General features: G+C 53.7%; 56 protein-coding genes and 2 tRNA genes (2 of these 58 cut by a window edge). 27 read left to right on the forward strand and 31 right to left on the reverse strand.

The genetic code is table 11. From position 1 onward, the window contains the following. Window positions 1-221, forward strand: partial view of a response regulator transcription factor gene (locus TLL_RS06380; protein WP_011057103.1) — the 3' end only. 460 nt of this gene lie to the left of the window's left edge; 221 of the gene's 681 nt are visible here — the last part of the coding sequence; its start codon lies beyond the left edge, outside the window; it ends in the stop codon at window positions 219-221. A 6-nt stretch (window positions 222-227) separates the two neighbouring features. Here TLL_RS06380 and TLL_RS06385 read toward each other — a convergent pair whose 3' ends face one another. After that, window positions 228-1,130: a ChaN family lipoprotein gene (locus TLL_RS06385; RefSeq protein ID WP_231833736.1), complete on the reverse strand. Its 903-nt coding sequence runs from the start codon at window positions 1,128-1,130 to the stop codon at window positions 228-230. A gap of 113 nt (window positions 1,131-1,243) precedes the next feature. On the opposite strand from TLL_RS06385, the gene TLL_RS06390 reads away from it, so the two are divergent. From TLL_RS06390 to TLL_RS06400, 3 genes are all read left to right on the forward strand, one after another. Continuing rightward, a complete protein-coding gene (locus TLL_RS06390) occupies window positions 1,244-2,503 on the forward strand; it encodes a DHH family phosphoesterase (protein ID WP_011057105.1) in 1,260 nt (419 codons plus the stop codon). 34 nt (window positions 2,504-2,537) lie between these two features. Beyond that, window positions 2,538-3,056, forward strand: a complete 519-nt coding sequence (gene sixA / locus TLL_RS06395) for a phosphohistidine phosphatase SixA (protein WP_011057106.1) — start codon at window positions 2,538-2,540, stop codon at window positions 3,054-3,056. 76 nt (window positions 3,057-3,132) lie between these two features. Beyond that, window positions 3,133-3,507, forward strand: a complete 375-nt coding sequence (locus TLL_RS06400; protein WP_011057107.1) for a hypothetical protein — start codon at window positions 3,133-3,135, stop codon at window positions 3,505-3,507. On the opposite strand, the gene TLL_RS06405 is transcribed toward TLL_RS06400, so the two are convergent. Next, window positions 3,476-3,892: a nuclear transport factor 2 family protein gene (locus TLL_RS06405; RefSeq protein ID WP_011057108.1), complete on the reverse strand. Its 417-nt coding sequence runs from the start codon at window positions 3,890-3,892 to the stop codon at window positions 3,476-3,478. The two genes, TLL_RS06400 and TLL_RS06405, sit on opposite strands and share 32 nt — an antisense overlap. 77 nt (window positions 3,893-3,969) lie before the next feature. After that, window positions 3,970-4,467 (reverse strand): orange carotenoid protein N-terminal domain-containing protein, encoded by a 498-nt coding sequence (locus TLL_RS06410; RefSeq protein WP_011057109.1) that lies wholly within the window; start codon window positions 4,465-4,467, stop codon window positions 3,970-3,972. Between the two features lie 271 nt (window positions 4,468-4,738). Here TLL_RS06410 and TLL_RS06415 point away from each other — a divergent pair, with 271 nt between their 5' ends. From TLL_RS06415 to TLL_RS06425, 3 genes are read left to right on the forward strand one after another with little or no spacing between them, the layout of a single operon-like run. After that, window positions 4,739-5,833, forward strand: a complete 1,095-nt coding sequence (locus TLL_RS06415; protein ID WP_011057110.1) for a hypothetical protein — start codon at window positions 4,739-4,741, stop codon at window positions 5,831-5,833. A 2-nt stretch (window positions 5,834-5,835) separates the two neighbouring features. Further along, a complete protein-coding gene (locus tag TLL_RS06420) occupies window positions 5,836-7,710 on the forward strand; it encodes a tetratricopeptide repeat protein (RefSeq protein WP_011057111.1) in 1,875 nt (624 codons plus the stop codon). Beyond that, window positions 7,694-8,620 (forward strand): 5'-nucleotidase, encoded by a 927-nt coding sequence (locus tag TLL_RS06425; RefSeq protein WP_164920843.1) that lies wholly within the window; start codon window positions 7,694-7,696, stop codon window positions 8,618-8,620. Before TLL_RS06420 ends, TLL_RS06425 begins: the two co-directional genes overlap by 17 nt. 263 nt (window positions 8,621-8,883) lie before the next feature. Here the strand turns inward: TLL_RS06425 and rpiA are convergent, their stop codons facing one another. Beyond that, window positions 8,884-9,594 carry a ribose-5-phosphate isomerase RpiA gene (gene rpiA / locus TLL_RS06430; RefSeq protein ID WP_011057113.1) on the reverse strand — a complete coding sequence of 237 codons (711 nt, stop codon included), beginning with the start codon at window positions 9,592-9,594 and terminating at the stop codon, window positions 8,884-8,886. Between the two features lie 159 nt (window positions 9,595-9,753). Between rpiA and TLL_RS06435 the strand changes: the two genes are divergently transcribed. Then, entirely contained in the window at window positions 9,754-11,412 is a 1,659-nt protein-coding gene (locus TLL_RS06435; protein ID WP_011057114.1) for an alpha/beta hydrolase, read from the forward strand. Here the strand turns inward: TLL_RS06435 and pgsA are convergent. The 4 genes from pgsA to TLL_RS06455 form a co-directional block, all read right to left on the reverse strand. Then, window positions 11,397-11,903: a CDP-diacylglycerol--glycerol-3-phosphate 3-phosphatidyltransferase gene (gene pgsA / locus TLL_RS06440; protein ID WP_011057115.1), complete on the reverse strand. Its 507-nt coding sequence runs from the start codon at window positions 11,901-11,903 to the stop codon at window positions 11,397-11,399. The two genes, TLL_RS06435 and pgsA, sit on opposite strands and share 16 nt — an antisense overlap. Before the next feature lie 78 nt (window positions 11,904-11,981). After that, the gene (glpX, locus tag TLL_RS06445) at window positions 11,982-13,025 is read right to left on the reverse strand and encodes a class II fructose-bisphosphatase (protein WP_011057116.1); all 1,044 of its coding nucleotides are present in this window, start codon (window positions 13,023-13,025) and stop codon (window positions 11,982-11,984) included. Window positions 13,026-13,197: 172 nt separating this feature from the next. Then, window positions 13,198-15,432: a glycoside hydrolase gene (locus tag TLL_RS06450; RefSeq protein WP_164920844.1), complete on the reverse strand. Its 2,235-nt coding sequence runs from the start codon at window positions 15,430-15,432 to the stop codon at window positions 13,198-13,200. Window positions 15,433-15,709: 277 nt separating this feature from the next. Then, window positions 15,710-16,519 carry a fumarylacetoacetate hydrolase family protein gene (locus TLL_RS06455; RefSeq protein ID WP_011057118.1) on the reverse strand — a complete coding sequence of 270 codons (810 nt, stop codon included), beginning with the start codon at window positions 16,517-16,519 and terminating at the stop codon, window positions 15,710-15,712. 115 nt (window positions 16,520-16,634) lie between these two features. Between TLL_RS06455 and rpsF the strand changes: the two genes are divergently transcribed. Genes rpsF through TLL_RS06470 form a run of 3 tightly spaced genes read left to right on the forward strand, consistent with a single transcriptional unit; the run spans window position 16,635 to window position 19,556 of the window. After that, complete coding sequence (rpsF, locus tag TLL_RS06460; protein ID WP_011057119.1) at window positions 16,635-16,979, forward strand: 30S ribosomal protein S6; 345 nt, start codon at window positions 16,635-16,637, stop codon at window positions 16,977-16,979. A 39-nt stretch (window positions 16,980-17,018) separates the two neighbouring features. Further along, on the forward strand, window positions 17,019-18,635 hold the full coding sequence (locus TLL_RS06465; RefSeq protein ID WP_011057120.1) for an ABC transporter substrate-binding protein: 1,617 nt from the start codon (window positions 17,019-17,021) through the stop codon (window positions 18,633-18,635). Between the two features lie 51 nt (window positions 18,636-18,686). Next, a complete protein-coding gene (locus TLL_RS06470; protein WP_011057121.1) occupies window positions 18,687-19,556 on the forward strand; it encodes an S-methyl-5'-thioadenosine phosphorylase in 870 nt (289 codons plus the stop codon). Here the strand turns inward: TLL_RS06470 and TLL_RS12745 are convergent. The 5 genes from TLL_RS12745 to TLL_RS06515 form a co-directional block, all read right to left on the reverse strand. Then, entirely contained in the window at window positions 19,553-23,614 is a 4,062-nt protein-coding gene (locus TLL_RS12745) for a GAF domain-containing protein (protein ID WP_011057122.1), read from the reverse strand. The genes TLL_RS06470 and TLL_RS12745 overlap by 4 nt on opposite strands. A 193-nt stretch (window positions 23,615-23,807) precedes the next feature. Beyond that, on the reverse strand, window positions 23,808-24,146 hold the full coding sequence (gene petJ / locus TLL_RS06500; RefSeq protein WP_011057123.1) for a cytochrome c6 PetJ: 339 nt from the start codon (window positions 24,144-24,146) through the stop codon (window positions 23,808-23,810). A 99-nt stretch (window positions 24,147-24,245) separates the two neighbouring features. After that, a complete protein-coding gene (gene psbV2 / locus TLL_RS06505; RefSeq protein WP_011057124.1) occupies window positions 24,246-24,773 on the reverse strand; it encodes a photosystem II cytochrome PsbV2 in 528 nt (175 codons plus the stop codon). A 30-nt stretch (window positions 24,774-24,803) separates the two neighbouring features. Next, window positions 24,804-25,295 (reverse strand): photosystem II cytochrome c-550, encoded by a 492-nt coding sequence (gene psbV / locus TLL_RS06510; RefSeq protein ID WP_011057125.1) that lies wholly within the window; start codon window positions 25,293-25,295, stop codon window positions 24,804-24,806. Between the two features lie 21 nt (window positions 25,296-25,316). Next, window positions 25,317-25,520 carry a hypothetical protein gene (locus TLL_RS06515; RefSeq protein ID WP_011057126.1) on the reverse strand — a complete coding sequence of 68 codons (204 nt, stop codon included), beginning with the start codon at window positions 25,518-25,520 and terminating at the stop codon, window positions 25,317-25,319. Between the two features lie 143 nt (window positions 25,521-25,663). Here TLL_RS06515 and TLL_RS06520 point away from each other — a divergent pair, with 143 nt between their 5' ends. The 5 genes from TLL_RS06520 (at window position 25,664) to TLL_RS06540 (ending at window position 30,409) form a co-directional block, all read left to right on the forward strand. Next, on the forward strand, window positions 25,664-26,953 hold the full coding sequence (locus TLL_RS06520) for a glucose-1-phosphate adenylyltransferase (RefSeq protein WP_164920845.1): 1,290 nt from the start codon (window positions 25,664-25,666) through the stop codon (window positions 26,951-26,953). 88 nt (window positions 26,954-27,041) lie between these two features. Beyond that, a complete protein-coding gene (locus TLL_RS06525) occupies window positions 27,042-28,226 on the forward strand; it encodes an NAD(P)H-quinone oxidoreductase subunit H (RefSeq protein ID WP_011057128.1) in 1,185 nt (394 codons plus the stop codon). A gap of 29 nt (window positions 28,227-28,255) precedes the next feature. Further along, window positions 28,256-28,846, forward strand: coding sequence for a peroxiredoxin-like family protein (locus TLL_RS06530; RefSeq protein WP_011057129.1), 591 nt, complete (start codon window positions 28,256-28,258; stop codon window positions 28,844-28,846). 38 nt (window positions 28,847-28,884) lie between these two features. Continuing rightward, a tRNA-Arg gene (locus TLL_RS06535) sits at window positions 28,885-28,958 on the forward strand. Between the two features lie 62 nt (window positions 28,959-29,020). Beyond that, the gene (locus tag TLL_RS06540) at window positions 29,021-30,409 is read left to right on the forward strand and encodes a DUF697 domain-containing protein (protein ID WP_011057130.1); all 1,389 of its coding nucleotides are present in this window, start codon (window positions 29,021-29,023) and stop codon (window positions 30,407-30,409) included. Here TLL_RS06540 and TLL_RS06545 read toward each other — a convergent pair. The 4 genes from TLL_RS06545 to TLL_RS13060 are packed head-to-tail and all read right to left on the reverse strand — an operon-like array spanning window position 30,363 to window position 32,582. Then, window positions 30,363-31,646 (reverse strand): FGGY-family carbohydrate kinase, encoded by a 1,284-nt coding sequence (locus TLL_RS06545; protein WP_164920846.1) that lies wholly within the window; start codon window positions 31,644-31,646, stop codon window positions 30,363-30,365. The genes TLL_RS06540 and TLL_RS06545 overlap by 47 nt on opposite strands. A gap of 3 nt (window positions 31,647-31,649) precedes the next feature. Next, a complete protein-coding gene (locus TLL_RS06550; RefSeq protein WP_011057132.1) occupies window positions 31,650-32,129 on the reverse strand; it encodes a CRR6 family NdhI maturation factor in 480 nt (159 codons plus the stop codon). Window positions 32,130-32,157: 28 nt separating this feature from the next. Beyond that, window positions 32,158-32,400, reverse strand: a complete 243-nt coding sequence (locus TLL_RS06555; protein WP_164920847.1) for a NifU family protein — start codon at window positions 32,398-32,400, stop codon at window positions 32,158-32,160. A 47-nt stretch (window positions 32,401-32,447) separates the two neighbouring features. Next, a complete protein-coding gene (locus tag TLL_RS13060; RefSeq protein WP_269441361.1) occupies window positions 32,448-32,582 on the reverse strand; it encodes a hypothetical protein in 135 nt (44 codons plus the stop codon). Between TLL_RS13060 and efp the strand changes: the two genes are divergently transcribed. From efp to ilvB, 3 genes are all read left to right on the forward strand, one after another. Beyond that, window positions 32,581-33,138, forward strand: coding sequence for an elongation factor P (efp, locus tag TLL_RS06560; protein WP_011057134.1), 558 nt, complete (start codon window positions 32,581-32,583; stop codon window positions 33,136-33,138). The genes TLL_RS13060 and efp overlap by 2 nt on opposite strands. A gap of 5 nt (window positions 33,139-33,143) precedes the next feature. Further along, window positions 33,144-33,629: an acetyl-CoA carboxylase biotin carboxyl carrier protein gene (accB, locus tag TLL_RS06565; RefSeq protein ID WP_011057135.1), complete on the forward strand. Its 486-nt coding sequence runs from the start codon at window positions 33,144-33,146 to the stop codon at window positions 33,627-33,629. 176 nt (window positions 33,630-33,805) lie between these two features. Further along, window positions 33,806-35,614, forward strand: a complete 1,809-nt coding sequence (ilvB, locus tag TLL_RS06570; RefSeq protein WP_011057136.1) for a biosynthetic-type acetolactate synthase large subunit — start codon at window positions 33,806-33,808, stop codon at window positions 35,612-35,614. On the opposite strand, the gene TLL_RS06575 is transcribed toward ilvB, so the two are convergent. The 5 genes from TLL_RS06575 to TLL_RS06595 form a co-directional block, all read right to left on the reverse strand. Next, entirely contained in the window at window positions 35,611-36,780 is a 1,170-nt protein-coding gene (locus TLL_RS06575; RefSeq protein WP_011057137.1) for a glycoside hydrolase family 10 protein, read from the reverse strand. The genes ilvB and TLL_RS06575 overlap by 4 nt on opposite strands. Before the next feature lie 3 nt (window positions 36,781-36,783). Then, window positions 36,784-37,431 (reverse strand): energy-coupling factor ABC transporter ATP-binding protein, encoded by a 648-nt coding sequence (locus TLL_RS06580; protein ID WP_011057138.1) that lies wholly within the window; start codon window positions 37,429-37,431, stop codon window positions 36,784-36,786. Window positions 37,432-37,434: 3 nt separating this feature from the next. Continuing rightward, window positions 37,435-38,715, reverse strand: a complete 1,281-nt coding sequence (locus TLL_RS06585; RefSeq protein ID WP_011057139.1) for a dihydrolipoamide acetyltransferase family protein — start codon at window positions 38,713-38,715, stop codon at window positions 37,435-37,437. Window positions 38,716-38,787: 72 nt separating this feature from the next. Continuing rightward, complete coding sequence (locus TLL_RS06590; protein ID WP_011057140.1) at window positions 38,788-39,234, reverse strand: YlqD family protein; 447 nt, start codon at window positions 39,232-39,234, stop codon at window positions 38,788-38,790. 5 nt (window positions 39,235-39,239) lie between these two features. Next, a complete protein-coding gene (locus TLL_RS06595; RefSeq protein ID WP_011057141.1) occupies window positions 39,240-41,216 on the reverse strand; it encodes an AMP-binding protein in 1,977 nt (658 codons plus the stop codon). 114 nt (window positions 41,217-41,330) lie between these two features. On the opposite strand from TLL_RS06595, the gene TLL_RS06600 reads away from it, so the two are divergent. From TLL_RS06600 to TLL_RS06610, 3 genes are all read left to right on the forward strand, one after another. After that, complete coding sequence (locus TLL_RS06600) at window positions 41,331-41,927, forward strand: nucleoside triphosphate pyrophosphatase (protein ID WP_011057142.1); 597 nt, start codon at window positions 41,331-41,333, stop codon at window positions 41,925-41,927. A gap of 61 nt (window positions 41,928-41,988) precedes the next feature. Further along, window positions 41,989-42,351, forward strand: coding sequence for a 50S ribosomal protein L19 (gene rplS, locus TLL_RS06605; protein WP_011057143.1), 363 nt, complete (start codon window positions 41,989-41,991; stop codon window positions 42,349-42,351). 8 nt (window positions 42,352-42,359) lie between these two features. After that, window positions 42,360-42,432: transfer RNA gene (locus TLL_RS06610), tRNA-Trp, on the forward strand. 90 nt (window positions 42,433-42,522) lie between these two features. Here the strand turns inward: TLL_RS06610 and TLL_RS06615 are convergent. Next, window positions 42,523-43,746: a site-2 protease family protein gene (locus tag TLL_RS06615; RefSeq protein ID WP_164920848.1), complete on the reverse strand. Its 1,224-nt coding sequence runs from the start codon at window positions 43,744-43,746 to the stop codon at window positions 42,523-42,525. A 140-nt stretch (window positions 43,747-43,886) separates the two neighbouring features. On the opposite strand from TLL_RS06615, the gene TLL_RS06620 reads away from it, so the two are divergent. Together TLL_RS06620 and TLL_RS06625 are read left to right on the forward strand one after the other, a co-directional pair. Continuing rightward, window positions 43,887-44,099: a hypothetical protein gene (locus tag TLL_RS06620; protein ID WP_164920849.1), complete on the forward strand. Its 213-nt coding sequence runs from the start codon at window positions 43,887-43,889 to the stop codon at window positions 44,097-44,099. Window positions 44,100-44,158: 59 nt separating this feature from the next. Next, the gene (locus TLL_RS06625) at window positions 44,159-44,518 is read left to right on the forward strand and encodes a phage holin family protein (RefSeq protein WP_011057146.1); all 360 of its coding nucleotides are present in this window, start codon (window positions 44,159-44,161) and stop codon (window positions 44,516-44,518) included. Here TLL_RS06625 and cobJ read toward each other — a convergent pair. The 7 genes from cobJ to TLL_RS06660 all read right to left on the reverse strand — a co-directional run bounded on the left by cobJ (window position 44,515) and on the right by TLL_RS06660 (window position 51,128). Then, entirely contained in the window at window positions 44,515-46,344 is a 1,830-nt protein-coding gene (gene cobJ, locus TLL_RS06630) for a precorrin-3B C(17)-methyltransferase (protein WP_011057147.1), read from the reverse strand. The genes TLL_RS06625 and cobJ overlap by 4 nt on opposite strands. Before the next feature lie 3 nt (window positions 46,345-46,347). Then, window positions 46,348-46,830: a TM2 domain-containing protein gene (locus tag TLL_RS06635; protein WP_231833738.1), complete on the reverse strand. Its 483-nt coding sequence runs from the start codon at window positions 46,828-46,830 to the stop codon at window positions 46,348-46,350. A 105-nt stretch (window positions 46,831-46,935) separates the two neighbouring features. Next, complete coding sequence (gene folE, locus TLL_RS06640) at window positions 46,936-47,610, reverse strand: GTP cyclohydrolase I FolE (RefSeq protein ID WP_231833739.1); 675 nt, start codon at window positions 47,608-47,610, stop codon at window positions 46,936-46,938. Between the two features lie 47 nt (window positions 47,611-47,657). Continuing rightward, window positions 47,658-48,365: an SDR family oxidoreductase gene (locus tag TLL_RS06645; protein ID WP_011057150.1), complete on the reverse strand. Its 708-nt coding sequence runs from the start codon at window positions 48,363-48,365 to the stop codon at window positions 47,658-47,660. Continuing rightward, window positions 48,362-49,336 (reverse strand): acetyl-CoA carboxylase carboxyltransferase subunit alpha, encoded by a 975-nt coding sequence (locus tag TLL_RS06650; protein WP_011057151.1) that lies wholly within the window; start codon window positions 49,334-49,336, stop codon window positions 48,362-48,364. The genes TLL_RS06645 and TLL_RS06650 overlap by 4 nt, the downstream gene beginning before the upstream one ends. A gap of 23 nt (window positions 49,337-49,359) precedes the next feature. Further along, window positions 49,360-50,388, reverse strand: a complete 1,029-nt coding sequence (locus tag TLL_RS06655; RefSeq protein WP_011057152.1) for a long-chain acyl-[acyl-carrier-protein] reductase — start codon at window positions 50,386-50,388, stop codon at window positions 49,360-49,362. Window positions 50,389-50,432: 44 nt separating this feature from the next. Then, on the reverse strand, window positions 50,433-51,128 hold the full coding sequence (locus TLL_RS06660) for an aldehyde oxygenase (deformylating) (RefSeq protein ID WP_011057153.1): 696 nt from the start codon (window positions 51,126-51,128) through the stop codon (window positions 50,433-50,435). A 468-nt stretch (window positions 51,129-51,596) separates the two neighbouring features. On the opposite strand from TLL_RS06660, the gene grpE reads away from it, so the two are divergent. Both grpE and miaB read left to right on the forward strand, forming a co-directional pair. Further along, window positions 51,597-52,313, forward strand: a complete 717-nt coding sequence (gene grpE, locus TLL_RS06665) for a nucleotide exchange factor GrpE (protein WP_232018351.1) — start codon at window positions 51,597-51,599, stop codon at window positions 52,311-52,313. Between the two features lie 15 nt (window positions 52,314-52,328). Next, the gene (miaB, locus tag TLL_RS06670) at window positions 52,329-53,681 is read left to right on the forward strand and encodes a tRNA (N6-isopentenyl adenosine(37)-C2)-methylthiotransferase MiaB (RefSeq protein WP_011057155.1); all 1,353 of its coding nucleotides are present in this window, start codon (window positions 52,329-52,331) and stop codon (window positions 53,679-53,681) included. 11 nt (window positions 53,682-53,692) lie between these two features. Here the strand turns inward: miaB and TLL_RS06675 are convergent, their stop codons facing one another. After that, complete coding sequence (locus TLL_RS06675) at window positions 53,693-54,802, reverse strand: ATP-dependent 6-phosphofructokinase (protein ID WP_011057156.1); 1,110 nt, start codon at window positions 54,800-54,802, stop codon at window positions 53,693-53,695. 193 nt (window positions 54,803-54,995) lie between these two features. Between TLL_RS06675 and dnaG the strand changes: the two genes are divergently transcribed. Continuing rightward, window positions 54,996-56,848: the 5' portion of a DNA primase gene (dnaG, locus tag TLL_RS06680; RefSeq protein ID WP_011057157.1), read on the forward strand. 232 nt of this gene lie beyond the right edge of the window; 1,853 of the gene's 2,085 nt are visible here — the first part of the coding sequence; it begins with the start codon at window positions 54,996-54,998; the stop codon falls past the right edge of the window.

The raw sequence follows: 56,848 nt of genomic DNA on the forward strand, positions 1-56,848 counted from the left end.
GCCATCCCACTGCTCCCCCGATTCAACTGGATCTGACTCCCCGCGAAGCCAGTGTCCTCCAACTGGTGGTCAAGGGTCTAATGAATAAGGAAATTGCTAGCCAGCTGAATACCAGTGTTCGCAATATTGAAAAGTATGTGAGTCGCCTCTTTGTGAAGACAGGTACAAGTAGCCGCACAGAACTCGTGCGCTTTGCCCTTGAACATGGCTTGGCTGACTAGGAAAGGCTAGGGGGGATCGCTTTGCCAGAACCAGTCGGCAATGTGGGGTTTGGCTTTTTCGGTTGCTGTGGGATTGAGGAGGATAATTGCTTGGCGGAGGTTGGGGGAGAGCCGTCGCTGTACCCGTTGGGGAATGCCATCGCCAAAATAAACATGGCCCCGCCCCGTCAGCACCACAATCAGGCGATCGGGATGCTGCTGATGATGTTGAGCAATGACTTTGGCCATTGTTTCATCCCAAAGGACTTGGGCTTGGTAAAAGAACTCAAAATTCATACTGTGGCTTAGCCCTTGATGGGCAGCCATAAAAATTTCCTGCAGGCGATCGCGATAGGCGGTGTTACTCAAGTCCATATCTGCCAGGGGCGGAATATAGCGAAAATCCTCTTCCCCTAGGCTCTCTAGGCCTTGGCGTGCCACTTGCCGAGTGACTTCGGTGGGCGTGTTCAAGGCAATCAGGGGAATCTGCTGCTCCTTGGCAAAGCGAAAAATCGGTGCATACAGTGACCAAGGAAAGCCCCAGCGCTGGGCATATTGGGTTTGCACCAGCAATTCCATCTCTGTAATTTCACCGCGAATGTAGGCATCCAGGGCGGCTTGAAAGGGACGCTGAATCATTTCTAGGGCGATCGCCAGGGGGCGCCGCCGCTGCAATTCCTGCAAAATCAACAACTGTGCCGCATGGTCAGCAACGCTGTCATGGGTTTCACCGAGGTAGAGGATGTGCTGCCGCTGCCACTCGCCATAGGCTTGCTGTAGGGTGACTGCTTCGGTGCCTCGCCACACCTGCTGCGCTTTGCTGCTGGGGGTTCCTACAAAAAAGAGGGCGATCGCCAGGGTAAGGACTAAAGGCGGCCAAGGATGGAGCGATCGCCACTGCCCTAACCGCTGTCCAAGGGGGGATGCCAAACGATAAAATATTTGCCAAGATCGAAATAGAGTCGTTGATGGTATGGTGACGGCAATGATCTTCTGGGGGTTTCCCATTGGGTTCAACCCTGTTATCCAACGCTGAAACAACTATGCAATCTCCCTATCCGCTTGAAGTCAGTGACCCCGCTGCCAGTGACCTCGGTTCCACCCATTCTGAACTGAATGGTAACGCACTGGTCAAATCGGAGACGAGCAGAACAGAGTTGGTGAAGGCGGAAGTTCGCCTCAGTGACCCCCGTGCCGAAGCACTGCGGCAAATGCTAGAACGCCATCGTGGGACGCGTCACTTGATTATTCTCCAAGATTTTCCTGACCCTGATGCCCTCTCTTCGGCATGGACCTATAAGCTGATTGCTGAGCAATTTGAGATTCAGTGCGATATTGCCTACGCCGGCGCCCTCAGCCATCAGGAGAATATTACCCTCGTGCGGCTGACGGGGATGCCCCTTGTCCGCTGGGCAGTGCAGGGAGCTAAAAATAAAGATCAGCGGGACTGTAGCTGCTACCAAGGCTATGTCCTCATTGACAACCAAGGGACCACCAGTCAATTGCTACCAATGGTGCAGGAGGCCGGGCTGCCAGCGATCGCCATCATTGATCACCACAGTCTCCAAGAAACGATTCAAGCCGAGTTTACAGATATTCGGCCAACGACCCGCGCCACCGCCACCATCTTTACCCAATACCTGCAAGCAGGGCTCCTCACTCTCGACAGTAGCAACCCGGTCCATGTGAAATGTGCCACGGCTCTGATGCATGGCCTGCGCTCCGACACCGATTGCCTCAAACAAGCCAAAGAAGAGGACTTTCTTGCAGCCGCCTTTCTGAGTCGCTTCATTGACTATCAACTGCTGAACACCATTTTGCAGTCCCACCGCTCGAAGCAGGTGATGGATGTCATCGAGCGATCGCTGAAAAACCGCTCTATTCACAACAATTTCTCCATTTCTGGTGTGGGCTACATCCGCTACGAAGACCGCGATGCCATTCCCCAAGCAGCAGATTTTCTGGTGACCGAAGAGAACGTCCACACTGCCGTTGTCTATGGCCTTGTCCACGACGAAGATGAAGAGGTGGAACTGATTATTGGCTCGCTGCGCACAACAAAAATTACCCTTGACCCCGATGAGTTTATCAAAGAGGCCTTTGGTAAGGATAGTCAAGGGCGCTTCTTTGGTGGGGGTCGCTCCCAAGCCGGCGGTTTTGAAATTCCCGTGGGCTTTTTGTCGGGGCTCAATGAGAATCCAGAATACGCTAAACTCAAGTGGAGCGTTTACGATACACAGATTAAGCAGAAGCTCCTCCACCTCGTCAATCCGAAGAACAATGTCCTCCACGGTACGGAGTGAGGCACTGCTGGCGGTAGTCAACTTTTAGGTCTTTATGACGGAGCTAACAGTCTTTTTTTTCCGCCACGGAATTGCGGTCGAACGGGAGACGTTTGCAGGTAGTGAGAGCGATCGCCCCCTAACGGCCAAAGGCGAAAAGAAAACCCAGCAGATTGCGCAGCGGTTACTCAATTTAGGCATTGAGGCAGAACTCATTCTCGCCTCCCCACTGGTGCGGGCACGGCAAACGGCAGAAATTCTCCTTGAAGTGGGGATTGCTCCCGAGCTGATCATTTCTGACCTGCTAGCTCCCAGTGGCAGCTTGCAAGAATGGCTCCGTTGGCTCAGCCACTGGCGTCAAGAACATGAGGGCGCCCTAATGGCGGTGGGTCATGAACCCAATCTCAGCCACTGGACAGAACTTCTCATCTGTGGCAAAGCCTTGGGACACATCGAACTCAAAAAGGCAGGCATCATTGGCTTAAAGATTCCGGAAACTGATCCCCTTGGTAATAGTCAACTCTTTTGGCTGACGTCTCCCAAGTTGTTGCTCAATAGCCGTGGCCTTGCCTGACCACAAGCGTCTATCCTCTCCCATGACTTTCCCTAAAGCGACAAAATAGAAATACAGTCTGCCAAAGGATGGAATCGTGAATTCTGAGTCGCCAATTACGGAACATTTACCCCCAGAGGTTCGCAGTTGGCTGTATGCCTATCAGCAGGAGCATCAACTGGCTAGTCCTGAGGCGGCAATTGTTGACATTGTTTGCAAATTTTATACCCAACCGAATCATTTGTCTGAACGGGTGGCGAATCTAGAGCGACGGGTCAATGCCCTTAGCCGTGAAGTGATTCATCTGCGCCAACAACTGCCCGAGAACTACGATCGCCTGCGGGAACAGTTGGCAGCGGTACGCCTGAGTCATTCTGGCATTCTTCACAATTTGCGCGATCGCCTAGAGGCCTTAGAGTCCGCGGTGTTTTCCGGCGGCCCTAGCGCTGCTGACGCAGAGGCTGATAGTTGAGGAGTTCCTCCAAGGTTGCTAGCAAATCCACTTTCACAAAGGTGATCTGATTCCCAGGGTTGAGGCCAAATTGCCAAGCGACATTGACCCTAAAGAGGGGAAGTTGAGCGTTACCCACGAGGCGGTAGCGACGTTCTGTGCCTTCTGTGGTCAGGAGTTCTCCTGTGCGGGGTTCTGCTCGCATACCCACGGCTTCCAGGTGGAGATAATGGGCGATCGCCCGCCGGCCAATGACGGGCTCTTCAAAGGGTGGATAGAGAACGCCCTCCTCAGCAAACAGGCCCGCCACATCCTCGTAGCGTTCATCATTGAGGGCAGCAAAATAGGCAATCAGCGTCGGTTCGTCAATGGTGGGAATGGGGCTCCCTTGAACAAGATGAGTCATTTTGGCAGTTCCTCAGGGGTTTGAATCGAGAAAAAAAGGGAGCGAGTTGCTCCCTTGCGTCACCCATGGCATCTCAACTAGACGGCAAGGGGATCCACACCCATGGCGACCACTGCATTCCGCAGGACGGTAATCTGTTGACCAAAGTCAAGGGCTTTGATGGCCTCAAACACGCGATTAGCATCGCGGCTAAGGGTATAACCGGGGGGCACAGGTACCACAAACCCCTGTTTCATCAGTTCTGCCAGTTGGTACCAGAAGCCGAGCTTGGTGTTGGGGCTAAAGACACCGTAGGCACGGGTAAGAGGGGTGTCCACATTGGCCACCAAGTCACGCATGAATTGGAGTTGCTCATCAAAACTGAGGGCTTTGACCTGATTAAGCAGCCCTTCCGCCAGCTGTAGGCGAGCGGTACCGGGGGCGGCGGCTGTAATTGAACGACCCGTTTCAGTGTAGATGAACCACAGCAGTCCTAGTTTGTCATCCACGCTCAGGCAGTTGAACAGAGTGGTGACCTCTTCAACGGCTGTGGCTAGTGTTGAGGGAGTGAAACGAGTATCGCTGGTGTAGGTCATATGCTTCAGAGATGTTGAACGTCTAGCGTGTTGCTATGTTTATCTCTGCCTCCTAGTCAATATTGTGTTACATATCTTCATAAAAATCAACACAAGTTTATAAATACCATCAATTAATCTATCTTATGCTTTATTTGAATAGAATAGAGTAAATCTATTATAGACACGCCCCTCTGGTGTTCCTATCTAGACAAGGAAAAAGATTCTGAGGACACCAATAGAGCGTTTTTACAAATGTTAAGATTGCATCGGTTTTGGCAAGAACAATCCTGTGGCTCGACCGACGCTCTACGTGGCAATCACCAATCATGGCTTTGGTCATGTGGCGCGGACAACGGCGCTCCTGAATGCCATTCGCCGCCAAGTGCCTGATCTCTTGCCCCTGATTGTGACGGCAGCTCCCTATTGGTTGTTGCAGACTAACCTGGAGGGGGAGTTTATTCATCGTCCCCGGGCCCTTGATCTGGGGGTTGTCCAAGCCGACAGTCTGCACATGGATTTGGCGGCAACCCGTGGCAAGCTCTTGGAACTTCAGGCGGCAGCCGCTGAGATCATCCGCGCCGAGGCAGAGTTTATTCAGCAAAATCGGGCAGCCTTAGTTCTAGCGGATATTCCCCCTTTAGCCGTGGCGATCGCCCATGCAGCCGGGGTGCCCTGTTGGATGGCCAGTAATTTTGGCTGGGATTTTATCTATCGCTCCTTTGGCGATGACTTTGTTGAGATTGCGGATTGGGTAAGTGATCTTTATAGCGGCTGCGATCGCCTCTTTCAACTGCCCTTTGCTGAACCCCTCAATGCCTTTCCCCACAAAGAAGCGGTGGGCCTGACGGGAGCCAAACCCCGTTTTGAACCAGAGGAGTTGCGGCAGCGCCTTGGCCTGAGTACCCCCCGCGAGCGCACGGTTCTGTTGACCTTTGGTGGTTTGAGCCTGCAAGCCATTCCCTACAAAGCACTCAGGGACTTTCCTGATTGGCAGTTCCTCACCTTTGATGGGGCTGCACCGGAGGATATGCCAAACCTACTGAAGCTCTGTGGCCGTCAACTGCGCCCGGTGGATGTGATGCCCCTCTGTGGTCGGGTTGTATCCAAGCCCGGCTATGGCACCTATGCCGAGGCCTGCCGCTTAGGGGTACCGGTGGCAACGATTCGTCGTGATGATTTTGCGGAAGGCCCCCTTTTGGTAGCCGGATTACGGGCACATCACTACCATCAAGTCCTCAGCTATGAAGAATTTTTTGGTGGTTATTGGCAGTTTTTGCGAATGGAACCGCAGCCGCCCCAAGACCCCACCCCCTTAGATCTCAACGGGAATTCTACAATCGCCACCGCTGTTGCCTATTATTTGAATAACTGCTCATCACAATAGCCGTGGGTATCTTTGGGTGGCGGACAGCCTCGCTACTAAAAAAGGCTTGGCAACTGTATCAACAACAGCACTGGAGCAAAGCACAGCAGTGTGCACGACAAGTTATTGAACAAACGCCGCAGCCAGAGGCCTACTATCTATTGGGGTTAATTGCTGAACAACTGGCACGGCCCCTTGAGGCCCGCACAGCCTACGAGCAGGCGATCGCCCTTGATCCCTGGCATGCGCCCTCCCATTATCGCCTGGCGGTCGTTCTCCATGCGCTGCTGCAGCAACCGGCGGCGGCTGTACCCCACTACCAACGTGCCCTTGAAGTCAAGCCGGACTGGGTGGAGGCCCATAGCAACTTAGGAAATGCCTATCTGGACTTGGGGGACACTGAGGGAGCGATCGCCTGCTACCAAAAGGCCCTCTCCTTAAATCCCGACTTGCCCACGACGCTGTATAACTTGGGACTTTGTCTGCACGCCCAAGGCAAACTCACAGAAGCCACTGCCTGCTATGAGCAGTCACTGTACCTTGAACCGGGTCAAGCGGATGTCCACAACAATCTGGGCAGTGCCTATTTAGAACTGAAAAACTATACAGCCGCTACGGTACACTTTCAAGCTGCCCTAGGTGCCAATCCTGAACTCTTGGTCGCCCACTACAACCTGGGCTATGCCCTCCATTTACAGGGCAACCTGGCAGCCGCTCGCGATCGCTACCAAGAAGTACTGTTGCGGGATAACAAGCATCTCCGGACACTGTTGCAACTGGGTCAAATTTGCCTTGCGGAAGAAGACCTGACAGGGGCGATCGGTTACTACCAACGCTGTCTTAGTCTTGACCCCCTCAATAGTGCAGCCCAAGCAGGGTTGGCCACAGCCCTTTTGGAAAGCGGCGATCCCCAAGCTGCCCTCCCCTACCTTCGCCAAGCGGTTGCCCTTAACCCTGAGGCAGAGGACGTACGGCTGAAGTTTGCCCTTGTTCTCCTGATGCTGGAACAGTTCCGCGAGGGATGGCAGGAATATGAATGGCGTTGGCAGCAACCTACTGGCGGATTACGCAACTATCCGCAACCCCGCTGGCAAGGTCAATCCCTAAAGGGGAAAACCCTCTTTGTCTATAGTGAGCAGGGGTTCAGAGATTGCATTCAATTTGTGCGCCTCCTGCCCTTGATGGCCAAGCATGCCCAACGGATCATTTTTGAGGCTTATCCACCCTTGGTGCGTCTTTGTCAAACGCTGCCGGGGATTGAAGTAATGAGCACTGAGGAGACTCCTCCCCCCTTTGACTACCACACCCCCCTGCTGAGTCTGCCCCGCTACTTGGGCATTGATCAAGACCACTTTCCCAAGTTCAAGCCCTATTTCCCCTTGCCCACCCGCCCACCCCACCCCCTCTTTAAGGTCTCTAAACCTCGGGTTGGGCTGGTTTGGGCCAGCCATAGTCAAACCCGTACCACAGTGCAGCGGTCTTGTCCCCTTGAGTATTTCCTACCCCTACTGCAAGAATTTGACGTGCAATGGTATAGCCTGCAAAAGGAGCGATCGCCAACGGAGGCAGAACAACTACGGCAGGTGGGGGTAATTGACTGCCAGCCCTACATGGGGGATTTTCTGGATACGGCGCTTTTGATTCAGCAGTTGGATGCTGTGGTGACGATTGACACCGCCGTTGCCCACTTAGCGGGTGCCCTCGGAAAGCCCCTGTGGATCCTGCTGCCCTTTGTGGCGGATTGGCGGTGGTTCTGGCGGCGATCGCGATCGCCTTGGTATCCCTCGGCAGAGCTTATTCGGCAGCCCCAGCGGGGCGATTGGCCAGGGGCGATCGCTCAACTGCGCAGTGCCCTGCAAGCCCACTATCGGACACGCTGCAATGGGATACCCAATTGAAAAAAAACTAGTGATTGCGGTGGCGTCCAGTGCCCTCTTTGATTTGGGGGAGGCGGATGAGGTCTTTCGCAATGAGGGTACCGAAAAGTACCGCCAATTTCAGCGAGAAAGGAAATATGATGTCTTGCCGAAGGGGGTCGCGTTTCCTTTTATCCGCCGCTTTTTGAATCTCAACCGTGCCTATCCAGAACAGGAGCCAGTGGAGGTGGTGCTCCTTTCCAGAAACGATCCCGATACGGGTCAGCGGGTCTTCTATTCAATTCAGCACTACGGCCTCAACATTACCCGCGCCGCATTTTTGGGCGGCAAATCTCCCCATCCCTACATTCCTGCCTTTAATGTGTCTCTGTTTCTTTCGGCAAATGCAACGGATGTGCAGCAGGCGATCGAGGCTGGTTATCCCGCAGGCATGGTCATTCCCTCCACCATTACCGATCACGAAGAGGATGCCGAGTTGCGCATTGCCTTTGACTTTGATGGCGTGCTGGCGGATGATGAGGCCGAAGCGGTCTTTCGCCAAGGGGATCTCGAGCAATTTCAAGCCCATGAACTGCAAAAGGCGGATATTCCCCACAATCCAGGCCCCTTGAGTGATCTTTTTAAGAAACTGGCAGCCTTTCAACAGTTAGAAATGGCGAAAGAGCAGCAGGATGCAAATTACCAGCGGCTATTACGGATTGCGATTGTAACGGCACGCAACATCCTTGCCAGTGAGCGGGTGGTGACCACCCTCAACAGTTGGGGGGTCATGCCCGATGAAACCTTTTTCCTAGGGGGTATGGAGAAAGTGCGGATTCTTCGGCAACTCAAGCCGCACATTTTCTTCGACGATCAACTGACGCACCTGGAATCGGCAGCAGGAGACATTCCCTCGGTCCATGTGCCCTTTGGTGTGCGCAATGATGGCTAGACCTGAGGCTCCTCTAACCGCAATATCTCGCTGGCGATCGTCCCATTCCCACTCACCTTTTGCGCTGATGTGGTCTATATAAAATTCCCTCAAGTCTGATGTTGGCCTTCAATCCTTTGGAGTCTCCCGATGTATAAGCGATTTTGACTATTGGTCGTGTAGTTTCACTGCCCTCAAAAGGAATCACGCGCAACAGGGGGTTGCAATCCACTCAAGGAGACGCCATCCTCAAGATACCCTTGCTTGCCTGCGGGAAAGTAGAACTAGTGGAAAATTTCCCGAACCTGGGGTTGACCATCCACAATTTCCCCAACGAGAATTACGTCGGCGACGTTGACAAAGAGCCCATTTTCGACAACGCCGGGAATGTTGTTAATTGCTTTCTCCAGTTCGGCGGGGTCAGGAATATCATCAAATCTGACATCCAGGACGAAGTTGCCTTGGTCAGTCACCACTGGGCCATCTTTTTTCACGCCCATGCGCAGTTCGGGCTCACCCCCCAGCGCTTTCAGGGCACGAGTCACCGGCGCCACGGCAAAGGGTAAGACCTCCACAGGTACAGGGAAGGTGGAGCCCAATTTCTGCACCAGTTTGCTGCTGTCTACCACCACCAAGAACTGCTCGGCTAGGGAATCAACAATTTTTTCACGGGTATGGGCAGCCCCACCCCCTTTGATCAGGTTTTTGGCGGGGTCCACTTCATCAGCACCATCAATGGCAATGTCTAGTTTCTCCACATCATCGAGGGTCACCAAGGGAATGCCGTACTTTTTAGCAAGGACAGAGGCTTGAAATGAGGTGGGTACACCGACAATATTGCTCAGTTCGCCCTTGCGCAGGCGATCGCCCAAAAACTGAATAACAAAGGCCGTTGTGGAGCCAGTGCCCAAGCCCACCACCATTCCTGATTGCACGCGATCGGCAGCAGCTTTGGCAACGACCTGCTTCATTTGCTTCACTGCATCATCACTCATGGGCGCATTCCTTCATTTTTCCCAAAAGCACAATACCACAGCGGCAGCCCTTTTCAGAGAGTCGGAACTTGCCACTCCAGCTGCCAGTCCTTGAAAATGAGTTGTAGGTAACGTTGCCAACCACGATAATGCTAATGAGTCAGTAAAGGTGTTTCAGGGATGGCGATCGCGCGCACAGGGAAAAAATGGCAGTGGTTCTCCCTCTTAGGTGTGGCTGCCGCATTTTGGGGACAGACGGGACTGGCTGCCGAGGAAATTAGCCTTATTTATCCCCCCTTCGGCACCTTCAACATTCAAGTCAGTGACCTTGCCACATTTGCCAAAACAGGTCATACCAGTCCAGAGCTAAGGTTTTTAATTCAATTGCTCCCAAGTGATCAAGGGCCCAACCTGCGGGAGAGCCTCACAACCCGCATGAACTTAGAACCCACCACCGTCAGCCAGTTTGTCAAAAGTCCCATTGGTCAAAGCTTTTTAGAGCGTATCGGCCAAGTTATTCGTGCAGATAATGATGTCAATGGTGGCCAAGCCCTTGGTGAAGCCCTGACAACCGCCGCCAGCTCTCCCTCAGGAATTACCCTCCTCTCAGTCCTACAGGCCTTTCCCGGCAAGAGTGTTAGAGTCAATGGTGAGTTGGGTCTGAAGGCCGTAGGCGCTTTTACCCGTGCAATTCATCAAGAACAACGGGCACAAGACTTTATCGAACGCTTGGCGCAACTCCAACCCAAAACGCCGCTGCCCGCCAGTGGTCTTTATCCTGACCAAAAGGGGCCCTTCCAGTGGCAAAAGCAAACAATTGCATTTACCAATCCCAATCGCACTACTGGCTCCATCCCCGCAGATCTCTATGTCCCAATAGGAATCACGGCACCTGCGCCTCTGATTATCATTTCCCATGGTTTAGCCTCAGACCGCAGGACCTTTGCCTACTTGGCAGAGCACTTGGCCAGTTATGGACTAGCGGTCTTAGCAGTCACTCACCCCGGTTCCGATGCCAGTCGGATTGGCAGTTTCCTCTCAGGGGTACCCCTCGACTACGAGAACTTGCCGAAGGACTGGGTCCAGCGTCCCCTTGATTTGAAGTTTGGGGTGGATGCCGTGGCCGCCTTGGTTCAGAAAAACCCTGCCCTGAAAATTGACACCAAGAATGTTGGTCTCTTTGGTCACTCAATGGGGGGCTTTACGGTACTGGCCGCGGCGGGGGGGACCGTTGACTGGAATGCTGTCAAGCAGCGCTGTTTAGCAGCAGCGAATGATCTTTTTATCTTTAATATCTCCGTGCCTCTGCAATGTCGTAGTCTTGGTCTTGCCGATGTGCCCTCTCCGTTGGCGGATCCACGGGTCAAATCTGTGATTGCCGTCAATCCAGTGAGTAGTCTGCTGATTGGCGAACGGGGTATGGCCAATATCAAGGTGCCTGTGCTCATTGTTTCCAGTAGCAAAGATGTCTTTGCCCCACCCCTGGAGGAGCAGATTTTGCCCTTTACATGGTTGCAGGCCGAGCCCAAGTATCTTGCCATGCTCGTTCCCGGTACCCATTTCTCGGCGCTGGGCGTCAGCGCAGCGGGAGTGTTGCCAGTACCTAATGATCTTATTGGCCCCAATCCCCAGTTGGCGCAGCCCTTTTTCAAGGGGGTGAGTGCAGCCTTCTTTGGGGTCTTTAATCAACAAAATGAGCAGTTGCGTCCCTTCTTGAGTCAAACCTTTCTTAGCCAAGTGGCGCAGCCAACCTTTCAAGTCTATTGGGTGGATCGCATGAATCCGCAGCAGTTACAGGAAGTGCTGGCGGGGCGCATTGGCGCTCAACCGCGAAGATAAAGTGCTCCAGAAATCAGCGTGAGGGCGATCGCTCCCCCATAAACAATGAGTATTCCCCCCTGCCAAGTCGGAGGTAAGGGAGCTAGCAGCAACGCCACGGCCACAATCTGGCTAACGGTTTTGGCTTTCCCCCAAAGATTCGCCCCCTGAATGTGAGATTGCTGAACCCGCCAACTGGCAATTCCTAGTTCCCGAAAGAGGATCAACGCCACTGACCATGCAGGCACCTCTCCCCACTCAATACAGAGCAAAAGCGGCACAAGAACCAGCAGCTTATCCACCAGGGGATCCAGCACTTTGCCCAAATCCGTCACCTGGTTAAAACGGCGGGCAATGTAGCCATCCAGCCAATCCGTGAGGGCCGCCACCAGAAACAGACCCACCCCCCACCAACGGTAGACCGGCCCATTATTGAAGGAAAGCAAACCTAGGATCACAGGCACGATCAACAGCCGAGCCAGGGTAATCGTGGTGGCGAGGTTCAAAGGCATGGAACTTCACAGGCTGAACTCGTGCAAAAGAACTCCCCCCCAGGGAGGGAGTCCATTATCTTTGATCGCAGTTGGTCCTTAGTACAGCTGGAGTGACTTCAACTGCTGATCGAACATGTGGATTGTATCCACAAAGCGTGCTGTCTTCGACTGCGTGGAAATAACCAGAGATTGGGTACGGGCACCTCCCTTGAAGAAACGCACCCCTTTCATGAGCATGCCGGGGGTAATGCCACAGGCAGCAAAGAGCACCGTTTCCCCAGAGGCCAATTCTTCCGCTTCATACACTTTATCGGGATCGGTGATGCCCGCTTTTTTCAGCTCTTCAAGGTTGCCTTCGCGGGTGCGATTGGCCCATTCCTTGGTCATGACCACAGCGGGATCATAGACCAGTTGCCCTTGGAAGTGGCCACCTAAGGCGCGCATGGCAGCAGCAGAAATCACCCCTTCGGGCGCAGCGCCAATTCCCATGAGGGCATGAATGTTGGTACCGGAGAAAGCACAGGCCAGAGCTGCGGAGACGTCGCCATCGGAGATCAGTTGAACGCGGGCACCCGCATCGCGGATTTCTTGAATTAAGTCATTGTGGCGATCGCGCTTCATGACCACCACCACCAATTCATCAATGGCACGGTCAAGGCATTCAGAGAGAATTTTCAGGTTTTCTGTTGCGGAGTTGCGAATATCCACTTTGCCCTTAGCAGCAGGGGGTGCTGCCAATTTCTTCATATAAAAGTCGGGAGCTGCAAATAACCCCCCTTTTTCGGAAATGGCCAGCACTGCCATCGAGCCTGGTTGACCGTAGGCGCAAAGGTTTGTCCCTTCGCAGGGGTCAACGGCAATGTCAATTTCAATGAGCTCTTCAGGGTTACAGTATTGGGCAGCATCGGGACGGGTACAAATGCCCACTTCTTCACCAATGTAGAGCATTGGGGCTTCATCCCGTTCCCCCTCACCAATGACAATGCGACCACGCATATGGATTTGATTCATGCGGTTGCGCATGGCATCGACGGCCGCCTGATCCGCCATGTTTTTGTCACCTTTGCCCATCCACCGCGCTGAGGCGATCGCCGCCTGCTCGACAACTTCAATGATCTCTAAGCCGATGACGTTATCCACACAACCCTCCTAACTGCACAAGTTGATCCCGCAGAGGTTTCCTATCTGAGCTTACAGAACTTTGGCACGCAGAAAATAATCTCTCACTGCAAATTATTTCCCGCCATGGGAGCTTGATTGCGAAGCCTCAGCACTCTCCGGTTGCTGGGGAGCAAAGGTTGCCCCTTAAGGTCTAAGGTGTGGTCAAAAAGAGCAGTTGCTCTGGGGGTAGATGATCCAAGTAATAGCCATCCTGGGCTAACACAATCAATAGATGAAGACCCGAGTCGGGATGCAGGTGCAGATCCGCCCAAGGAATCGCCACTTCTAGGCAGATGCCCAAGGCATAGCGGGCATGGGTGGGGCGCTCTTGCCACTGATAGTTGGCGATCGCCTCCTTGAAGGTCATCTGTTGGTTTTCAAAGTCAATGACCAGTTGATGGTGGTACAGGTAGTTCAGGGGCGCTTCATCGGGGTAATCTCGCAGATCAGAGAGGGGGCTATTGTACGTCACCCTGTTGGGGTAGTACCAGCAAAAATGGATGGTACTGATCTCATGGCCAAAGGGCTGTTTCTGGCTAGGGGCATCAAGCCGTAGATAGATGTTTAGGTGATCCACCCCATACCAGAGGCGATTGATCAGGGTTTGGCGGTGCATCGTCCCTCGGCTGCCACCAATTTGAATCCGGCCGGCAAAATTCCAGTCCTGCTCATCACCGCCCCCATCAATCTCAGGGTGAATAAAGCCTTGGGGCGGGTAGGTATCCTTGGCTTCGTGAACTTCTAAGGGCTCCTTGAGAACCTCAGGAATGGGCTCCCCCAAGGCTGTATAGAGCGCCATCAAATGCTCACGGAAAAGCTGATCAAACATGGCATCGTGGTTCGAGGAGTGGCCTTCACCAAACCACCAGAACCAGTCAGAGCCTTCAGCCGCCAAAAGGGCTTGCCATGCCGCTGGATTGTTTGTTTCTGTCGCTTCGGGGTGGCGTTCAAGGGTTTGGCGGGCAGCCCTTAAATAGTCCCAGGCTTTGTTTTTTACCGGATCGCCAATCCAGGTGCAGAAATTGCCATCAATCCAAGAGCCACTGTGGAGAGCAGCACCCGCAATCACTGCCCGCGGGGGATAGTGTTGCAGATACTCCGCCACAGAAACACAGGCAAAGTGCTCACTCTCACTCAGCCCTTGATAGAGCCTTTCTAAGAAGGGCAGGCCATCACGGGGATAATATTCCCAGCAGTTTTCCCCATCGAGGGCAATGGTCACCAGCCATGGCTGTTGTAAACTGGTCTGGCCGCTGTCTTCATAGGCAATGAGTTGCTGGCGAATGCCCTCAAGCTGTTTGAGTAGATCCGCTGCCGCTGCCTCAGGAGCCATGGCACTGTAGGTAAAGCCAATCAAATCCGAGAGGCGGTGATCACGAAAGACAATGTTGAGGTCCCCTTTGGCTGTGGTCAGGCGGTAGGGTTGGTAAAGAACATCGGCCTGTTGGACAACACCTGCTTCATTGCGGTGAAAATAGGTCCCTGTTGTCCAGCCCAAGATCGCTTCATCGGAGCAAATCCACTCAAATCCTTGCTCGACGATTGGTTCAAGAATCGCTGGACTCACGGATTGCTCTGACGGCCACAGTCCGCGGGGCGATCGCCCAAAGAATTGTTCATAAAGAATTCGGGCCCGCCGCAAATGTCGAGGAACATCTTCGGGATATTGGAACCGCTGTTGGGGCAAGGCAATATTAGGAACCGCCACTTTTGCGGCATCGGTATCCACCAAGAGGGGCAAAATCGGGTGGGTGTAGGGGGTGGTGGTGACTTCAATTTGACCCCTCTGTTGAAGGGCGCGATGCTGGGGGATAATTTGGCCCAGAATTTCCCGCTGTTTGGCAATAATTCGCTGGCGATCGCTCAGGCTAAAATCCCGCCCTTGGCTCAACCATTGGGCAATCTCTGGCTCCTGCCAATACAGAGGATCAAACCATGCTAAATTGTGCCAGGCCAACAAATCCCCATAATCCTGGGGCTGCCAATTTTGCCAACACCATGTTTTCCCGCGAGTTTGCCGTTGCTCGTAGAGTTCACGATAGCGGGGGTGGGGATCAATCATGGTGCGGTGGTGGGCATCAAAGAAATGCTCAATGATAAACCAGCGCTGTTGATCCGTGAGTTGCTCGACTGGGGTTAGTGTAGCTGTCAGGTAGGGATCTAGAGCTGTACCGTTGACATAGTCCTGAATTTGCAGCAACAGTGAGGGAACAAGATTGACGGTTTGCTTGAGGCGCGGATATTTGGCGAGGACGAGGATCAGGTCTAAGTAATCCTTAGTGCCGTGGAGCCGTACCCAAGGGAGCAGGTATTGACCAGTGCGACAACTTTTGTAGAGGGGTTGGTGCTGGTGCCAAATGAAGGCTACGTGCAAAGGATACGCCACAACAAACTTGCCCCCAGTATTTAGGACTCTTCCTCTAGTATTTAGTATTTCAAGTATTTCAGGGGAGTTTCTTGGATCACCACATTTGTTACGTAAAATGTCAAAAGCCGCAAAAATCTTCATCCAATCCGTTGCTAAGGGAGGGGCCAGGGCTCGCCCGCCCTTCCTCACCATTACAGAGATAGGGAAAGCTCTGAAGAACTGCCACCCTGTCTAACCGGTTTTCTAGTCGCTTGCATCTTTTGCATTGAACGTCGTGGCGTTGAGCAAGTTATTCCTAGTAGGCACGACCCAAGGAGGGTGTCCAGGGGGTTTCAGGTGTTGTGACGACTGAAAGCAGGCTGCCAATGCCTTCTATCTCGACGCGCACGCGATCGCCCACTTGTAAGGGACCAATTCCTGCGGGTGTTCCCGTCAATACCACATCCCCCGGCAGCAGCGTCATCACATAACTAATGAAACTCACCAACTTTGCGGGTGAGAAAACCATTTGATCAATCGTTGCTGATTGGACCGGTGACGCCGCCTCATTGATAAAAGTTTGCAACCGCGCATCACTGGGAACCTCTCGCACAATCCAAGGACCTAGGGGGCAAAATGTGTCAAACCCCTTAGCCCGTGTCCATTGCTGCTCCCGCTGTTGGAGATCCCGAGCAGTGACATCGTTGGCGATCGTGTAGCCCCAAATATGCTCAAGGGCTTCATTTTCAGGGCAAGCACGGGTACGGCGACCCATGATCACCGCCAATTCCCCCTCATAGTCGACGCGCTGCACTTGGGGCGGATACCAAATGGGACCGCCGGGGGCTTGAACCGTTGTCGGTGGTTTCAGAAAAATCAATGGCTCAGGGGGGACACTATCGCCCATTTCCGCAGCGTGTTTGACATAGTTGCGCCCCACAGCAACAATTTTCGAGGGGGAGCAGGGAGCCAGCAGTTGGTAGCTATCGGGACTGAGGACTTGGTGAGTGGGTTGGCCGTGGAGCCAGGGTGCTGCATCCCAAATAATCACTTCCCGATTGAGTTGCAGTGTGCCGTAATGAATTTGTCCCCCCGTGGTCTGCACCCGCACAAACCGTTCCACCATAGTGAATGAGTCCCCTTTTCCCCTTGCCAAGAATGGCAAACTGTGGTGCTAGAATTATAAAGCCTTGCTTTTTGCATCCGTCAAAAGGCCATTTGCCCAAGGGGAGTTGACCTAAATGATCACACGTAACTACGAAACGCTTTATATTATTCGTCCTGATGTGGGCGAAGAGCAACTGGAACAAACCATTAGCCAATTTCGCACTTTTTTAGAAGAACAGGGCGCCACAAAGCTCAAGGTACAAAATCGCGGTAAGCGTCGATTTGCCTATCCCATCAAGAAGCTGCGGGAGGGGTACTACATTCTGATGACCTATACCGCTCCGGGGACGGCGATCGCCCCCCTTGAACGCGCCATGCGCCTCAATGAAAATATTCTGCGCTTCATGACGATTGTTCTCGAAGAAGAGACTGAAACTGAAGACGCAGAAGAGGAAAACCCGGTTCTTGCCCGTGCCTAAAACAGGACACGGACTCAAATTCCCTTGAAGGGGGGCACCATGGCACCATCTCCCAGTTCTTGGATCTGCGACGGTGTGCCTAAAAACGGCAAGACCTACCCCAATGCCAGCGGTGCCCATCCCCCCTATGAAAATTTTGGTCCTGACTGTGCGGTGTGTGGCCTCCCCCGTGAGGCCATGGAGCCAGCAAGCAGTGGCAGTGCCAACGGCAGCAAAAAATCGCGCCTGACCCTCGTTGCTGTGGCCCTTGGGGTGGCTTTACTCCTGATGGGCGGCCTTGGCTTCCTGAGCTATCGCCTGTTATTGACCAACCGTGAGAATAACCCGCCATCGCTGCCGGGCGGATCCACCCGTGGCAGCCAACTGGTGAGCAAAACCACTCCCCGAAACGCCGCCTACATCAGCCAAGGGGAACGCATTCTCATCAGCGAACCCAATCCCCAGCGAGTGGCCCTCAAGCAGGAGGCCGCCCTTGCCTTTGATCAGGGAGACTGGGCACAGGCGATCGCCAAGTATCAAGAACTGGTTGCCCTTGATCCCAATGATCCAGAGTCACGCATTTATCTCAACAATGCCCGTGCTCGCCAAGCGGGCAACCCGATGACCATGGCTGCTGTTGTTCCCATTGGCACCAGTCCCGATACCGCCAAGGAAGTGCTGCGGGGTGTCGCTCAATACCAAGAACAGTTTAATGCCAGTGCACCTCATCGTCTCCTCGAAGTCGTCATTGTCAATGAAAACAGCCCCAACGGTGTGACCAGCTTAGCCGAGGATCTAATCAACAGCTCAATCCAAGGGGTACTGGGTCATGGTACCGACGCCAACAGTCGTGCAGCCCTACAGGTTTACGAACAAGCAGGGATTGCCGCTCTTTCTCCCCTGACCACCAATGTCATCCCCCAAGGCAACGGTAGGGTGCAGGTACAGACGCTACCCCTCAATGAAAAAGGGAAACAACTCCTCAACACCTACCTTGACAATGCCGCTCAGACTCTAGCGGAGGCGATAGCGAAAAAAGTACCCAATGCTAAGGTGGCTCTTTTTTACAACAGCGACAGTCCCTATAGCAATGAACTGAAAAACAAGTTGACAGCCCTCCTACCGCAGCTTGGGGCTCAGGTGGTGCAACCGATGGATGTGGCCACCGGTTTCAATGCCAACACGGCGATGACCGCGGCCCGGCAAGCGGCAGCCAATGCGGTGGTTTTGGCTTTCAGTCGCGCTCGAGTCAACGAGGCCGTTGCCCTGGCGATCGCCAATCAAACCCAGACCCCACCGCTGCAATTTTTCGGTAGTGATCAACTCTACGGCCCCGATCTCTTGATCAAGGGAGATAGTGCCATCAATGGCATGATTTTGGCGGTGCCTTGGAGTACCAACCCCAATGATCCCTTTGCTCAGCAGGCGGCACAAGCGTGGCGGGGTCAGATTAGCTGGCGCACCACTACGGCCTACGATGCCACCCACGCCCTAGCCCAAGCCATGGCCAAAGGGGGCGATCGCGCCAGCACCCAACAGCTCCTGCGCCAAGGAGTGCAAATTCAGGGGCAAACCGCCAGTGGTACCTTTAATCGGGTTCCTCTCGTCCAAGCGGCACCGGGGCCCAATGGCCCTAAGGGCGCCAATTACCAGTTCAACCCCCTCAGCGGCATCTAAAGCCGGCTAACTAATGCTAAGCTATTGCCGATTGGTGTTTTAGGAATCTCCATGACTGCAAAAATTGGCATTATTGGCGGTAGTGGTCTCTACAAGATGGAGGCTCTTACCGATGTTGAAGAGGTGCGCCTGACGACGCCCTTTGGTGATCCTTCCGATGCCTTTATTTGCGGCAAGATTGGCGGGGTTCCCGTTGTCTTTTTGGCACGCCATGGCCGCCACCACCATCTACTGCCGACGGAGATTCCCTTTCGTGCCAACATCTATGGCTTCAAATCCCTTGGCGTCGAGTACCTCCTCTCTGCCTCGGCAGTGGGTTCGCTGCAGGAAGCCGTCAAGCCCCTCGATATCGTGGTTCCCGATCAGTTCATTGACCGCACGCGCAACCGCATTTCTACCTTCTTTGGGGACGGTATTGTGGCCCACATTGGCTTTGCTGACCCCGTTTGCCCTGCCCTCGCTGGGGTTCTGGCGGATGCCATTGCTGACCTGAACCTGCCGGATGTCACCCTTCACCGCCAAGGTACCTACGTATGTATGGAAGGCCCTGCCTTCTCAACCCTGGCGGAGTCCAATCTGTATCGCTCTTGGGGGGGAACGGTTATTGGTATGACCAATCTCCCGGAAGCGAAGTTGGCTCGTGAAGCGGAGATTGCCTATGCAACCCTAGCCCTCGTTACCGACTACGACTGCTGGCACCCAGAGCATGACTCAGTAACGGTGGAGATGATTATGGGTAACTTGCAGCGTAACGTCAAAAATGCCCAAGCGATTATCTGTGAAACCGTCAAACGTGTCCATGCCCATCCACCGGTCTCTAAGGCCCATCGTGCCTTGAAGAATGCTATCCTCACTCCCCTTGACCAAGTACCCGCAGCTACCAAGGAGAAACTCCACTTGCTCCTAGCCAAATATCTCTAGGTCATTGACTCGGTAGCACTCTGATGACCCTGGTCGCTATCAATGTTGATCTGATCACACAGTTGCGGATAGGTGCTCTTAGGATTGAGACAGCGACAGCGGTTGAGGGCAGCGGCAAGGGCTTCAATTTTAATGGGTTTGCTGATGTAGTCATCCATACCGGCGGCAAAGCAGCGCTCGCGATCGCCCGCTAGGGCATTTGCCGTCATGGCGATAATCCAAGGGCGTTGACTGGGAGGCCATTGGGCACAGATGCGTTCGGTCGTCTCAAGGCCATCCATCTTCGGCATTTGCACATCCATGAGGATCACATCGTAGGGGCGCTGTTGCAGGGCTTCAAGCACTTCGAGGCCATTGGCTGCCACATCGGCACGGTAGCCCATCCGCTTGAGAATATGCAGTGCCACCTTCTGGTTAACGGCATTATCCTCGGCAAGAAGAATGCGCAGCGGGAAACGGTTTCCCAAGTTGAGATCAATCCCTGTTTTTGTCAGGGCGGGCTGAGTTGCGGATTCACTGCTGAGGGTCCGAATCAGGGTTTGCCGTAGGGTCAAGGGGCGAATGGGTTTGGGCACGTGAGCCGTGATCAGTTCCTTGCGGCTAGCGGTTTCCAGCCAACTCAGGGGGGTCAGCAGGATCATTGGCTGTTGGTTAAAGTTGGGCTCTGATTGCAACCGCTCTGCCAACTGCAGCCCGGTCATCTGGGGCATATTCAAATCAATCACCGCCAAATCCCATGGGGGAGCAGCCTCTAAAACCAGTCGGGGATCGCTATACCCAATAGGCACCATCCCCCAGTTGTGCAGCAGTGTACAGAGATTCTCACGGCTGGCGGCATTGTCATCGATGACTAAGACACGCTTGCCTTCCAACGCCGGATGAACCTTTGGCGGCACATAGGGTTTTTGTCCCTCAGCGAGGATCGTAAATGTGAACGTCGTGCCTTGGCCTTCGGTACTCTCAACCGACATATCGCCGCCCATCAGCTCACAGAGGCGTTTGCTAATGACTAGCCCTAGGCCTGTACCCCCATACTCGCGTGTCGTCGAGGCATCCACTTGGCTAAAGGGCTTGAAGAGCCGATCGAGGCGATCGCGGGGAATACCAATGCCTGTATCCTGAACTTGAAATTGGAGAAAATCCTTGCCCTCCCGCTTGAGCACACCTACGTGAACAGCGACTTGTCCTTCATGGGTAAACTTAATGCCATTGCCCACTAGGTTCACGAGAATCTGCCGCAGCCGTGTCACGTCCCCTTTGATTTGGGCCGGGGTTTCCGGGGTACAGGTGTAAAGTAACTCTAGCTCCTTCTCCTGGGCTTTACTCGCCAATAGGCTCAGGACATCCTCCACGCACTCGCGCACATCAAAGGGCTGCTGCTCTAGTACCAACTTGCCCGATTCAATTTTCGAAAAGTCAAGAATGTCGTTAATAATTGTTAACAATGCCTCACCCGCCTGGTGCAGGGTTTGTAAAAAGTCCCGTTGCTGTTCATTGAGGGGGGTATCCAAGAGCAAATTGGTAAAACCCAAAACAGCATTCATGGGGGTGCGGATTTCATGGCTCATGGTGGCCAAAAATTCACTCTTGGCACGGTTCGCCAGTTCTGCTTGCAGGCGAGCTTGTTCAAGTTCTTGATTTTGCTGAGCGAGTAATTGTCGCTGCTGCTGTTCGTGGCGCAGGAGTTCCGCCTGGGCGATCGCAATCCCCACTTGTGCCGCCACGGCTTCCAGAAGCTCAATTTCTTCAGGGGTCCACTGCCGCTGGCGATCGCACTGATGCAAACCAATAATGCCGTTGGGCACCCCCTTATAGGAGGTACGAATGGCCAGCATGGACTGAATCTGGAACTGATGGCACAGGTGCATGGCATTGGCCAAAAGGGGATCCTGAGTCACATCATTGGAAACAACGGCAGTATCGCCACTCAGAACAGCCAAGGCATGGGGATTATTCTCCACCGGTATACTGATGCCTCTCATGGAAGCGTAGCCCGGTTGCAGGTATTCGGCCACATCTGGAATGTGGGGGGGCGGCCCAGGGTCATAGCGATGAATCAAGCAGCGATTCACACCAAAGGCCTGACCAATTTGGGTGACAGTCGTTGCAAAGACCGTTTCCGTATCGAGGCTTTGGCGAATCTGTTCCGTAATTTGATTCAGGAGCAATGCCCGCTGCATTTGCTGTTGGAGTTGCTGACGTTGGCGGGTTTCCTGTTCCAGAAGTTGTACTTGGGCAAGGCCAATTCCCACTTGTGCCGCCACACTCTTGAGTAAACTTTGAATCGCATCTGTCCACCGCCGCTGGCGATCGCACTGGTGCAAAATGAGTAAACCATTGGCTTGATTGCGATAGGCAGTGCGCACAATCAGCGCCGATTTCACCCTCAGGGCCTCGCAGTAGGCATGCAGGGGGGCGAGGCGATCGTCATTTTGCACATCGTCGCAGCTAAATACCTCATCAGAGGCAAACACCGAGGCCAGAAACGGGGCACGCATCTGGGTCAAATCAAGGTCGCACTCATTGACGGAGGGCACCCCCGGCCCACAGTACTCTGCCACCAGTTCCATCGGCGTAGGGGCATTCTCCTGATAGACAAACAAAAGGCAACGACTGACATTGAGGGTTACTCCTACCTGCTGAACTGCTGTACGGCAGATGTGTTCCCGCTCGATTTGCTGCCGAATTTCCTCCGTAATGCGATTGAGAAGGAGCGTGCGCTTCACCTGCTGCTGTAAAAACAGTTGTGCCCGCTGCCGTTCAGTAACATCACTTTGAATGCCAATGTAGTGGGTAATTTCACCAAACTCGTTGTAAATTGGTGAGATGGCAAGTTCATTCCAGAAGAGCTGGCCGTTTTTGCGATAGTTCCGCAAAACCACACGACAGGATTGACCTTTTTTAATGGCATTACGAATTGCTGTAGCTCCCGGTTGATGGCGATCGCTCCCCTGCAAAAAGCGGCAATTTTTGCCAATGACCTCCGTTGCCCGGTACCCCGTCATCCGCTCAAAGGCGGGGTTCACATAGATAACTGGATTATCGGGTTGGCGGTAGTCAGTAATCACAATGCCGTTGGTGCTAGCAATAATGGCTCGCTCCCGCAGTCGCAGCGCCGCCTCAATTTGTTTCTTATCAGTAATATCAACGGCTGACTCCAAAAAGCCAATCAGTTGCCCTTGGCGATCATGCATCGGGGTGACTGATAGGGACACAGGGAAGCAAGAACCATCGCGCCGTACAAACGTCCACTCCTGCTCATCCGCCAAGCCACGCCGTGCCCGGGCCACAAGAGTCTCAAACCCCGCAGGAATCGGTTCTCCCAGTTGCGCACTGAGAATCTGAGCATAGCGTTCCATCTCTTGAGGATCATGGAAGCGTTCGGGAGTGGCTTTCCCCACCAGTTCTGAGGCGGGATATCCCAGCCACTGCTGGGCGGCTCGATTCATTAAGGTGATGATGCCATCGGTACGAGTGGCAATAATGGCGTGATTACTACTATTGAAAACCGCCTCTTGGAGGCTGCTCATCTGCTGGATGTAGGCCAGTTGTTGCTGGGTGACCTCTAAGTGATGGCGGATTTCCAGTTCATTAATCACTTGGCGCGCAAGGGTGCGTAGGGTTTGCTGCTGAACAGGGTTGAGCTGCCGCGGCTGGTAGTCCACTACACAGAGGGTACCAATCCCATACCCCTGCGGCGTCACCAAGGGCATCCCGGCATAGAAACGGATGTAGGGCGGGCCTGTAACAAAGGGATTATCGGCAAAGCGCGGATCAAGGCGAGCATCCGGCACAATCACGAGCTGATCTTGCAGAATGACATGGGCACAGAAAGCCACATTCCTTGGGGTTTCACAGGCATCGATGCCCACCTTGGACTTAAACCACTGCCGCTGGCGGTCAACCAGACTAATGAGGGCAATGGGAGTTTCGCAAATCGCTGCCGCTAGATTGGTAATCTCGTCAAAGATCGGTTCCGGAGGCGTATCTAAGACTTGATACTGCTCAAGGGCACGTTGCCGTTCCGGTTCATTGGCTGGTAATGGAGCAGCAGGCATAGCCCAAGTGTACCGCCTTTTCCTAGGATCAAGTCTTTCATCATTATAGGAATTGCACTGTTTCCCTAGGGGATACAGAAGCTAACCTCTACCGGTGCAGGACTGATAGAGCAGTGACAGGACAAAAAAAGGATGTAGAACCGCCGCCTACACCCTTCATCAAGCGTTACGTTATTTTCAGACTCTAGCAATCTTAGCCTGCCCAACCCTTGGCTGCTTGATCGAGCACATAGGCTGCCACGTCTTGAATCTGTTCATCGGTGAGACGACCAGCAAAAGCGGGCATCGCATTTTTGCCGTGCTGCACTTGGTAGATAATGGCATCCTCAGAGTACATGCCAAATTGCTCAAGGGCTTCTTTTTTCAGGGTTTTGTTGGCCATTACCACATTGCCACCCCCCATGTGACAGGCTGCGCAGTTACCGCTAAAGACTTTGGCGCCGTTGGCGAGATCTGCTGCTAAGGCCGCAGGGGTGAGGCTGACCAATAGCGCGATCGCGATCGCGCAAACACTAATGAATCGCTTTTTCAACGGAGTTCTCCTTTCATGGAACGCGTCAGGATATGGATCAAGTCCGAAAAATTAAGGGGTGCAAGATTCACCAAAGGTCAGTGTAGCAAAGTTCCCAACCTAGGGGGCACTGTCCGGAAAGCTTTCTACGCCCCAACCGGGGGCTACGGCTGCCGCTCGCAAAATAAAGGCAGCTAAGGTCTCAAGCTGTTCCGTCGTCAACCAGTCCTCACTCACGCGGCGGCAGGAATAACTCTCTTCGCTGCCATCGTAGGACTTCGGCGATCGCTGGAAAGCCACAAGGCTGGCGATCGTATCCCGTGGTGGCGTTGCCCCCTTGAGATCCTTCAGAGAGAGTGACACCAAAGGATTCGGTAACGTACTGCCACCAACATGGCAGTTTTTGCAGTTTTCCTCAAAGAGCCGCTTGCCACGGGTTAAGTCCACGGCTGTAAAGGTTTTGGTTTCACCGCGATCATTGACGGGCAATTCTACGGTGTCCGTTACCTTGAGGTATTGGATCACATAGTTATCAACCCCGGCAGCTGCCAGGGCCGTTGCCGGCGCGATCGTCCAGCCCAGCAGCAGAATCAAAAGACCACCGCAAAGCCAGCCGATAGACCGTTGCCAAAAGTGAGGTTGGTACATGGGTGTTGGGAAAATCCTTGTTACGAGTCATTAGTAATACACTTTGCCACCGCCCCATTTATCACCCAAGATTTTGGGCTCGACGAGAATATGGCCGGCGATCGCCACCAAATCCTTCTCCGTCAAGTTCCGCATTTTCGGAAAAATGTCGGCACTGCGCAGACTGGGGTGCACCTCAGCAATTTCTTGCTCACCATCGTAGGTGGTGGGGTTCTTCATGTAGTCCACCAAGCCTTCAATGTTATCCCGGGGCGGCGTGGCTAGGGCAAGGGTTTCCGTACGCAAATCCAAGCTGGGGTTCGTTTTCGTGATCCCCCCCACGTGGCAGGAGGCACAGGCATACTGGAAGAGGCGCTTACCCTCTAGGTATTGTTTTTCCGTCAGCGTAATCGTTTTGCCCTCGCTGTTGAGGGGGACAGTCAAGACTTCAGGGGTCAGTTCGGCGGCCAGTGCTGTGCCCATGGTGAATTGCCAGAGGCAGAGGCAGAGAGCGACCGCAAGCCAAACGCATTTTTTTAACATAGTTCTCCCAATAAGCAGGTCTTACGATTGCGGTGTGTCTGGTTGATCGTTGACGGGCGCAGGGGTTGTCAAGGCCAAAATAATTGCTTTGGCATCTTCAAGGGGCAAGCGTGTTTGGGGGCTGGTATAGCGAATACCCAAGCGATCGCACCACGCACAGACTGTTTCGACCGATACGCCGTAGTCCGCCGCCAGATCCGCGATCGCGATGTCCACAAATCCCATGCTGCCACTCCCCGCTTGGGATCAACGACCAAGTATCATTATCATGCCATTGCGTAGCTTCTTTACCAAAAGGCGCCCCTTGGCAAAGATGAAGTGCCACCACAGCGTACACTGTTCATGTGGCCGTTCAGATGGAGTTTTCAATGAAACGAGTCCTGGCGATTATCCTTGGGGGCGGTGCCGGAACACGTCTGTATCCCTTGACCAAGCGTCGCGCTAAGCCTGCGGTTCCCCTTGCTGGAAAATATCGCCTCATTGATATTCCGGTGAGCAATTGCATCAACTCCGAAATCCATAACATTTACGTCCTTACCCAATTCAACTCGGCCTCCCTCAATCGTCACATTGCCCGTACCTACACCTTTCCCGGCCTGACGGGCGGCTTTGTCGAAGTTTTGGCCGCCCAACAAACCCCCGAAAATCCCAACTGGTTTCAGGGCACGGCTGATGCGGTACGTCAATACCTGTGGCTGTTGGCGGACTGGGATGTGGATGAATACCTGATTCTTTCAGGAGATCACCTCTACCGCATGGACTATCGCCTGTTTGTCCAACGCCACCGCGACACCGGCGCCGATGTTACCCTTTCCGTTCTGCCGGTGGAGGAAAAGGCCGCCTCTGGTTTTGGCCTCCTTAAGGTGGATGGTACGGGGCGAGTAACTGACTTTCGCGAGAAGCCCACCGGGGATGCCCTCCGGGATATGCGAGTGGACACAACCCGCTATGGCCTAACCATCGAGGAAGCCCATCGCAAACCCTACATTGCCTCGATGGGGATTTATGTCTTCAAGCGGCAAGTCCTCATTGACCTTTTGCAGCAGATGGCCGATGCCACGGACTTTGGCAAAGAAATCATCCCCGCTGCAGCCCGTTCCCACCTTGTCCAAACCTATCTTTTCAATGGCTATTGGGAAGATATTGGCACCATTGGCTCCTTCTACGAAGCCAACCTTGCCCTCACCCAACAGCCGCAGCCGCCCTTTAGCTTCTACGATGAAAACGCCCCCATCTATACCCGTCCCCGCTATTTGCCCCCCAGTAAGATTCTCAGTTCCACCATCACGGAGTCCATCATTAGTGAGGGCTGTATCCTCAAGGAATGCCAAGTTCACCGCTCGGTCTTGGGCGTGCGATCGCGGGTGGAATCCGGCTGTGTCATTGATCACTCCCTGCTGATGGGGGCAGACTACTACCAAGACTCAGCTCAGCGCAGCCAGCTACGGCTGCAACATAAAATCCCCATCGGCATTGGGGCCAACAGTGTCATTCGCCGGGCAATTGTGGATAAAAATGCCTGCATTGGCCGCGATGTCAAAATCATCAACAAAGATAACGTTGAAGAATCCAATCGAGAGGATCAGGGATTCTATATTCGCAGCGGTGTGGTTGTCATCATCAAAAATGCCGTGATTCCCGACGGCACCATTATCTAAGCCATAAGCAAATTTGAATTGGCAAGCGCTGAAAACCTGTGTAGCATATCAACAGTAAGCCTCCAACCCTCTAGCGGAACTGCCATCTATGCCCAAGATAGAGACTCGCACTGAACCCATGGTCATCAACATGGGGCCGCACCATCCCTCAATGCACGGGGTGTTGCGATTAATGGTGACCCTTGATGGCGAAGATGTGATTGACTGCGAGCCGGTGATTGGCTACCTCCATCGCGGTATGGAGAAAATTGCCGAAAACCGCACTAACATCATGTTCATTCCCTACGTCAGTCGTTGGGACTATGCCGCAGGAATGTTTAACGAAGCGGTCACCGTTAATGCGCCAGAAAAATTGGCGGGGATTCCTGTGCCCAAACGCGCCAGCTATATCCGCGTGATCATGCTGGAGTTGAACCGCATTGCCAATCACCTCCTGTGGTTAGGCCCCTTCTTGGCGGACGTGGGTGCCCAGACGCCCTTTTTCTATATCTTTCGCGAGCGGGAGTACATCTACGATCTCTTTGAAGCCGCCACAGGGATGCGCTTCATCAACAACAACTACTTCCGCATCGGGGGAGTGGCCGCCGACCTCACCTATGGCTGGGTAACGAAATGCCGTGACTTTTGCGACTACTTCCTACCCAAAGTTGATGAGTACGAGCGCCTGATCACCAACAACCCCATCTTTGTGCGTCGTCTACAAGGGGTGGGCAAAATTAGCCGTGAGGAGGCCATTAACTGGGGGCTATCGGGGCCGATGCTGCGGGCATCTGGTGTGAAGTGGGATCTGCGCAAGGTGGACCACTACGAGTGCTATGACGATTTTGACTGGGATGTCCCTGTGGCCACTGAAGGCGATTGCCTTGCTCGCTACATTGTCCGTATTCAGGAAATGCGCGAATCGGTGAAGATCATTCGCCAGGCCTTGGATGGCCTGCCCGGTGGCCCCTACGAAAACCTAGAAGCTAAACGGATGCTTGAGGGTGCCAAATCAGAGTGGAACGGCTTTGACTATCAGTACATTGGCAAGAAGCTGTCTCCCACCTTCAAAATTCCTAAGGGGGAGCACTATGTGCGGGTTGAATCGGGCAAAGGGGAGCTGGGCATTTATCTCATTGGAGATGACAACGTCTTCCCTTGGCGCTGGAAGATTCGTCCACCGGATTTCAATAACCTGCAAGTGCTGCCCCAATTGCTGAAGGGGATGAAAGTGGCCGATATTGTTGCTATCCTTGGCAGTATCGATGTGATTATGGGATCCGTCGATCGCTAGGCACCTGTCAAGCCACCGGCGAGGAAGCTATGGCTGTTCAATTACCGTTCCTGACCTCCACCAACTTCAGTGGCCTCTTTAATGAGCGGTTTTGGCAAAATGCCTGGCCACTGCCCCCCCAAAATGAACTGAAGCGGGGGGCGCTGGTTCCAGACGTGGCGCTACCTGGTGTCGGGCTAAGTGACCGCGTTCGCCTTTCAAATGAGTGGAAAAAGCAGCCACTCCTGTTGGTGTTTACCCGTATCTTCACAGCGCATCAATACTGCCCGCTGTGCTACCCCTATCTCAAGACCTTGAATGAAAACCATGAAACCTTTCAAGGCAAGGGCGTGGCTGTTCTCGTGGTCACCAGTACCGATGCCCAGCAAAGTGAGAAGGTCAAGGCGGATATGGCCCTAAAGATGCCCCTGCTCTATGACCCCAGTTGCCAAGTCTTTCGCAAATACCGCACGGGTCAAGCCTTGGGGGCACCGTTGCCGGCCCAGTTTCTCATTGACCAGGAAGGCAAGCTCCACTACAAGCATCTCTTCTCGTTTTTAGAACCCAATGCTCCCCTAGAGCGCCTGTTTCAGGAAATTGACGCTTTAGCTCAGGGGGCAACAGTAACGACAGCAGCCTAGGGGCGATCGAAACTCGCTAGGATAGAAGGTATCCCTTTGGGGCTGTAGCTCAGTCGGATAGAGCGAGCGCCTCCTAAGCGCTAGGCCGTGCGTTCAAATCGCACCAGTCCCGTCCTCGGCCTTAGAATAAAAGGCAAATATCTGTAACGTCTTTGTAATGTCAGTATTGCGTCTGTGATAGAGCGATCGCCCGCGCATTCTCTCCTGACGGAGCTTCAAGGGACCATTGATGACCTTGAGGACTACCAAAGCGCCCTTAGCTATGAAGCAGCCAAGACTGCTCTGGAAAAATTGCTGTGGGAGTGCAAAGCCACGGGCACCGGAAAAGCCTCCCTCCGGCGGGCGATCGCCGACCTCGAAGCCATGCTCGACAAGCTCCACCATGGGGTGGTGCAAATTGCTGTCTTTGGCATGGTGGGGCGGGGAAAGTCCTCCCTGCTCAATGCGCTGCTCGGGGAACCCTACTTTGCCACTGGACCCATTCATGGCGTTACCCAAGAGGAAGCCAGTGCCCTTTGGCAAATCTCTGAGGCCCAGCGGGGCAATCCCATTCGCCTGATTGATACACCGGGGTTAGATGAAGTCAATGGTGCCGCCCGCGAGCAACTGGCACGGCAGGTGGCTGCCCAAGCGGATTTGATCCTCTTTGTCATTGCCGGGGACTTGACCCGTCTTGAATACCAAGCCCTTAGCGAGTTGCGGCAAGCCGGCAAGCCAATGATTCTGGTCTTTAACAAGGTGGATCAGTATCCAGAGGCCGATCGCGCGGCCATCTATGCCAAAATCCGCGATGAGCGCGTCAAGGAACTCCTCTCCCCCGAAGAAATTGTCATGGTGGCGGCAGCACCCCTTGTGCCCCAGGTGCAGCGGGATAGCCAAGGACGGGTACAGGTGAAAATGACGGTCGGTCCTCCCCAAGTGGAATCCCTCAAACGGAAAATCTTGGAGGTCCTAGGGCGGGAAGGGAAAGCTCTGATTGCTCTCAATTCAATGCTCTTTGCCAATCGAGTGAGTGAAGAATTGGCCCGCTACAAGCTGGAACTGCGGGATCAGGAGGCCAACCAACTGATTTGGAAAGGGGCTGTTGCTAAGGCGCTGGCGATCGCCCTCAACCCAGTCACCGTTCTCGATATGGTCAGCAGTGCGGTCATTGACTTGACGACGATTCAACTGCTCTCGCGCCTCTACGACATTGAACTCACAGAAGCAGGGGCCAAAGAACTGCTCCAAACGATTGCCCTTGCCATGGGCAGCATTAGTTTAGGGGAATTTGCCGTTAATTTGGGACTGAGTTCCCTCAAGGGACTTTTAGGATTGGCGACGCCAATGAGCGGTGGCATTGCCCTTGGCCCTTATTTATCGGTGGCGATGACCCAGGCGGGGATAGCGGGCTTTTCCTCCTACACGATGGGACAAGTGGCCAAAACCTATTTTGCCAACGGTGCAGGCTGGGGGACTGCAGGGCCAAAAACGGTTGTTCAGCAAATCCTCAGTCAACTGGATCAGCGCCATATCCTCAATCGGCTGAAGTTGGAAATTCAGGAGCAGTTGTACCCCCGTTGAGTTGGGCCAGACGCGCTGTTCCATAGGCGGCCTCAGTGTGGGGTGAAATGGCCACCGGAACCCCTAGGTATTGCTGGCGCAGCGCTAACCATGCTGGATTACGGGCACCCCCGCCCGCTGTCCAGACCTGTTTCAGCGGTGAGGCCCCCAAACGCTGCAATTGGGCATAGCCTTGGGCTTCAATGCGACTGAGACTTTCAAGGAGTCCCTGCAAAAAGAGGCGAGGGTCGTTGGGCCGGGGTTCTAGGCGCGGCTCTAGGTGAGGATCATTGATGGGAAAGCGCTCACCCCGCTTGAGGAGGGGATAGTAGTCTAAACCCGTGGGTTGACTGACATCTATTTGGACACTGAGGCGTTCGAGTTCCTCTGGGGTAAAAAACTGGGCTAAAATTGCCGCACCGCAGTTGGACGCGCCCCCCACTAGCCAGCGATCGCCCAAGCGATGACTATAGATGCCTGCTGTCAAATCCTCTACCCTAGAGGTACTCAAAAGCTTCAGCACAAGGGTTGAGCCCAAGGAGGTCACCGCTTCACCCACCTCAGAGGCACCACTAGCCAAGAAGGCGGCAATGCTATCGGTCGTCCCCGCACACACCTGACACTCTGGAGACAAGCCTAAATCAGTGGCTGTCACCTCTCCCACAACCGTCCCCGGGGGAACGACCTGGGGCAGCAGGGGCTGCAAGGGTGCAAGTATGGGGTGGCTGAACCAGTCGGGGTAGGCTTCCTTTGCTGGGTCATAGCCCAACTTCAGGGCATTGTGCCAGTCGGAAATCCCCAGTTGACCGTGAAGTAAGAAGGCTAGCCAGTCAGCTTGGTGTAGGAAAACGACATTGGCAGTGGCATAGTGGGTCTGGAGCCACAACAACTTGACCAGACTACTGGTGGCACTAAGGACAAGGTGATCTGCGGCTACAATCTGCCGCAACCGTTGAAGATGATCTTGGGCGCGATCGTCGTTGTACAAAAGGACGGGTGAGGAGGGCTGCCCCTGAGCATCACAGAGGAAAACGGTGCTCGAGGTCCCATCAATTGCAATCCGCCGAATTTGCCGACGGATAGCGCTTGGCATTTCTAAAATCAACGCCCGCAATGTGGCTGCCCATTCTTGGGGTCGATCCGGCTGGTGCAGCGGCCGACGGGCAGTGGCCAGAACATTGCCCTCAGGATCGATGGCGATCGCCCGCGCCCCCGAGGTTCCAAAATCAATGCCTAGGGCGGTGACTGCTTGCCCCATCACTTATTGAAGGAGCGTAAAGAGCTCGCTATCGAGCTCATAGCCAAACATCGCCGCCATGCCTTTAATTTTTTCAACAGCAGGATAGCCCTGTCTCTGTAGCCATTGCCAAAGGGTAAACACCTTGGCCATCACAAAAATATCAAGGGCTTGGGGGTTGAAGATAATCCCCTGCTGCGGATGAAATTCGTGGGGCACCAGCATCGCCCCATAACGCACCAGTTCACCGGCTGACCAATCCAGTAAGTAGGGTAGCCAGGGATAGCACACATCGGCACGAATAAACCAAAGGCGCACCGGTGCTAATTCCGAAAGTTCTAAATCAGGCTCATCCACTGGCCGCGGATAATTAATCGTAAAACGCAGCGCTTGATGATGAGCGAGAAGCTGCTGCTGTGCAATCAGCGGGGCAAGCACGTGTTCTAGGGGAGATAAGTCCAGACGATCAATTTGATCTGGGGTTAACTGGATTGCGATCGCCACTCCCTCTCTCTCCCCAGCAGCCGGTAACTTAGAGAACCTGCTGGACTTCAGCAATCTCTGGAATGGATTCCTTTAACTTGCGCTCAATGCCCATGCGCAGCGTCATGGTTGAGCTGGGGCAAGCACCACAAGCCCCCTGTAAACGCAGCCGTACCACCGGCCCTTCAATTTCCACGAGTTCGACATTGCCGCCATCGGCCATCAAATAGGGGCGGAGTTCATCAAGGACTTTTTCGACGTTTTCTTGACTCAATTCCAGGGTTGCAGCCATTGTTACTGTCCTTGGCCTATCATTCACGTTGATTTTCAGTGTAGCATTTACAGGAGCGATCGCCCTTTGGGAATTCCCAGGGGTGCCAATGGATCCCCCTCTAGGGAAATCTGCTCAACAGTGTTAGGAGCGGCAGCGCTCAAGGATACAATAATAGCTTGGTGAACTGCACGGTAGGACATGATTTCCAGTAATGATTTTCGCCCCGGTGTAAGTATTGAGCTGGATGGTGCCGTCTGGCGAGTCGTCGAGTTTTTGCACGTCAAACCCGGTAAGGGTTCCGCCTTTGTACGGACAAAGTTAAAGAATGTGCAAACAGGCAACGTGATTGAGCGCACCTTCCGCGCCGGCGAGACCGTTCCCCAAGCCACCCTTGAAAAACGCACCATGCAGCATACCTACAAAGATGGCGAAGACTATGTCTTTATGGACATGGAAAGCTATGAGGAAGCTCGCCTCACGCCCGCACAAGTGGGCGATCGCGCCAAGTATCTTAAGGAAGGCATGGAGGTCAATATCGTCAAATGGGGTGAGCAAGTCCTTGAGGTGGAGCTACCCAACTCCGTTGTTTTAGAAGTGGTGCAAACCGATCCAGGAGTTAAAGGAGATACCGCCACCGGTGGCTCAAAACCCGCCATTGTCGAAACGGGTGCCCAAGTCATGGTACCGTTGTTTATCTCCGTCGGCGAGCGGATTCGCATTGACACTCGCTCAGATACGTATCTTGGCCGCGAATAGGAGTAATGGGTGTGGAGCTTGACCTCAACCAAGTACGCGAACTGCTATTAATGTTTGACCAAACCAGCGTCACCGAACTCAACCTCAAAAGTGGCGAACTGGAACTTCAACTCCGCAAGCGTGAGCAGATCAGTGGCAGCGCCCCTGTGGTTGTGGCTCCAGCTCCGGCATCCACGGTCACGCCCACCCCTGCGCCCCCTCCAGCCCTTAGCCCCGATCCGGAACCAACGCCACCCCCTGCCAATCGCAAAACCGTAGATATTGTGGCGCCAATGGTCGGAACCTTTTATCGTGCCCCCGCTCCCGATGAACCCCCCTTTGTTGAAGTGGGTGACACAGTCAAAAAAGGCCAAGTGGTTTGCATCATTGAAGCCATGAAGCTGATGAACGAAATTGAAGCCGAAGTCAATGGCCAAGTGGTGGAAATTCTGGTGCAAAATGCTGAACCAATTGAGTATGGCCAAACTTTAATGCGCATTTTGCCTAACTAAATCAACCTCGTTCCTGCAGCAAAGCAAGGCAGCTACTAATTGCAAAGATATGTTAAGCATTGAGGAGTTTAAGGCCAAGAATTCAATGCTTTCAAGCCTTTGCGCTCTTGCCGAGACCCTAATTGAAAAATTAGAATTTAGAAATATCTACCACCACTGCCTGACGAGGTTGGCCTGTGCAAGCAACTGGAGCATACATTCTGATTGATACCCTATGCCGTCACGGTGTTAAGCATATTTTTGGATATCCTGGTGGGGCCATTTTACCGATTTATGATGAACTTTACCGTGCTGAGTCCAAGGGCATCATTCAGCACATTCTGGTGCGCCACGAACAGGGGGCAGCCCATGCTGCTGACGGCTACGCCCGTGCCACAGGTCAGGTGGGGGTGTGTTTTGCGACTTCCGGACCAGGGGCAACAAACTTAGTTACAGGCATTGCCACAGCCCACATGGATTCAATTCCACTGCTGGTGATCACGGGTCAGGTACCTCGCTCTGCCATTGGCACCGATGCCTTTCAAGAAACCGATATTTTTGGCATTACGCTGCCCATTGTTAAACACTCCTACGTGGTGCGTGCAGCTAAGGACATGGCACGGATCATTGCTGAGGCGATCTACATTGCCACCACTGGTCGACCGGGACCCGTGCTTGTGGATATTCCCAAGGATGTGGGGTTAGAGGTCTGTGAGTATGAGCCGGTCGAGCCGGGGCAGGTGAAGCTGCGGGGCTATCGCCCCACGATTCGCGGCAATGCCCGTCAAATTGCCCAAGCGGTCCAATTGATTCGTGAGGCCAAGCGACCGTTGCTTTATGTGGGGGGCGGGGCAATTACAGCGGGTGCTCACGAGGAGGTCCTCAAGTTAGCCGAGCTCTTCCAGATTCCAGTGACCACAACACTCATGGGGAAGGGGGCTTTTCCTGAATCCCATCCCCTCTCTGTGGGTATGTTGGGGATGCATGGCACCGCCTATGCCAACTTTGCCGTCAGTGAATGCGATCTCCTGATTGCGGTGGGGGCGCGCTTTGACGATCGCGTCACCGGTAAGCTGGACGAGTTTGCCTCCCGCGCTAAGGTCATTCACATTGACATTGATCCTGCTGAGGTGGGCAAAAACCGTGTCCCTGATGTGCCGATTGTGGGCAGCGTTAAACCAGTGCTGCAGCAGCTCCTCAAGCACATTGAAGACAGTGGTCAAGCGGTTGAACCTCAGACCCAAGCCTGGTTAGAGCGGATTACTATCTGGAAGCAGGATTATCCCCTCATTGTGCCCCAACCCAGTGGTGAACTCTCACCGCAGGAGGTGATTGTCGCTTTTGGCCGTCACGCCCCCGATGCCTATTACACCACTGATGTGGGTCAGCACCAGATGTGGGCAGCACAATTCCTGAAAAATGGCCCTCGGCGTTGGATCTCCAGTGCGGGCTTGGGCACAATGGGCTTTGGTATGCCTGCGGCCATGGGGGTCAAAGTAGCTTTGCCGGATCAACAGGTGATTTGTATTAGTGGCGATGCCAGTTTCCAGATGAATTCCCAAGAGCTGGCTACACTGGCTCAGTACGGTATTGCTGTCAAGACTGTCATTATTAACAACTTCTGGCAGGGAATGGTGCGGCAGTGGCAGCAGGCCTTTTATGAGGAGCGGTATTCCCATTCCAATATGGCCGAGGGAATGCCCGATTTTGTGAAATTGGCGGAGGCCTATGGGGTTAAGGGGCTACGGGTGAGCGATCGCCAGGATTTGGATGCCATTGTCCAAGAGGTTTTGGCCTACGATGGGCCAGTACTGCTGGATGCCCATGTCACCCGCGATGAAAACTGCTACCCAATGGTTGCCCCCGGCAAGCCTAACTCTCAAATGCTCGGTCTGCCGGAAGCCAAGGTTCTTGAAAAGGCTGCTGAACTGGTCTACTGTGCCAATTGTGGAGCCAAGACGATTTCAACCCATCGCTTTTGTCCAGAGTGTGGCAGCAAGCTCTAGATTCTTGGACAAGCTTGGCTAAAGAGCCGCCGTGGCAGTGGCTGGCGAAAATGAAAGAGGATTGTATTCTGGCGGCGATCGCGGGGCTCCGGTCCCCGTTGCCACAGGGTTTCAAGGGAGAAAAAGGACACTCCTAACCCAGCTTGCAGGGCAGCCGCCACCTTGGCATCCACCAGTTCAATGGGTACAGGGTTGGTACGCAGCCCCGTGAGGACACCAACGGCAGTGGGAACTTTCGCTTGGGCCTGGAGGATCTCCGGCTGCATCAACTGCTGCACAAAGCTGGAGAGATTGTAGCGATAGACTTGCACAATTACTTCATCAACGAGTCCAAGGGCAACCCACTGCGGCCAGTCTTGGAGAAATGTTTGGTAGGCGGTTGGCAATGTGGTCGGTGAGAGGGAAAAAATGGCCTTGGGAAATGCCTGCTTTACCCGCTGCCGCAGCGTTTGCACAAAGGCAGTGAGTTTGTCAGCACGCCAGCGCATCCAGTCCGGGTCACGGGGATTGTCGGGAACGGGCTTTTGGGTTTCCTGCTCATAGAGGGCACGGGTGTAGTCGTCGTAGCCAAACTCCACGGGCAGACTGAGATGATCATCAAACTGCACACCATCCACCGGATATTGCCGCAGGACCTCAAGGACAATATTGGTGAGAAATTCTTGTACTTGTGGATGAAAGGGATTCATCCAAGCCACTTCCCCAGCCGCCGTTAAGCGAGTGGTCTGACCATCGATAGCCTGGGTGAGCCACTCCGGATGAGCAAGGGCAAGTTCTGAGGTCTCTGGCACCATAAAGCCAAATTCAAACCAGGGAATGACTAAGAGATGACGGCAGTGGGCCTGCTGGGTGAGTTCGGCAAGAATATCGTAGTCTTGGATTCCCCGCAGCACAAAGGGCTGAATTCCCAGATTCTTGGCGGTAGTACTGGGGAAACTGACATAGCCGGAGTTCCAGACAACGGGGTAAAGGGTGTTGAAGTTCAGTCGCTGTAGATCATTGAGGACTGCCACCAGCCGCGGGCGATCGCGCAGGATTGGGAAATCATTCTTGGTCAGCCAAACCCCACGAATGCACCTTGGGTTTTGTGCTTGTACAGGCCAAATTGTCCAGCACAAACTCCAACAGAAGAGAATGAACAACAACCAAAGGCGACGACGCAGCATAGGCTACAGCCCTAGGGGACACAGATGTCCTGACTCAAGGAGAAAAATCTGCGTACAGACGGCGCGTAAAAACGCAAGGTCATGGCTGACCACTAGACCGGGAGTGGCATTGGTTTGGAGAAACTCCATCAAGGTGCGGCAACTCCGTTGGTCTAAAAAGGCAGTGGGTTCATCGTAGAGGATGAGCTTGGGCTGCATGGCCAAAATGCCCGCGATCGCCACCATGCGTTGTTCTCCCCCCGACAGTTGATGGGGCAGGCGATTGGCCAAATGCAAAGTTCCAGTCATCGCCAAGGCTTGATGCACTCGCTGCTGCACTTCTAGGGCTGAACAACCTAAGTTCTCAGGGCCAAAGGCAACATCCTCAGCCACAGTCGTCCCAATTAACTGATCCGCTGGATGCTGCAGCACGACGCCCACTGCCGGTTGAAACTGTCCCGCCACCACTGACTGCCCCAAGCAGGTAATCGTTCCCCGCTGTGGCTTGAGAACAGCCGCACAGAGAAGGAGGAGTGTGGTTTTGCCAGAACCATTGTCACCAATGATGCCAAGGCGATCGCCCCCCGTCACCCTCAGATTAATCCCTCGCAGAAGTGAGGGGGTTCTCCCATAGCCAAAATGAAGATCTCTGATTTCCAGCAGGGCAGTCACTGTTTAGAGCGTCAGGGCTTGAGGATTGGTTTCAATCAGTTTCGCCAAATCCTGAAGGAAAGCGGCTGCATCCGCACCATAGATCACCCGGTGATCACAGGTGATATTCACTTTCATCTGCCGTTTTACCCCGAGCAGGCCATCCTCCGTAGCAACCACCGTCGGCCGCGATGCCCCCACCGCCATAATGGCCCCTTGGCCGGGCGTGAGAATGGCATCAAAGAAGTCAACTCCAAACATGCCGAGGTTCGAGAGGCTAAAGGTGCCTGTGCTGTACTCATCGGGTTGCAGTTGCTTAGCGCGCGCCCGTTCCACCAAGTCTTTCCAAGTACGGGAGAGGCTGTAGAGGTCAATTTGATCGGCGTTCTTCAGCACCGGTGTAATCAGACCCCCCCCCGGCATCGCCACAGCAACAGCGATGTTAATATCACGACGGTATTGAATCCCCTGCTCTGTGTAGTAGGCATTCATAATTGGGTGTTTTTGCAATGTCAGGGCGATCGCCTTGGCAAGGAGCGCCGTCATGGTCACCCCTTTGGACTTAATTTGCTGATACAGCCGATCCAAGGCATCGGTTGTAATCGTGTAGGCAACATGGAAATCGGGAATGCCAAGGCTGGCCACCATATTGCGCACAACCGCATTTTGCAGCGTTGTCAGGGGCACCAAATCCTCCTTAGCGACCACCGCCGCAGTAGCAGGGGGTGCCGTGGGGATAGGCGCAGGGGACGTTGCCACGGGTGGCACAGGGGTTGCAGGTGCCCCAATCAAAGCTTCCACATCGGCGGCTGTAATCCGACCATTGGGGCCAGTTCCCTTGAGGGTCTTCAAATCAATTTTGTGTTCCTTGGCCAACTTGCGGGCACGGGGGGAGGCCATCACTCGCCCAGCCGGTACAGCAGCACTGGCGGCAGGAGCCGCTGCTACAGGAGCCGTTCCTGAGCCATTACTGGTGGCCACAGTCGAAGTTGAGGCCGGAGCTGGCCCAGAACTGGTAGCCGTCCCAAGGGACTTGGCCTTTGCCTCCGCCTCCGCAATTTCTGCTTCTGTTTCTGCCACAAGGCCAATGGTGGAGCCGACGGGTGCCACTTCGCCAGCAGGTACGGTAATCACCGCCAAATAGCCGTCGTAGAAGGACTCCACATCCATATCGGCCTTGTCGGATTCCACAATCAGCACCGTTTCCCCTTTGGTCACCTTATCCCCGGGAGATTTCAGCCAAGAGACAATTTTGCCTTCGGTCATGGTGGAGCTGAGGGCGGGCATGAACAGTTCACGAATCATAGAGGCTGCTATCCTTAGTTGGCAATCGAAAGGGAGTTAAATCTCAAGTTCACAAACAATAAAGCGTAAAACCTAGAGCGTGCCGCGAATTTCTTCGATGACGCCATTGCGCAGGAGAATTTCCACCTGCATCTTTTGAATCAGGTTGTCCCCTTTGGTGACATAGAAGAAATTATCTACCTGACCTTGATCCACTTCCTGACCCATTTGCAGGCGTTGCACCTGATCCAATTGCTGAAGAATGAGATTTTTTTGCTGTAGGAGTTGTGCCTTTTGGTTGTTGGCTTGCCCTTGAACGTCTTGAATACGGGCATTGACCACATCCGCTGCTTCATTACTTTTGCGCAGTTCGTCAATCACTTGCTGCACTTGCAGATCCAACTGCTGAATTTGGGCATCCACTTGATTGAGTTGTGCCTGAAGCTGCCTTTGGGCATCGTCTTTCCACTCGGGAGTGACGATGGCTTTCACCATAATTTGGCGCCGCAGGAGCAGTTTAGTATCCATAGGGTCTGTCATGAAGATTACTCAAACATGGCGTTAATCATATCGCGGTAGCGATCGCTCACGACATGACGGCGAATTTTTAGGGTTTGGGTCAAAAGACCATTCTCTATCGTAAAGGGTTCGAGGACAAAGCGAAACGTGGCAATGCGATCATCCGGGCGATAGCCGGGGCGATTTTGCACTTCCCGCAGCAGTTCTTGGCGATAGAGATCAATAATGACTTTGCTCTCCAGGGTCACCACCTCACCGCTGCCCGCTTGTGCCGGTCGGTTTGGCAACTCCAGTCGGTACCCCTTGGCAACTACCCACGCCTCCAGTGCCTCTAAATTGGGCACAATGAGGGCACCAAGAGCCTTTTGGTCTTGACCCACCAGCATAATTTGGTCAATATAGGGGCTGCGGACACAGGCATCCTCGATGGGTTGCGGTTCAATATTTTCACCGTTGCTGAGAACAATGGTGTCCTTTTGCCGTCCCGTCAGCACTAGATCTCCATTGGGGGTGAGGTAGCCCAAATCGCCAGTGTCAAACCACCCCTCAGCATCGAGCACCTTAGCCGTGGCCTCTGGTTGGTTGTAGTAGCCGCGCATCACCTGCGGCCCCTTGGCCATCACCAGTCCTTTTTGGCCAAACTCAAGGGGGGCTTTAGTTTCTGGATCGACAATTTTAATGGCGGTATCGGGAATTGGACGGCCAGCGGATCCCCGTAAATTCGCCCAAGAGCGGCGAGCGGTTAGCACTACGGCCGTTTCAGTGAGACCGTAGCCCACCAAAACTTCTAGGTTAATGACTTCATAGAAGGTGTCCAAATGGGGAGCAAGAGCACCGCCACCACTAATTACCTGTTTAATCTCACCGCCGGTGGCTTCACGAATTTTGCTATAAAGCCGCTTCTCCCCCAGTTCGTAGAGGGGCTTGAGGAGGAGGGTTTGCACTCGAGCCAGCCATTTCTGCCAGCCCCTGGGATGGGGGTTGGTCAGGCTCAGGCCCGTCAGCAGTCGCCGTTGCAGTATATATTGCTGGCCAACACTGAGGAAAAACTGAGCAAGACGCCGCTTTGTAGCCGGACTATCCCGCAGTTGCTTTTGCACCCCTTCGTAAAAGCTTTCCCAGATACGGGGGACGGCAATCATGTAGTGGGGCTTACAGCGTTTCAGGTCATTCTTGAAGTGGCGGAGGTTGGTATAGGTTTGGCTACAGCCACAGGCAAAGAGAAAGTACTCGGCCACCCGTTCGTAGGCGTGCCAAATAGGCAAAATACTGAGGACGCGATCGCCCACCTGCGGTTGCACAATTGCCCAGAGATTGACAATTTGACTCAGTAGCCCTCCGTGGGTAACCATCACGCCCTTGGGTTGACCCGTGGTACCGGAGGTGTACATTAGGGTTGCCAAGTTATCGGGGGTAATGGCCACCGCCCGCACTGTGCCATATTGTCCTTCCGTAAACACTTGACCAAAGTTCAAAAGCCGCAGGGGAAAACCTGCCAATTCAGGGGATTCTCCACTCAGGAGCACCACTGTTTTGACTCCTGTATCCACCAGAGGCTCTTGCAGTTTGCCAAGGGTAGCTAGGTTTTCGATGAGCAGCAGGGTGGCTCCACTGTCGCGCAAAATGTAGAGCAGTTCTTGAGCATCGGCGGTACCACTGCGCACTACATTAATGGCACCCGCCATCATACTGCCTTGATCGGCAATGAGCCAGCGGGGGCTATTGTCAGGAAACAGGGCCACGCGATCGCCGGCAGCGACACCCAGCGCTTGTAGGCCAGCGGCAAAGCGTTGAATGCGTTGATAGAGTTCACTGTAGGTGATGCGGGTCGGAGGGTCTTCGTAGGGCGCATCAAGAGCCACCACATCCCCATGGCGTTGCGCCAATAGGGGCCACATTTCCGGCAGCGACTGGAGTCTTTTGTAGGCCAAAAAGTGATCGGGTAACGATGCATCCTGGGGTAGGCCGCCGGGGGGAGTGTAGGTGTAGGCCGCACTCATCATTTATCTGACTCCAGACGCAACACCTAAGATAATAAACCCTCAATCGGACACCTCATGCAGGTTTAATAGTTTCAATATGAGATCATAAAGACTGGTTACCTCAAACACAGCGCTATGGTGCCCTTTGTTCTTGCCTCTGCCTCCCCGGCACGCCGCCAATTGCTGCAACAAATTGGCATTGATCCAATTATTCAGCCCAGTCACTTTGATGAGTCGGTTATTCAAGCAGCAACGCCAACAGAACTGGTGCGGTTACTGGCACGGTGTAAAGCAGAAACGGTAGCTCAGAGTTATTCAGCCCCCGCCTTAATTTTGGGCTGTGATTCTGTGCTGGTGCTTGGCGGAGAAATTTACGGTAAACCGGCCTCGCCAGAGATGGCGATCGCCCGCTGGCAACAAATGCGCGGTCAAACGGCAGACCTGCTGACAGGCCATGCTTTGATTGATTTGGCCCAGGGGCGCACCTGTGTTGAGGTGGAGTCCACCCAAGTGGTTTTTGCGCAGGTGAGTGATGCTGAAATTGCCGCCTATGTGGCCTCTGGCGAACCCCTTGCCTGTGCTGGCTGCTTTGCCCTCGATGGCCAAGGGGGTGCCTTTGTCGAGAAAATTGTCGGCACCCCTAGTAATGTGATTGGCTTAAGCTTGCCCCTACTGCGGCGGCTGCTGCTGAGCTTGGGATACACCCTCGCTGATGTGCAAAACAAGAAATAAATGGCCTAGACAAGGCTAAATGCTTAAGGTATGCTAAGAGATTGCGAGTTAAGGAACTGTCATGAACGCCCAAGACATTATTCGCTCGATCGAAGCGGAGCAAATGAAGACTGACTTGCCCGTGATTTATGTGGGCGATCGCGTTCGGGTTGGCGTCAAAATTAAAGAAGGCGATAAAGAGCGCGTCCAGCCCTATGAAGGGGATGTAATCGCTATGCGCAACACGGGCATTAACCGCACCATTACCGTGCGTCGTGTCTTCCAAGGGGTGGGCGTTGAGCGAGTCTTTTTGCTGCATTCGCCACGAATTGATAGTATAAAAGTAATTCAGCGGGGTAAAGTCCGTCGGGCCAAGCTCTACTACCTGCGCGATCGTATGGGTAAAGCTTCGCGGATCAAGCCACGGTTTGATCGCCCCCTGTAAACAGGCTTGCGTCCTTAGTTCAGTTGGTAGAACGTCGGTCTCCAAAACCGGATGTCGGGGGTTCGAGTCCTCCAGGGCGCGTTAGGACAGGCAGCTACAGTCAAGGCTACACCTTTTCTCTATCTCGATTGTTGGCTGCTCAAACAAACTAGCGGATTGGTAAAGTAACTGCTATTGCGCCATCGGTCCCTCAAATTGCAGGGCTGTTTTTGCCAGTTCCAATAATTGCAGTTCTGGGGGATAGTGCCTTTCTTGTTTGAGGCGTTGAATATCCTGTTTCCCCAATTGCCAGTGCAACCGTTTGGCCAAAGCCACTAGAATATCACCGCGATCAATCACTCCCGCTACGGCATCTGCAGGGGTTAAAACAGTAATAAAGCGTTGTTGTTGTTCCTCTAGGGTGCAAATCGTCTTGGCGAGGGAGTCTGATTCTTTGACGGTGGCGATCGCCCGCAAGGGTACGGCTAATTCTGCAACTGGCGTTACTTCCCAACGGCTGCGCTCCACATGGTTCAGGGCTTGGGAATCTAAATAGCCGCAATAGCGGCCATCGGTGGCGACAAAATAGCCTGTGGGCTGGCGATCGCTCAGTAGGAGATAGCGATCGGCAAACTCCCGCAGCGACACAGTTCCCTCAATCACTCGAAAATCCCGTGTCATGGCCTCCGCCGCCGTCAGGGTCACCAATGCTTCTTGGAGTTGGCTGAGGCGATTGTAGAGGGTGGCATTTTGCAGGGCAAACCACCCCAACAGACCCAACCACAGGCCATTGCCACTGCCAAGGAGTGTTACAAATAGCCCAAAACTAATGGCCAACCAGCCCAACAATTGTCCCGATCGCGCTGCCCAGCGCATCCCCTGAAAGCGATTGCCTGTGAATTTCCAAACGGCTGCTTTGAGCACTTGGCCACCATCGAGGGGAAGTCCAGGTAAAAGGTTAAAAACCCCTAAGACAAAGTTGATATTCGCTAGATAGAGCAACAGTTCATGGAGGGGATAATCCCCCGGCAGTAGGACGGCTACCCCCTGCAACAGGACAAAAAGGGCAAAACTCACCAAAGGCCCCGCGATCGCCACCTGAAAGGCTTGACCAGGGGTATTGGATTCCCGTTCAATGGCTGCCACACCACCAAAGAGAAAGAGGGTAATTGAGCGTACTGTAATTCCTTGGGAGCGCGCCACTAGACTATGCCCCAATTCATGGAGTAATACTGAGGCAAACAACAGCAGGGAAACCCCAAATCCCATTGGCCATACCAGTGCTCTCCACTGCGGGTAGGTGTCCTGCCAGTCACTGCCATTGAGAAAGGTAAACAGCAGAATCACCAGAAACCACGACCGATCAATATACAGGGGAATGCCAAAGACACGCCCCACTTGCCAACCTTGTCCCATGCCCACCTCAGTGCCTCGCGCTCTATTTCTATTATCGCCCCAGATTCTAAACCCACATAATTTACAAAAATTGATGTCTCAAAATGTTACGTTCTCATCCCTGGCCTAAAATAAAACCAATGCTGCTAGAGGATCGTGCAATGTCTCAAGCCCCTGTACGGTTGTCTGCCAATGGATATGTGCTAGACGTGCCCTTTGATTCCTTTTGGCAAGGGATGTACGAGTTCGCCTCCTATCTGCTGTGGTCACTGTGCCTCTCGCTGTTCCTGAGCCTTCTCCTCAGTCTGTTCAGCTACTGGTTCAGTGTGACCTTTGGCGTACCGGTAGTCCCCTTTTTCTTGATTGTTCTCTAGATTGTTATCTCTAGATCAATATATATCAATATATAAATGCAAATTATTAGGAGCTGCCTATGTGGGGGTTACTCATTACTTGGATTGTGACCAGTATTAGCTTATTTATTGTGTCTCGCCTCTCATTTTTGGGGGTAGAAATTGACAAGTTCTCAACAGCTCTGTGGTCGGCGATTGTCTTTGGTCTGCTCAATGCCACCCTTGGCGCAGTGCTCAAGTTTGTAACGTTCCCCTTTATTTTTCTTACGTTTGGCTTAGTTGCCCTGATGATTAATGCAGCCATTTTTGCCCTTGCCGCTGCCTTTGTGGATGGATTTACCCTCCGCAATGGTTTTTGGAGTGCCTTTTTTGGCTCGATCGCGCTCAGTATCGTCAACTGGGCTTGTTTTAATTTCCTCGGTCAGGTAGGCTTGCTTTAGGGTTCCTTGCCCAGATAGCCACGGGGGGTAATCAGCCAATCCTGAAAGCGGCGGGTGCTAGCGTTGCCAATCAACACTAAGCTGAACATATCCACTGTTGCGGGTTCAAATGCCCCAAGGGTGGTGAGGGTGATATGCTCCTCAGGGCGATAGGCGGCCCGAACAATTGCCACTGGTGTCTGCGGTGAACGATATTCTAAGAAAATAGCTTTGGCGTCCACTAATTGTTGCTGGCGATCGCGGGAACGGGGATTGTAAAGGGCGGTAACAAAATCTGCTTCTGCTGCCGCCTGCAGGCGTTTCTTAATGACTGGCCAAGGGGTCAATCGATCGCTGAGGCTAATGGCGCAAAAATCGTGCATCAGGGGTGCCCCCAAGCGAGCCGCAGCAGCATTCACAGCACTCACCCCTGGAAACACCTCTACCGGTAAATCGGTGATGTCCGCTGCTGCCAATAGCTCTAGTACCAGACCTGCCATGCCATAGATACCACAGTCACCGGAAGAAACCACCGCCACATTGAGTCCCCACTGGGCTAGTTCAATCGCCGCTTCGGCTCGTTGTCGCTCTTGGGTAATGGCATAGGCCGCTACCATTTGTCCCGGTCGCCGTAGGGGAGCGAGCAATTCGAGGTAAAGGGTATAGCCCACGAGAATATCAGCGGCCAAAAGGGCAGAGCGTGCCGCGAGGGTGAGTTGATCCAAGGATCCCGGACCGGTGCCAATGAGGCTCAGGGAGCCCTGGCGGGGAATCCATTCCCGTTCAGATTGGGCAATGGCGATCGTCACTGCCCCCCGCTCCCCCTCTTGACGGTAAATCTGCTTAGGAACAATTAAACGCCCTCCCCCGCTGGCCAACACTGCTGCGGCTTCAGCCACACTGGGCGTTCCCATCTCTGCAGCCACGATGGCTGAGGGGGTAGGTACTGTAACAGGCGCCAATTCTTGTGCGGAAAACCAGCGGCTTGGCCAATCGTGGGCCTTAGCCACTTGACACAACCCCACTTCATCGGCTTTGCGATCAATACTGGCAAGGCCGGCGATCGCGAGGGGGCTGAGTCCCCCTTGGGCAAGGGTCTGATCAATGGCCTGCTGGATCAAGGCTGCTGAGGTTCCCCGTTCACAGCCAATGCCTAGCCACAGAACCCGTGGATGCCAAGCGACACCTGAGGTCACAGAGGCGGGTAACACTTTTTCAGTAATCCACACCGCATTTTCTAGGGGTGGGGTACTGACCCACTCAAGGGGCTGGTCTGAACTAAGACCTGTGCGCCACAAAGAGCTACCGCAGGTTTGATACACCTGCACCGCTTTTCCCTGGGCCTGTTGGCTGGCGATCGCATTCCAGTCTCCTGCCCCCCGTTGCCACCCCAAGGCTGTTCCCCAAGTATCGACGGCAAAGTAGCCTTGGCTGCCACTTGCCCCCGTGAGAATCGGTGTTGCGCCAATGGTAGCACTGAGGATTTGACAGAGGCGATCGCCCCCTGCCCCATGCCCCCCCAGCAAACTCACGATCCATTGGCCATCCTCAGCAAGAACGCAAACCGCCGGATCTTGGCTTTTGTGGGTCAACAGGGGTGAGATTAACCGCACCACTGCACCGCAGGCCAAGGCAAAGATCCAAGCGCGGTAGTGGCACCAGTGTTTCTGTAAATGGGCTGCCAGAGGACGCTCGTAGGCTGGTACCTGCGGGTGGGCAGACCCTAACTGGGGCGAGACCCAAATGCTGAGGGGAATGCCTGCATCACCAAGGCGCTGGAGTTGAGCCAGTCCTTGGGCAGTGGTGGCGATCGCTCCAATGGGTTGAAATGGCTCTAAGGGCAGCATGAACTAGACATCAAAGCGATAGCGCACGGCCCCCGTCTCCGGATCATTGAATACTGTGGCATAGCCGAGTCGCTGAGCCTCAAAGAGTAATTCCTCCACGGTTTGGGGATCCAGATGGGTATAGAGGGCGACTTGGGCTGCTGAGAGAACGCCCCCATGTTCTTTTGCGACTTGCAGTAAACGGTGTATCGGCGTCGCGGGGGCAGGGCCGAGGTTAGGTTCCTTCTCTGCTGTTAGATAGCGTCCCCGCAGATAGGTTTTGTGGCGATCCACCAGCCCTGGAATCAGAAACAGGTCAATGAATTGAGCCACACCACAAACGCCGAAGGTGACTAGGTACAACAGACCTACGAGTGGCTGCCCGACATAAAAGCGTTGCAGGCCACAAAGGCCGATGAAGCTCAAGGACCACAGTAGGTAGGCAACTGCCACACTCAGGGATGGGGGTTGCCTTTGAGGGGATTGGCGATGTTCAGACTGAGACAAGTGAAATCTTTCCACAATCCGCCCCTAAGGATCTCACTGCTTACCCATCCTAGCCCAAGTTCTTAAGTATCACTAAGGGGGCGATCGCCCCCCCAGGACTGCTTCCTAGAAATTTGGCTGATGGCGAATCAAGTTGAGAAACTCTTCGCGGGTCTTTTGATCTTCACGGAAAACCCCCAGCATCGAACTGGTCACTGTCCAAGAGCCAGGTTTTTGGACACCGCGCATCACCATGCACATGTGGGTTGCTTCCATAACCACAGCCACGCCCTTCGGATCGAGAACTGTTTCAATGGCTTCAGCCACTTGACGGGTCAGGCGTTCCTGCACTTGCAGCCGCCGCGCATACATTTCCACAACCCGGGCCAATTTACTGAGGCCAATCACTCGCTGGTTGGGAATATAGGCCACATGGGCTTTGCCAATGAAAGGCAACATGTGATGCTCACAGAGGCTAAAGAAGTTAATGTCGCGCACCAAGACCATTTCATCGTGGCCTTCATCAAAAATCGCGCCGTTGACAAGGGTTTCAAGGGATTGACTGTAACCGCTGGTGAGAAATTGCATGGCTTCGGCGACCCGCTTGGGTGTTTTCAGCAACCCCTCGCGATCGGGATCCTCACCCACATTCAGCAGAATGGTGCGTACTGCCGCCATCATTTCTTCCTTGGCAACCTCTGGGGGGGGTGGGTGGGGAATCGGTTCTTTGCCTTGGTGGGTGTTGCGATCGGGCAGAACTGCCGGTGTGGTCGCTTTACCGTTAATGATCGAATCGGGCATAGGGAAAGTTGTCATAGAAAGGGTGACAAGTAAAGGACAAAAAGAGCCTAGAGGGTACCGCTGAGGGGCATGACCACTAGCTCTTCGACAAAAGCCGTTTGCGGCAATTGAGTTGTGTACAAAATGGTGTTAGCAATGTGTTCGGGAGTGAGCATCCCTGTGCGGTCAAAGTCTCCTGCTACGCTTTCCCAAATGGGGGTATCAACGGCGCCGGGACAGATGGCAATCACGCGGATACCGTGGGCGCGTTCTTCAGCCGCCATCGTTTTGGTCAAGGCCATGAGGGCAAACTTTGAGACACAGTAGGCGCCCCAGTCGGGAAAAACTTGGCGTCCAGCAATTGAAACAACATTAATTATCGTACCGCACTGGCGGGATCGTAGTTGCGGCAGGACCGCTTGGGAGCAGATGAGGGCACTGGTGAGGTTGACGTTGAGGATTTGCTGCCAGTCCGCCAAGGGTTGATCAATGAGGGGAACGGTTCTTGCCATCCCTGCGTTATTCACCAGTACATGGACATCGCCGACCCTACTGAGAATCTCATCAAGGCGCGATCGCAGGGGTTCAGGATTGCTAAAGTCCACGCTAAATGTATGGGCTTCAACGCCACAGGCCACCACTTGGGCATGGACAGCGGCCAGCTTCGCGGGCGATCGCCCCAGAAGCACCACATTAAACCCCGCTTGGGCAAAGGCTACTGCAGTGGCTGCGCCAATGCCACTGCTGGCTCCGGTGATTAAGACTTGTTGGGTCATACCGCTTCAGTAAAGACACCCATGCGCCGAAACTTCTGATAGCGCAACTCCCGCCGTTCACTACTGCTGAGGGCTTGCACTTCCGCCAAATTTCGCAGGAGAGCTGCCTTGAGATTTTCTGCTGCTTCTACGGGGTTGCTATGGGCAGCCCCCACGGGTTCGGGCACAATTTCATCAATAATCCCTAGCTTCAGCAGGTCGCGAGCCGTGATTTTCAGCGCTTCCGCCGCTTGGGGCGCCTTTTGGGCATCGCGCCAGAGAATTGCTGCACAGGCCTCCGGCGGTGCCACACTATAGACGGCGTGTTCAAACATCAGCAGGCGATCGCCCACCCCAATGGCCAAAGCACCGCCAGACCCGCCTTCGCCAATCACAGTACAGATGATCGGGACCTCAAAGCGAAACATTTCCCGCAGATTGTAGGCAATGGCTTCTCCTTGGCCAAACTTTTCCGCATCCACCCCCGCCCAAGCCGCCGGTGTATCAATAAAGGTGAGGATGGGCATTTGAAAGCGATTGGCGTGCTCCATCAAACGCAGGGCTTTGCGATAGCCCCCGGGGGAGGCCATGCCAAAATTGCGAGCCACATTATCTTTGGTGTCGCGACCCTTTTGCTGCCCCAGCATCACAACCGGTTGATCATTGAGGCGACCGATACCGCCGACAATGGCCGGATCATCACTGCCCCGGCGATCGCCATGAAGTTCGATCCACTCTTCACTAATCGCTTGGATGTAATCCAAGGTGCTAGGACGGCGCGGATGACGAGCCACCTGAAGGGTTTGCCCCGGTGTCAGCTTACTAAAAATTTCATAGCGCAGTTGCTTGGCGCGCTCCTCCAATTCACGGATTTGCTCTGAGACATCAACGCCAAACTCCGAAGACTTATCCCGCACCTGCTGAATTTGGGCTTCTAGCTCCACGAGGGGCTTTTCAAACTCCAACAGAAGCGTGCGACGTTCGTTTGCCATAGGCGAATGGGTTCCTTTAGGTTTTACTGAGGATTCAACAGTAGTGGCTGAAATCCATGTTTACGGGAGACCTCACCAATTTGCTGCATCTTTTCCACAGTGATTTGATTGCGTCCCCAAGAGAAATTGGTGTGCCAGCCCTCGAACTCTAAAAGCATAGCCTCTGCAAAACAGGCAAACATCTGCCGCGAGGGCACATCCATATTCACAATTTCCATAATTTTCCAGTCAATGTCGAGGGCATGCTCGACAATGCCACCATTGAGAACATGAATCTGGGGGTGCTGAATTTTGGTGGCCATATTTTTGGGATAACCACCATCAATCATCAGGGAGGGGCGTTTTAACTGCTCAATGCTCAGCTCAACTCCCTTGGGCATACTGGCCACCCAAACCACAATATCGGCAAGGGGCAGCGCCTCCATCAAGTCGAGGATTTTCCCCCGTCCCAATTCCGCCTGTAGCTCCAGCAGGCGATCGCGATTCCGTGCTACGAGTAAGAGATCTTGCACATCTAAACAGGTATTCAACCAACGGCAGACGGCACTACCAATATCCCCCGTAGCCCCACAAACAGCCACGGTTGCCTGCCGCAAATCAATCCCCACTTGGGGCGCCGCCTGCTCAATTTGTTGGCAGATGATATAGGCGGTATGGGTATTCCCCGTTGTAAAGCGGCGAAAGTCCAGTTCAATGTTGCGAATGTGGGACATTTTCTCCAGATCAAAGTTCTCAAAGATGATCGAGGAGAAGCCCCCCAAGGCCGTAATGTCAATGTTGTGCTTTTGGGCATGGGCCATGGCGTTAATAACTTTGCGAGTCGCTGCCTTCACCCGCTGGTTGGCCAGCATCTCTGGTAAAAAGCAGGACTCAACGTATTTGCCATAGATAGTTTTGCCCGTTACGCTCGTCACCGTAATCTCATCGACGATCTGCGGCGGTGCCATACACCAAAATTCCAAGCCTTGATCGGCATATTCGGGGTAACCCAACTGATGGGCAACGGCTTGGGCGTGCTCCAGACTCGTCAGATGACCAATTAATCCAAACATACAAGCGTGTGGTGACTGAAATGTAACGATACGTTAAGCCACCATTATGCCCCAGTGAGGCCATAAACTGACATCTTCATAATTTCGCGGGTGGTAAAGCCGATATTTTCTAGGGCACCACTGTACTGAATCATGAAGTCTTCCACAAGGGCATCTTTTTCCATGCCGAGCACTTTGGCATCTGCTTCCACTTGGTTGAGCATTTTCCAGACCAAGGGTAAATTGGCGCGATTGGCTTCTTCGAGCTCTCCTTTGACGCTTTCAAAGTGTTCCTTGAGCCAGATTTCGCCAAAGTTGAGGTGGCTGTATTCGTCCTTAACAACACTCTCAGTAATTTTACGGGCGAAAGGATCCGCCATTGGGATGTAGATGTTGTAGGCCGCGATCGCAAAGGATTCGATGATCAAAGCTTGAATCAGAAGACAAGTCGCAGTTTTTCCCTCCGCCAGAGCCCTCTGAAAGTTAGCGCGCAGTTTTTCAAAGAAGGCTTTGGCAAATTCCATATCTGGCGTTACGCTCAGGTTGCGACCACAGGCCTCAAACCCCTTTTTGTGGCGAGCTTCCATCTTGGCAAGGCGGGTGAGTTCCTCTTGGTGTTGTGGCAGCAGCTTGGCTAAATCGATATAGTTATCGTGAGCTTCCTGTTCACCTTCAATGACAATGGCGTTAATGCGGCTGTAGGCATCCTTGTAGCGATCGCTATGGTAGTCCAAAACAGGTGTAGCGGTAGCCGTTGTCATTGCAAACTCTCCTAAACACAAATTGATTTAGCGGTTATGAGGTGGAAGCCTTTCGTTATCATACCGCAGCAGCGATCTCCTGACGAGGGGCAGCGTGCCAGAGATTTTCGAGTTCCTGAATAGGGGAATCTCTATAGTACTGATAGTCCTAAACGCTCCCCATATTGCTTGGGGGTGGGATTCCTGGCAACGGTTGGGGAGGAGTTACCGACTGAATAGGGCCGTTGTAGTCAATACGAATCATTGGATTGCTTGGGTCGGCGTTGACCGTGACAATCCTTTCAATGGCTGGCGGTTCCGCAGGTGGCCCCCTTGTTGTGACAAGAGTCGTAGGAGAGAAGTCCGTAATAGACGGATGCCTCGCCCCTGTTGATACAATGGATAAGATGATAGGCTAAAACGATTGCATAAGTTAAACGCACTGCGGTGCACAATCCACAGTCTAGAGGGCATAACCTAAGTCAAGCTATGAGTGATCAAACCGTAACCAACCCCGCTGCTGAAGCCCAAGAAGGGGAAATTACTCCTGATACCCCTGATACCGTTGACAAAGTTGAGAACACTCCTGTTGAGAATGTTGAGAATCCTGCAGAAGCCACCCCGGGCGAAGAGGACCAAGCATCTGAGGCAACTTCTGCGAATGCAGCGGACTTGTTAGAGCAGATTGCTGCTCTTGAAGCTGCCAAGGCTAGTCTTTCGCAGGTGGTGGAGGAGCGCAATAGTCAATATATCCGCCTTGCTGCTGACTTTGAGAACTTCCGCAAACGCACCCAGCGGGAAAAAGAGGAGCTAGAGCTACAGATTAAATGCAGTGTCATTGCTGATTTACTGCCTGTGGTGGATAGCTTTGAGCTCGCCCGCACCCACATTCAAACGGAAACAGAGGCGGAAGAAAAAATTCACCGCAGCTATCAGGGGGTTTACAAGCAACTAGTGGAGTGCCTCAAGCGCATTGGCGTTTCGGCGATGCAGGCCAAAGGCAAGCCTTTTGATCCCAATCTCCACGAGGCTGTGCTGCGGGAAGCAACGAATGAACATCCTGAAGGCACAGTGATCGAAGAACTCAAACGGGGGTACATGCTAGGCGATCGCGTGTTGCGCCATGCCATGGTTAAAGTGGCTGCTCCCCCTGAAGAGGGTAGTGCTAGTAACACAAATCCCACCAATGATGTGACCGACGTGTAGAGACACTTCAAGGGAATGCCACGCCGCTACTACATCACCACCTTTGGCTGCCAAATGAATAAAGCTGACTCCGAGCGCATGGCCGGGATCCTGGAGGCCATGGGCCTGGAATTGGCCGCCGAACCGGATGAAGCCGATGTCTTGCTCTACAACACCTGCACAATTCGCGACAACGCCGAGCAAAAGCTCTATTCCTACCTGGGGCGGCAGGCTAAGCGCAAGCATCAAGATCCCAACCTAACGCTGATTGTTGCTGGTTGTGTCGCTCAACAGGAGGGGGAGCAACTGCTGCGGCGAGTTCCTGAAGTGGATCTGGTGATGGGGCCACAGTATGCCAATCGCCTTGGTGAGCTGCTTGAGCAGGTGTGGAATGGCAGCCAAGTGGTGGCCACAGAGCCGCTGCAGATTGTTGAGGACATTACCAAACCCCGGCGCGATAGTACGGTTACCGCTTGGGTTAACGTGATTTATGGCTGTAATGAACGCTGTACCTACTGTGTGGTGCCGGGGGTACGGGGACAAGAGCAATCCCGCCGCCCCGAGGCAATCCGTGCTGAAATTGAGGAGCTGGCCGCTCAAGGCTATAAGGAAGTGACACTCCTTGGCCAAAACATTGATGCCTACGGTCGTGATTTGCCGGGAATTACCCCAGAGGGCCGGCGACAGCACACGTTTACCGATTTGCTTTATTACATCCATGATGTTGCTGGGATTGAACGGATTCGCTTTGCCACCAGTCATCCCCGTTATTTTACGGAGCGATTGATTCGGGCTTGTGCCGAACTGCCCAAGGTGTGTAAGCATTTCCACATTCCTTTTCAGTCGGGAGATAACGAGATTCTCAAGGCAATGGCACGGGGCTATACTCGCGAGCGCTATTTGCACATCATTGAAACGATTCGCCGCTATATGCCCGATGCGGCCATTAGTGCGGATGCGATTGTTGGTTTTCCCGGTGAAACGGAAGAACAATTCCAGCGTACCCTCGATCTGGTGGCAGCGGTGGGGTTTGACCAACTGAATACGGCGGCCTATTCTCCGCGACCCAATACACCGGCGGCCACGTGGGAAAATCAAGTGCCAGAAGCAATTAAAGAAGATCGCCTCCAACGGCTGAATCATTTAGTGGCTAAGATTGCTGGCGATCGCTCCCAACGCTATCTCGGACGGGAAGAGGTCGTGCTGGTGGAGGGGGTGAATCCCAAGGATGCGCAGCAAGTCTATGGTCGCACCGATGGTAACCGCCTCACGTACCTACCTGGCGATATTGAGACCCTACGGGGGCAACTGGTGCGTGTCCGCATTACCGAGGCGCGAGCTTTTAGCCTCAGTGGCGTACCCCTTGCGGCGTCGTCCTTAGTTTGCTGATTCAGGGGGTTCTAGATCGCGCAAATCACTTGATCACGGCAGAGGGTGGGATCTACGTAGGGCAGCATTGGCTTATCACCAACGTAAATCCCCAATCCTTGAGCTGTGCGAATCAAGAAGCTATTGGGATCCACATGGCGTGGGCATTTAGCAACAACATCGGCAATGGGCACCGTCACCACTTGCCCTGCCTGCCACGCCACCATGCGGCCAAAGGTCCCTTGAGCTGCCAAATCTACAGCGGTATTGCCCATACCTGCTGCCAGCAGCCGATCCATGGCCATCGGGGCGCCCCCCCGCTGAATATGCCCCAACACTGAAACCCGGAGCTCAATGGGGATGGGACTGTGCTGGGCAATTTTATCGGCAATATACTGGCCAATACTGCAATGACGAGGATGGTTGGCGTCTTCTTCTAGTTGCTTGGAGCCTTCAGCAACGACGATGAGGGCAAACTGACGTCCCCAGCGATCGCGCAACTTCTGCAGGTGCTGGCAAATGCCTTCAATGGAGTAGGGAATTTCTGGAATCAGGATAATGTCAGCACCTCCGGCAATGCCCGAGTAGAGAGCCAAGTGACCAGCGGTGCGCCCCATCACTTCCACCACAAACACACGATCATGGCTAGCGGCGGTGGAGGTAATTCGATTCAGAGCTTCGACAACAGTGTTGACAGCGGTATCAAAGCCAATGGCGCGATCGGTCAAGGCGACATCATTATCAATGGTTTTCGGGATTGCCAGGAAATTCCAGTTTCCCTTTTGCGCCAGTTGATGTAGAATCCTTAGGCTGCCATCGCCACAAATGGCAATGAGGGCATCCAAGCCCAATTCATAGTACCCGGCAATCACTTCATCGGCATGGCCAAGGGTATCCCCCTTATTAATCGCCCCAAGAATGGTTCCCCCCATGTTGAGCAGGACATCCATGCCCCCAAGGCCTTCTGCATTGAGGGGGATCGCCTTCCGCTCAATTAGCCCCTGGGTGGCGTGAAGAATACCAAGCACTTCCCAACCGTAACTTAGGGTGGCATGGGCAACAATGGCACGGATAGCCGTATTTAGACCTGGGCAATCTCCGCCACTGGTGAACACCCCCAGTCGTTTGCGGCTGCTACTCATGAATACTTGCTCCCTATGTGAACGGTTGTGGCTTCAAAGCCTGCCTCTGACTCTAACAAGGGCACCGTCAACATCCTAGCGAAGGTCAATGGCCCTTGACCGCCTGAGTTAAGCGCTTGCAACATGCTTAGGAATCCTTGAATTTTCCAGAGGCGAATATTTCCCTTGGGGGATCGGCTAACCTAAATAATCTATGGACATTCCTCGCCTACACCCCGATACGATTGAGGCTGTGCGCCAAGCGGTCAACATTGTTGATGTGGTGGCCGAGCACGTTGTTCTACGCAAGCGCGGGCGTGAATACGTGGGCTGTTGTCCGTTTCATGAGGAGAAAACCCCCAGTTTTACGGTCAGCCCCCTCAAGGGTTTTTACTACTGTTTTGGCTGTGGTGCCGGGGGCAATGCGATTAAGTTTCTGATGGAGTTGCAAAAGCGCTCCTTTGCTGAGGTGGTCCTCGACCTTGCCCAACGCCATCAGATTCCAGTGCGCACCCTTGATAGTGAGCAAAAGCAGGCACTACAGGCGCGGCTGTCTTTGCAAGAGCAGCTCTATGAGATTCTGGCGATCGCCACCAGTTTCTATGAACACGCCCTGCGGCAGCCCATTGGTCAAGCGGCTCAAGACTATTTGCAGCGGCAGCGCCACCTCAAGGAAGAAACCATCCAACAGTTTCGCTTAGGCTATGCCCCTGCAGGTTGGCAAGTACTCTACACTTACCTTGTGGAACAAAAGGGATATCCTGCTGCTTTAGTCGAGCAGGCGGGCTTGATTATGCCTCAGCGGACAGGGGACCGCTACTATGACCGCTTTCGCGATCGCCTGATAATCCCGATTATGGATACCCAAGGACGGGTGGTGGGCTTTGGCGGTCGGACTCTCAGCAATGAGGAGCCGAAGTATCTTAACTCCCCAGAAACCCCCATTTTTAACAAGGGGCAGTTACTCTTTGGTCTTGATAAAGCGCGTCAAGCGATCGCTCAAACAGATCAAGCCATTGTGGTTGAGGGCTACTTTGATGTTATGGCCCTACACCAAGCGGGGTTTCCCCAGACGGTAGCTAGTTTAGGAACTGCCCTCAGTCAAGCCCAAATTAAGTTGCTACTGCGCTACACCGAGTCAAAGCAAATTATCCTCAACTTTGATGCAGATAAGGCGGGACAGCGGGCTGCCGATCGCGCCATTGGCGAGGCTGCGGATTTGGTCTATCGGGGGGATCTGCGACTGCGGATTCTCACCTTGCCAGCGGGTAAGGATGCGGCGGACTTTTTCACAGTGGATGAGGCGACCTTGGCGGCACGGCGGGCAGCCTACCAAACCCTGTTGGATCAAGCTCCCCTTTGGCTGGACTGGCAAATCCAGACCCTTGTGCAGCAGTACGATCTTGAGCAGGGGGATCAATTTCAGCAAGCCAGCCAAGCCCTCAGTGAACTTTTGGCCAAGCTTCCCAACGCCACCCTGCGCAGCCACTACATTCACCACTGTGCTGAGCTATTGGGACGCCACGATAGTCGTTTGACACTCCATCTTGAAGAGGCGCTGCGGCAACAGGTGCGGGGGTACCGCTGGCCGGGGCGATCGCAAAAATGGCAGCGTCCAGCGGACTATAATTTGCGTCAAGCAGCGGAAGAACAGCTACTGCGCCTCTACCTCCACCGTGGCGAATATCGCCCTCTGATTCGGCAAACGTTGCAAGCACGGGATATTGAATTTAGCCTCTCCCACCACCGTTGGCTGTGGCGGCAGATCTTGGCCGTTGAAGAAGAACACTGTGGCGGCCGGCCTGACCCCGATGATCCCTATAACGCCGAGTGGCCACTGCATTCACCCACCGAGGCGGGAACACAACTGACGGACTTGGATTTGGTTAGCCATCTTTTTGATCGCCTTGATGAAGCAGAAGACGCTTCTTTGATCACTCCGCTCCTACATTTAGATGAGACTACTGCCAGCGGTCTCGATCGCCCCAAACTAGTTATCGAGGCCGCCGCCGCTGCCCTTGAGCGCATTACCATTGAAAAGGAATGTCGCTACCTCCTGCAGTCTTG

Origin of the sequence: Thermosynechococcus vestitus BP-1 (genome assembly GCF_000011345.1) — a bacterium.
GTDB lineage: Bacteria > Cyanobacteriota > Cyanobacteriia > Thermosynechococcales > Thermosynechococcaceae > Thermosynechococcus > Thermosynechococcus vestitus.

Excerpts from the sequence above, each read along its gene's own strand:
- TLL_RS06390 (WP_011057105.1), top strand. The coding sequence starts at position 1,244 with ATGCAATCTCCCTATCCGCTTGAAGTCAGTGACCCCGCTGCCAGTGAC.
- sixA (WP_011057106.1), top strand. The coding sequence starts at position 2,538 with ATGACGGAGCTAACAGTCTTTTTTTTCCGCCACGGAATTGCGGTCGAA.
- TLL_RS06405 (WP_011057108.1), bottom strand. The coding sequence starts at position 3,892 with ATGACTCATCTTGTTCAAGGGAGCCCCATTCCCACCATTGACGAACCG.
- TLL_RS06410 (WP_011057109.1), bottom strand. The coding sequence starts at position 4,467 with ATGACCTACACCAGCGATACTCGTTTCACTCCCTCAACACTAGCCACA.
- TLL_RS06425 (WP_164920843.1), top strand. The coding sequence starts at position 7,694 with ATGGGATACCCAATTGAAAAAAAACTAGTGATTGCGGTGGCGTCCAGT.
- rpiA (WP_011057113.1), bottom strand. The coding sequence starts at position 9,594 with ATGAGTGATGATGCAGTGAAGCAAATGAAGCAGGTCGTTGCCAAAGCT.
- TLL_RS06435 (WP_011057114.1), top strand. The coding sequence starts at position 9,754 with ATGGCGATCGCGCGCACAGGGAAAAAATGGCAGTGGTTCTCCCTCTTA.
- pgsA (WP_011057115.1), bottom strand. The coding sequence starts at position 11,903 with ATGCCTTTGAACCTCGCCACCACGATTACCCTGGCTCGGCTGTTGATC.
- TLL_RS06455 (WP_011057118.1), bottom strand. The coding sequence starts at position 16,519 with ATGGTGGAACGGTTTGTGCGGGTGCAGACCACGGGGGGACAAATTCAT.
- rpsF (WP_011057119.1), top strand. The coding sequence starts at position 16,635 with ATGATCACACGTAACTACGAAACGCTTTATATTATTCGTCCTGATGTG.
- TLL_RS06465 (WP_011057120.1), top strand. The coding sequence starts at position 17,019 with ATGGCACCATCTCCCAGTTCTTGGATCTGCGACGGTGTGCCTAAAAAC.
- TLL_RS06470 (WP_011057121.1), top strand. The coding sequence starts at position 18,687 with ATGACTGCAAAAATTGGCATTATTGGCGGTAGTGGTCTCTACAAGATG.
- TLL_RS12745 (WP_011057122.1), bottom strand. The coding sequence starts at position 23,614 with ATGCCTGCTGCTCCATTACCAGCCAATGAACCGGAACGGCAACGTGCC.
- psbV2 (WP_011057124.1), bottom strand. The coding sequence starts at position 24,773 with ATGTACCAACCTCACTTTTGGCAACGGTCTATCGGCTGGCTTTGCGGT.
- psbV (WP_011057125.1), bottom strand. The coding sequence starts at position 25,295 with ATGTTAAAAAAATGCGTTTGGCTTGCGGTCGCTCTCTGCCTCTGCCTC.
- TLL_RS06515 (WP_011057126.1), bottom strand. The coding sequence starts at position 25,520 with ATGGGATTTGTGGACATCGCGATCGCGGATCTGGCGGCGGACTACGGC.
- TLL_RS06520 (WP_164920845.1), top strand. The coding sequence starts at position 25,664 with ATGAAACGAGTCCTGGCGATTATCCTTGGGGGCGGTGCCGGAACACGT.
- TLL_RS06525 (WP_011057128.1), top strand. The coding sequence starts at position 27,042 with ATGCCCAAGATAGAGACTCGCACTGAACCCATGGTCATCAACATGGGG.
- TLL_RS06530 (WP_011057129.1), top strand. The coding sequence starts at position 28,256 with ATGGCTGTTCAATTACCGTTCCTGACCTCCACCAACTTCAGTGGCCTC.
- TLL_RS06545 (WP_164920846.1), bottom strand. The coding sequence starts at position 31,646 with ATGGGGCAAGCAGTCACCGCCCTAGGCATTGATTTTGGAACCTCGGGG.
- TLL_RS06555 (WP_164920847.1), bottom strand. The coding sequence starts at position 32,400 with ATGGCTGCAACCCTGGAATTGAGTCAAGAAAACGTCGAAAAAGTCCTT.
- efp (WP_011057134.1), top strand. The coding sequence starts at position 32,581 with ATGATTTCCAGTAATGATTTTCGCCCCGGTGTAAGTATTGAGCTGGAT.
- TLL_RS13060 (WP_269441361.1), bottom strand. The coding sequence starts at position 32,582 with ATGTCCTACCGTGCAGTTCACCAAGCTATTATTGTATCCTTGAGCGCT.
- accB (WP_011057135.1), top strand. The coding sequence starts at position 33,144 with ATGGGTGTGGAGCTTGACCTCAACCAAGTACGCGAACTGCTATTAATG.
- TLL_RS06575 (WP_011057137.1), bottom strand. The coding sequence starts at position 36,780 with ATGCTGCGTCGTCGCCTTTGGTTGTTGTTCATTCTCTTCTGTTGGAGT.
- TLL_RS06585 (WP_011057139.1), bottom strand. The coding sequence starts at position 38,715 with ATGATTCGTGAACTGTTCATGCCCGCCCTCAGCTCCACCATGACCGAA.
- TLL_RS06590 (WP_011057140.1), bottom strand. The coding sequence starts at position 39,234 with ATGACAGACCCTATGGATACTAAACTGCTCCTGCGGCGCCAAATTATG.
- TLL_RS06595 (WP_011057141.1), bottom strand. The coding sequence starts at position 41,216 with ATGATGAGTGCGGCCTACACCTACACTCCCCCCGGCGGCCTACCCCAG.
- TLL_RS06600 (WP_011057142.1), top strand. The coding sequence starts at position 41,331 with ATGGTGCCCTTTGTTCTTGCCTCTGCCTCCCCGGCACGCCGCCAATTG.
- rplS (WP_011057143.1), top strand. The coding sequence starts at position 41,989 with ATGAACGCCCAAGACATTATTCGCTCGATCGAAGCGGAGCAAATGAAG.
- TLL_RS06615 (WP_164920848.1), bottom strand. The coding sequence starts at position 43,746 with ATGGGACAAGGTTGGCAAGTGGGGCGTGTCTTTGGCATTCCCCTGTAT.
- TLL_RS06620 (WP_164920849.1), top strand. The coding sequence starts at position 43,887 with ATGTCTCAAGCCCCTGTACGGTTGTCTGCCAATGGATATGTGCTAGAC.
- TLL_RS06625 (WP_011057146.1), top strand. The coding sequence starts at position 44,159 with ATGTGGGGGTTACTCATTACTTGGATTGTGACCAGTATTAGCTTATTT.
- cobJ (WP_011057147.1), bottom strand. The coding sequence starts at position 46,344 with ATGCTGCCCTTAGAGCCATTTCAACCCATTGGAGCGATCGCCACCACT.
- folE (WP_231833739.1), bottom strand. The coding sequence starts at position 47,610 with ATGCCCGATTCGATCATTAACGGTAAAGCGACCACACCGGCAGTTCTG.
- TLL_RS06645 (WP_011057150.1), bottom strand. The coding sequence starts at position 48,365 with ATGACCCAACAAGTCTTAATCACCGGAGCCAGCAGTGGCATTGGCGCA.
- TLL_RS06650 (WP_011057151.1), bottom strand. The coding sequence starts at position 49,336 with ATGGCAAACGAACGTCGCACGCTTCTGTTGGAGTTTGAAAAGCCCCTC.
- TLL_RS06655 (WP_011057152.1), bottom strand. The coding sequence starts at position 50,388 with ATGTTTGGATTAATTGGTCATCTGACGAGTCTGGAGCACGCCCAAGCC.
- TLL_RS06660 (WP_011057153.1), bottom strand. The coding sequence starts at position 51,128 with ATGACAACGGCTACCGCTACACCTGTTTTGGACTACCATAGCGATCGC.
- grpE (WP_232018351.1), top strand. The coding sequence starts at position 51,597 with ATGAGTGATCAAACCGTAACCAACCCCGCTGCTGAAGCCCAAGAAGGG.
- miaB (WP_011057155.1), top strand. The coding sequence starts at position 52,329 with ATGCCACGCCGCTACTACATCACCACCTTTGGCTGCCAAATGAATAAA.
- TLL_RS06675 (WP_011057156.1), bottom strand. The coding sequence starts at position 54,802 with ATGAGTAGCAGCCGCAAACGACTGGGGGTGTTCACCAGTGGCGGAGAT.